Source organism: Limnohabitans sp. Bal53, from assembly GCF_003063355.1.
Lineage (GTDB): Bacteria > Pseudomonadota > Gammaproteobacteria > Burkholderiales > Burkholderiaceae_C > Limnohabitans_A.
This window is the reverse complement of record NZ_NESH01000008.1, coordinates 1-57,671: the sequence shown is the minus strand read 5'-3', so window position 1 is coordinate 57,671 and position 57,671 is coordinate 1. Positions and strand designations below refer to the sequence as shown.

Below are 57,671 nucleotides of genomic sequence, written 5' to 3'. Positions count from 1 at the left end.
CATTTCTGTTTTGGGTCAGGTCAGGGCGGGTGCTGATAGTGCCTTCGCCTATGACCCCACCAGCGAGGTGATGTCATTTAATCCGGGAGCCTTGCCAACCTACACGGGTAAGGCTGCGTCAGTCAATGTTTTTGCTGTGGATGAAGTCACGTTAGGGGACCTAAGTGGCAGCTCTGAAACTGGCGGTGTCTTGTTTGCCACTGGCAGCCTCAACGTGCAGTCTGGTAGCAATGTTGATGGCGTTGGCTATGAAATGTCACGGCACAGTCAAGCCAAGGTCGATGCGTCGGGTTATGGCACGTGGTCGGATACAACGGTTGATGCGTCTCGCTGGCAAATCGTAGACGGTGTGACCTACACGGTTCGCATCGGTCAAATCGACTTCAGTAGTTCAGCGGACAGCGACAGCACTATCAATACGGTGCTCAATGATTTGCGCGGAAAAATTGATGCCCACGCTGGTTTCGCTGCCACACGATCGGGTGATGTTCTGACCTTAACCACAGGCGATAAGAAGCTACTTAGTGACGTGGTCACAACAATGACCAGTACGGTTCCAGATACGGGTACGGTCGCCATTGTGCTGGGCGATGGTAGCGTCGGTGCCGAAACAGATGCGACGGTGGACACCAGCCTTTGGAACGTTGTGGCGGGTGCCCGTTACAGCGTCACGATCGATACCAAGACCTACACTGTTACCGCGGGTAAGGACTACACGCTGGCCATGGTGAATGAGGAGCTGGTGCGATTGATCAAGGAGGGCCTCTTCTATACGGCCTCATTGTCGGGTAACGTACTCACGGTCGAAAATGCCGGTCCGACGACGGAAGAGAAAGACGACACGCGCTATGTGGGTGCGTTGAGCGCAGGCGCCGATGCAACCGCAGGTGTTGCAAGCGTGGCTGCCGGTAACGTTGATTTGCTGGTGGACGGCGAGTTAAACATCACCTCGGACGGTGACATCGTACTTCTTGGCGGTGTGAGTGCCACCGATGTGGGCGCAGATATTTTGATTCAATCGCGCTCGCAAATATATATAGACGCGCTGGTCAGTGCGCAAGAGACGCTCAGGTTGCGTGCTGGCATTGATAACTCGCGGGTTGGGGTGTGGGTCACCGAGGTACTCCTTGACGATAACGGCGACTACGAGTCAGGCGGGACACTGGACACTGATTCGGGCGGTGTGATCGATATCGAGTCGGTTGATGGGGTCACGATCAAGGGCGTTCTGGGGCAGCGTGAGATCACCGATGGCGATCTTGGTGGCGCCAAGGTGGGCGATATTTCAATTGTCTCGTTGTCAGGTGATGTGAACCTGATGCGCAACACCAACGTTCGCGACGCGCTCAATGTGAGCGGCGACAGCGTGGGCATTCTCTCTGGCAGTTACGTCTACGCGACCGGGCGGGAATCCGAGTTGTATTTAGAGGCACGCGATGGGTTGGTGTTGTCGGGCCGTGCTGTTGCGGCGGGTCTTGATGCGGCGATTGCCAAGGCATCTCGACTGGTGCACATGGTGGCGCCTACCATGTCTATCAACGGCACGATTGATATCACCTCCCTCACTGGGCGGGCGTTATTAAGCGGGGGCGACGCGATCGCTATTGGCGGCACAATTGTTTCTCGTGGAAATATCGATGTACATGCCGGCGTTGACATGGCCTGGACGCGACAGCAGATGGAGGCCAGCCTTACCCGGGCAGATCTAGACGGGGGAACCATCACGATCGCAGGCCAAGGCCTGCTGCAAGCGGTGGGAACCGTGACATTACTTGCAGGCGCCAACGTCACCCTGGATGCAGACGCCAATGTCGCATCTGTGGAGAGTGTGTTGGTCCCCACATACGTGACGGTGGAGAAAGAAACCCAGGTTCTGGTGGGCTCCATCAAGGTGGCATCGGGTATTGAGCTCGTGCCTGAAATCACCATCGTGCCTACCGAGGTGACCGAGCAGGTAGGCACTGACAAGGTGCAAATTGGCAGCAGCTATGAAACCATGGATGTGAGCCTCACCCAAATCGGCTACTACAACCCGAACGCGGCTGATAGCTTGAAGTTTGTCGAGACCTTGATTGAGGGCGTGCATTACCTGAACGACACCAGCCGCAGTGCACAAATCAAGGGCGTTACCATCGTTGACTGGACCAAAGCGGGCGATGAGCAGACGCCCACGCGGCAGGCCGAATCCGTGACAGGTGATCCTGAGTCAACGGCCTACAAGGGCTTTGCGCAGCTAAGCGACGCGCAGCGGTGGGCGGTTCTGAACGCAACGGGCTACATGCCTGTTTACGAGTTCGACTACACCAACTACCAGCTCAACCAGACGATCAACGGTACCGCAAGTGTCTTGACGCAGGACGATGGCACGTATCCTGACTGGAACCCAACGGGTGACATATCCAACACGACCAAGCAGGTCTACTACGTCGACTTGGCTAACTGGCGTGATAAATACATTTTGATGCCTGTGGGTGCACAGGCATCGCTGCTCAGTGCGGCGTCTTCAGGTGAAGCCAAGTACCTGACGGACATCACATTGAATGGTCAAAGTGACGGCGTTTGGGCCACATTGGACGTCGATGCTAAGCCGACCGGCGAGTATCTCGGCTTCGTGCAGGAGGGCGCCACCGTCAACTACTACAAGCCGGCCAGTGCCACCAGTTGGTCGGTCGGTTACGCTTCTGCAGGTAGCCAAAACTACACCTTGACCAATGGCCTTGGTGTGTCCAACGGCACTTTTACTGAGGGCGCATTCAAGACGTATCCGCAACTGAGTCAGGCACCTAGCTTTGCACAGGGCAGTCAATCGCAGAAGACCGCTACCGACTCCGCTGGACGCTCCATCATTGGACCATCGGCTCTGGTTGATGCACTGGGGACCGGTACGACATTACAAACCTCGTCGAAGCCTGGCTACAGCCAGTTTAGTTATCAGGTGCCAACCTTCTCGAAGGTGAAGTACGGTCCATTTAAGATTTTCACTAAGTGGAAAGTGAGCTGGCAGACGGTCAGTACGCAGGTCAAGGTGAGTGACAGCCTGACGATGCAGTGGGCGTCACCGAAGGCTTCTCCAACGAAAGTGTACGACCCGCGCGTGCAGCTCACCTACAGTGTGTCGACGCAAACGGAGAACCTTTACAACTACCGGCCGGTCTACATGACCAGCATCAAGGATGTTGAGGTCGTCAACTTAAAGCCCGTCACCATATGGAAAGACGAGCCCGTTTACGAGACCAGGCTTGAGCTGGTGACCGATGTTCGGTATGACGTAGCAACAGGGCGCAGTAACTTTGGCACCGCTGACTCGGTGACTGCGGGGCACATCATCGTTGATGTGGGTGGCTCGGTGCTGATCAGCGGCAAGATGACCGCATCTGAGGATCTGTCCGTTGTCGCCGCGGGCACCTTCACCTTGGCTGGACAGGCTCAGACAGGCGCAGACGGCCTGCTGAAGCCCATAGCGTCAAAACTAACGGGTAATGAAATAACGGTAACGGCTGGCGGGAGCCTGCTGCTCGATGACTCCGCATCGTTGTTGGCTAGCCAAGGTGTCGCGCAGTCTGCCGCCAGCTTGACATTGAATGCGGCGGCAGACTTGAGCTTGGGCGGTCTCACGGGTAGCGATGATGGAACGATCTTTGACAGCGTCACGTTAAACGCGGATCAAGATATCTACTTGAGTGGCTCGATTGATGCCAACTCGATCGCGATATCGGCGGGTCTGGCTGCGGGCGATGGTGATATCCATGCGGACAGTGATGTTAGTTTGAACGCGTTGGCTGGCGATGTGGTGTTAACGGCCGGCCAATACGGTGGCGATATCAGCATGCACAGCGCGACATTAAAGGCGACGGGGGCAGTTGCTTTGTCAGCGCTTTCGGGTGCAGTGGTGCAGTCAAAGTTGACCAACGTGTCTGCGGTTAGTGCGGCCGATCAAATTATTTCAGGTCTGGTTCAAGCGAACAGTTTGGCGGTCGAGGCAGGTAACGCCATTACCCTGAAGACAGCAGTGCTCACGGTCGACAGGTTGCTATTGAGCAGCGCAGGAAATATCGAAATTGTCAATACCGGAGATATGCTGGTGACTGAGGTCCAGGCAGCCGACGGTGCGATTACGATCCACAACTACGGTGAGCTGGTTGTGCTCGCCGCGAGCACGCTGGGTAGGAGCGATGCCAACGATATCCGCTTGGTTACTGCCAACCTACCTGGTGCCGCCACTGCTGCGCTCAATGACCTGAGTGTGGGCAATATACAAACCGTGCAGCGCGGTGATGTGACTCTCTACGCACAAGGAGCGGTGGCGCAGCGCGCGGGCACCCGCGTAGTTGCTGATGTCCTGGATGTTCGTGCGAGCTTGTTAGGCCTGACGCCCGAAACTGGGCAATCGTGGCTGGTAGACCTTGCGACGCAGGTGAACACCTTGCAGGTCAATACCAGCGGCGCGGGCGATGTGCGCGTAAACCAAGATGAGAACGCGTCGTTGGCAACTGCGCGAGATGTCGTCGTTTCTAACACCCGCATTGGCGACGGTGACTTGGTCATTGAGGCTGCGGGCTCGGTAGATGTGGCCAGCGTGGTGTTGGCAAGCAACAGCAGCGATAACAATCTGAGCGTAACGGCAGCTGGGGATATCGTGGTGCGCTACGCGGACGTGGGCATTTATTTGGCAACAGCTGCTGACGCGCCGCAGAACGACATAAACGATGATGGTGACTTCGACGATGTCGGTGAGACGTTGACTGAAGCCAGCTCGGCTGGCGGCATTACCCTGAACGCAGGTGGATCTATCAGCGAGGGTGGTGCGGACGATGATGTCGATCTGGTCGCTAACCTGCTGACGCTGACAGCCGGAACTGGCATCACCGGGTTAGAGGTGGCGATCAATTCGTTGGATGCACAGACGACCGTTGGTGACATTGGCTTATCTGACTTTGACGGTGCTTTGGAAAAAGCGTCGGGCCTAGAGGTTAAGCGGGCTCAAACTGCCAAGTCTGCAGTTGCCAACACGCTAAATAGCACCGTTGACTTGACGGCGCAGGGGACCTTGCGGGTTGGTAGCGAGGGCTTGGTGAGCGGGGATATGTTGCGCTTAACCAGTGTGTCAGGCTCAGTCACGGTTGCGAAGCCCTTAGCTTGGAGTGACGCGACACCAACCGCCAACAACTCACTCGACCACAACGGTGGCATTGCCTTGGTGGCGGCGCAAAATGTGCAGCTGTATCAATTCGTATCGGGTGCCGTGTGGACCGAATACCGAGCAGGAGATGCATTTAGCTTCGGCGTCGCTGATTACGTGGAAGTCAACGGCGAGTTACAAGTCACTGGGCCAGGCACATTAACCGAGACATTGCCAACCGTCTTAAGCGCGGACACTTTGATTTTGGAGACAGGCGGCACCCTCAGTTTCCTGGAGGGGGTATTGACTGCGGGTAAGAAGCTTGAGCTGATTGCCGGTGAAAACGTCTACCTTGGTGGCACCATGACCGCCGGCTATGGCTACTCCCAAATCCAGGCACTCACCGTCACGGCAAAAGGGGAGCGGCAAGCCCAAACCATTGTTAACGCCAACGAGAGTGCGGTTGTGCCCAAGCAAAGTGTCGCCCAGGACACAGGCTTCATAAACGTTCAAATGGATCGACTCTCCAGCAGCAATTTTGCGTTGCGTGCCGCGCAGAATATTTATCTCAAGTTGGACAGCTTGACTCTCAGTGGTTTTGTTGGCGGCCTCGCTGGGTTTGATGCTGCAGCCAACATCGAGATGGATATTTTGGGCACGTTGACCGTGAACGCAGGTATCGTGAGAGCGGACGAGGCGGCGGGCACCATCAAGCTCAATGCTGCCAATATTATTTCCAATGGAGCTTCGGTGTTCATTGGAAATAATATTGACGTTACCAGCGCATCGGGCATTGGCTTAAATACCATGACCGACCATTTGACCGCTGTGTCAACTGGTCGTGGTGACATCGTCATCAACGAATCGGATGATTTAATCATCGACTTAGTGAGTGCCTACGACGGCGCCATAACGATTGGAACCAGTGGCGACACATATGTCCGCGACCTCCACATCGATACCGATCGCATCGGTAACGACATTGTTCTGCGGGCAGCTGGCGATGTATACATTGATTCGATCGAGTCCGCGGTAGACGCCGGGGCTGGTAAGCGTAACGGCAATGTCACGGTTGAGGCCACGGGTGACTTCCTGGAATGGGAAGCGCCGGTTTACAACGTGACGGCCAGCGGCGTGCAACAGGGTGTTCGCTACGTCGTAACCGACGTGGGTAATACCGACTTCACCGCGTTGGGTGCAAGTGAAAATGTCGTTGGTGCTGTGTTTGAAGCAACGGCTGCGGGTAATGAAAACTCGGGTACTGGTCAGGCGAGACCAACGGTTCCCGTCGACATCACGGGGTACGCCTACGACCAACGCGTTGCGGATGTGTATGGCTACACGGTTACGCTAATTGGCGCACCGTCCTCGGCTGTGACGCCTGTGTTGTTAGAGAGCGCAGCAGATGTCGGCAGTGGTGCCGAGCTGGAGGTGCGCGTTGCCAGCAACGGTTCTGCGATCAATGAGAGCGCGGCTTGGTACGTCCATGGGCAAGTCTTCGGCGCTGACGGTGTTGCGATTGGCGGTATGTTCGATGCGGTGTCCGCCAAAGGAATGGATAACCCGCAATTGGTGCAAGAGCTTGTCGGTGGCGGCTTCGTACTCGTGCGCACCACGTTCACTGATGGCATAGGCTGGGACATTTACGCCCAAACCTTCGATGCGGCGGGTACGGCGTTGAGCGACGAGTTCAGGGTTGATAGCGTGACAAGCTCCGATGAGCCAATGCCGATGGTGCAGATGCTCGCAAACGGCAAATTCATGGTGGTCTGGACATCGACAGACCAGCAAGGCTACACCGACATTTACGCGCAGGCGTTTGACGAATTGGGTGCCGCCAATGGCCAGGACTTCATGGTCAACAGTACAGTCAACGGTGACCAAGATTCACAGGTTGTCCAGACCTTTGGCGATGGCTCTTTCGTGGTGTTATGGACATCCAGCGATCAGAGTGGAAACCGCGATATTTACGGCCAGTTCTTTGATAAGGACGGCGACGCCGTTGGGACCGAATTTGGTGTCTACACCCAAGCCAGTGGCGATAATTACGAGCCTGTCGTCAAGGCCTCTGATGACACCGGATTTACGGTCATCTGGACCTCTACCGACGCTGATGAGCTAGATATCTATGGTCAGCGTTTTGGCATACCACTTCTAGGCACTGCCGGATCTGATGTGCTTACAAGCACACTTGGCAACGACATCTTGGTGGCCGGTGCAGGTGACGACGTCCTTCATGGTGCCATGAATGGGCTCAGCCGCGGCTATAACCTGCTGATCGGCGGGGAGGGCAACGACACCCTCCACGGCGGTGTGACTGATCTTGCCGTCTTCTCCGGCGACTACGCCGGTTACGAGATCACCGCGACAGTGGACGGGTTCTGGCAGGTCAAAGACACGCGTACGCTGGATGGCGATGATGGCACCGATGTTTTGAGTGGTATCACGACGCTGCAATTTGCAGATCAAAGCTACGAGATTGGTGCCCTGATCACGGTGGGCACCGCTGGCCCAGATGCCATGGTTCCTAACGCTGTCAATGGTGCTGATGGTCAAGACGTATTCATCGGCCTTGGCGGTGATGATGTCCTCAACGGCGGCGGTGGATATGACGTGGCGGTATACGCTGGTGCGTTTGCCGACTATGTGATTCGAGCGACATCGGCAGGTTGGCAAGTGAGCGATGCGCGCGGTGTGGCGATTGATGGAACAGACCTTGCCACCGACGCAGTGGATCTGCTTATAGACATGGAGGCTTTGCAGTTCAGTGACCGCACATTTGAGCTCAATGCTACCCCGTTTTTCGCCGACGCCGAGGGGACGTTTACAGGCTTGACCGCCAATGATTTAGTGGTCTTCGCTGGTAATGCGGCTGATTACTTGGTCACCGCTACCCTGGATGGTGACTGGCAAGTGACGGATACCACCACGGGGGTGGCCGCGGATGGCAGTGATCGCTTGAGCTATGTACTGGTCGATGTCGAGGGCGTGCAGTTCGCAGATCTGTCGTACCAACTACCCAATTCACCGCTGTCGGGCGATGACGCTAACAACACCATCGATACCGCGCAGCTGGAGTTGCGTCGGGTGGCGGTGTCCGTGGTGGATGGCGCTGACCGCAGTGATGTACTGGACGTCACGGTTGATCCGATTGGTCAACTAAGCCAGAGCCTCCAGACGCTGCAGCCGCTGAGCGATGGGCGCTTTGTTGTGAGTTGGTCGACCAGTGCATCTGGCGTGCTAACGCATCACGCACAAATTTACGGCGCTGATGGCACCGCCAACACCAACGTGATTGACTTCACGGATCCCGCCACATTCACGGTGTTGAGCAGTGGTTCCGTCGTGGCCACCTGGGCACATGATGACAGTGGCACCACCGACTATCTGGCGCAAATTTTTGCAGCAGATGGCGCCTCGGTTGGCGCTCAGTTGTCGTTTAGTGGTACCCCCGTGTTCACGCAGCTGACGCGTGCAGGCTTTGTCGCGACGTGGGCAGATGCCGCGAACGGCGAAGGTTTCATGCAGATATACGCCGCCAACGGTGACGCTGCGACAACAACGTCCAGTTATGTCAGCATGCCGAACGCCACAGCGCTCAGTGACGGTGGCTTTGCACTTCGTTGGGCTCAGCCCCTGGCGGGTGGTGAGCCCACGACCAGTGCAATCAACTACTTACAGGTCTTCAACACCTTTAGTGTGGGCGGGACGACGACCGAGATAACAGGCGAACTCACGGCGCTGCGCGATGGTGGGTATGTGGTGACGGGCTTGCAATCGTCCGCGGGAACGACGAGCTACCCCGTTCAGAAGTACGCAGCAAATGGCACTGCGGTGGGCGCTCTGTTGGCCTTTGACGTACAGCCATCGTTTGTCGCGTTAAGCAACGGAGGCTTACTGGCGACCTGGTCATCATCGGCCGCGGGAAGCACCACCTATTTTGCACAAGCCTTTGATGCCCTATCGGTTGCGGTTGGGGGCGAACACACGTTCAGCTTCGAGCCGCGCTTCACCGCGCTTGCCGATGGTCATTTTGTAGCTGAGTGGTTGGACACCAGCGATGGCAAGCATCATGTTCAGGCATACGGGGCCGACGCAGCGGCTGCAGGTGCGGTGCTTGATGTTGGCTATGCCCCCAATATCACCGCGCTAGTGGGCGGTGGCTTTGTTGCCGACTGGCATGACACGACGCAGGTCTTGCATTACGCGCAGGTGGTCGATAGCGTGGGTGCAGCGGTGGGTAGTCCGTTGGTCTTTGATGGGGCGCCTGATGTTTTGGCGCTGGCTGGCGGGCGTTTCGTTACCAGCTGGTCGGCTGACTTTGCGGGCTACACCCATGGCTATGCCCAGTTCTACGCAGCCGATGCAAGCATTGACGGCGCTCAGATGACCTTCATTGGTGCGCCGGTGGTGAGTCAGTTGGCGACTGGCGAGGTAGTTGTAACTGGCGAGACTGTCGACAGAGCTGACGATGTGTTGATCGGCCTTGGTGGCGATGACACATTAATTGGTGGTGCTGGCAGTGACGTGGCGGTATTCTCCGGCTTGTCTACCGACTACCTGATCGCGGCGACGCCAGCGGGCCATTGGCTGGTGACCGACCTGCTAGTGGCTGATGGCGATGATGGCGCCGACACGCTCATTGGTATTGAGGCGCTGCAGTTCGTTGACACCACGTACCACATTAGCCTGAAGCCCATTTTGGGCACCGCGCAAAATAATGTCTTGACTGGGTTCGTGAACCAGGATGATGTCTTGGTTGGCGGTGCTGGCGATGACACGCTCATGGGCGAACTCGGCGATGTGGCGGTTTACGCGGGTAACGCCAACGGCTACCGTATCACGGCCACGCTGGACGGAAACTGGCAAGTCAAGGACACCGATGCAACAGACGGCGACGATGGCGTTGACAAGCTAATCGGTATCACCACCCTGCAGTTCGCTGACCTGACCTATCAGATCTCGGCCGGCACCAGGGTTGGCACGCGCGATGCCAGTGGCAACGATGTCAACGACGCCTTGACGGGCAGCGCAGATAACGACTTCCTCATAGGCTTGGGCGGCAACGACACCCTAACGGGCGGTGCAGGCTACGACGTTGCCGTATTTGCGGGCAACTACGCAGGCTACCGCATCACGGCAACGCTAGACGGAAACTGGCAAGTCAAAGACACCTACGCAGCAGACGGCGACGACGGCACAGACAAGCTCGTGGGCATCACCCGTTTGCAGTTTGCAGACGTGGACTATCAGATTGTTGCGGACATGCATCTGGGCGACACAGACGCGAGCAGTCGGCTTGGGGGTACTGGCTCGGATGTGTTCATTGGTTTGGGCGGCAACGACACCCTGACGGGCGCAGACGGTTACGATGTGGCGGTGTACGCCGGCAACTTCGCCGACTACCGCATCACCGCCACCACAGATGGCAACTGGCAGGTCAGGGACCTGCGTAGCGACTCGCCCGAGGGCACCGACAAGCTCATCGGCATTGAGGCGCTTCAGTTTGCAGATAGTGCAAGCGGCCCGAACTTCACGCTATTGGTCACGCCAACGGTCGACACGCTCGGGACCAACGCCGTCACCACTACCGCCGGCAACGATGTGCTGATTGGCTTGGGCGGCGACGATGCGCTCAATGGTGCAGGCGGGTACGACGTGGCGGTTTACGCCGGTGACTATGCTGACTACCGCATTACCGTTACAACAGACGGTAATTGGCAGGTCAGGGATCTGCGCAGCGGTTCGCCCGATGGCACAGACACCCTCACAGGCATCGAGGCGCTGCAGTTTGCTGACCGCGCGGACGCATCCTTTAACCCCACCTTTGTGCTGAGCACCGATATTGTCCTTGGTAACGTCTCGGCAAATACGCTTGATGGCGGCCTTGGTAATGATGTGCTGATTGGCCAGGGTGGCGACGATCTGCTTAACGGTGGAGATGACACGGTCACCGGTGAAATTGGCTACGACGTGGCGGTGTACTCAGGCAGCTTTGCCGACTACCGCATCACGGCCACACTGGACGGTTACTGGCAGGTCTTGGATTTGCGGGCCAATTCGCCAGACGGTACCGACAAGCTCACGGGCATCGAAGCCCTGCAGTTTACAGACCAGACCTACCAGATCGAAGCCAATATCACCCTGGGAACCGCTGCCGGTACCGCGTTGAGCTCTGCGCTCAATGCTGGCGTGGGCAATGATGTGCTGATTGGCCTGGGTGGTGACGACACGCTGACTGGTGGTGCGGGCCACGACACGGCAGTTTTTGCCGGCAACTTTGCCAACTATCTGATCACGCCACTTGCTGATGGCAATTGGCAGGTGCGCGATCTGGACGCCACGCTAGATGGCGCCGATGGCACCGACAAGCTTATCGGCATTGAAGCCTTGCAGTTCAAGGACCAGGCCTACACCCTGCTCGCCGCGCCAGTTGCTGTCGCAACCGATTTTGATGACCTGCTCAAGGGTTCTGGCAGCACAGACACTTTGTCTGGGTTGGGCGGCAACGATGTGCTGATTGGTGGGGCTGGCAATGATGAGATCAACGGCGGCGAAGGTTACGACGTGGCGGTGTTTGCGGGCAGTTTTGCCGACTACCGAATCACCGCCACTTTGGACGGCTACTGGCAGGTCTTGGACACCAACCCATCAGCAGGTGGCGATGACGGCACCGACAAGCTCACGGGCATCGAAGCCTTGCAGTTTGCGGACCTGACCTACACCATCACAGCCAACATCACGCTGGGCACTTCTGCCAGCAATGCGTTGAGCTCTGCACTGAATGCTGGCGCTGGCAATGATGTGCTGATCGGGCTTGCCGGCAACGACACCTTGACAGGTGGTGCGGGCGTCGACGTTGCCGTGTTTGCAGGCGATGCGGGCCAATACCTGATGCGCCTCAATGGCGATGGCAACTGGCAGGTGATTGACAACAACCCCACTGACACCACAGCGACTTATGATTTTGGCGATGAGGGCACCGACACCCTGATTGGCATAGAGGCCCTGCAGTTTGCCGACACCACTTACACGATCACCGCGTGGCCAAAATACGCGCAGAACAACACGCTGACGGGCACCAGTGCCGACGAGTTGTTGGTTGGTGGCGCTGGCAACGACACCATCGACGGCGGCGCCGGCAATGACCTGATGGTGTACTCGGGCAATTTTGCCGATTACTCGATCAGGGGTTTGTCCAACGGGTACTGGGAGGTGAAAGACTCAAACGCCCTGCGTGATGGCACTGACCAGCTGATTCGGGTTGAGCGCTTGCAGTTTGCTGACAGCTCCTATGACTTCAACAGCGTGTTACATGTCAATACCGCGGGTGACGACACCATCACAGGCGTTGGCAGCATGGATGTGGTGGTGTACTCCGGTAATTACGATCAATACACTCTGGCCCCGAGGGTTGATGGCAGCTGGCAAGTTCAGGGCCCCGACGGCACAGACAAGCTGTTCTCGATCGAGGTCTTACAGTTTGCAGACCAGTCCTACAAACCGGCAGCTATTTATGTTGGCGACGAAGGGGCGAATCCTTTGCAGGCCACAGCAGAAATGCAAATTTTGCTGGGGCTGGCCGGCAACGATACCCTGACCGGACATGACGACAACACCATCGCGCTGTACGCTGGTGACTATGCAGACTACCTGATCAGCCCGCTGGCCGATGGCAACTGGCAGGTCAAGGACTTGCGCACCAACTCACCGGATGGCACGGATAAGCTGATCAGCATTAAAACGTTGCAGTTCAACGACCTGGCTTACAAGATCACCGCCGTCACGACGCTTGGGGATAGTCAGAACAACGCATTAACTGGCGACAGCACACGAGCGGATGTGCTGATTGGCGGCGTAGGCGACGACACATTGCAGGGTCAGCAAGCCAACGATGTCGCCGTCTTTGCTGGCAATTACGCCGACTACCGCATCACCGCAACGCTGGATGGCAACTGGCAGGTCAAAGACATCGACACCACCGTTGATGGCAACGATGGCACGGACAAAGTCATTGGCATCAAGACCTTGCAGTTCAAAGACCAGGCCGTTGATCTCTCGAGTAGCTTTTTTGTAGACTCATCCGAGGGCGCATTTGCGTTAAGCGGCACCTCGGGTAACGATGTGCTTATTGGTCTTGGGGGCAACGACACCCTCAACGGCGGGGCGGGCCAAGATATTGCGGTCTTTGCCGGTAACTATGCCGACTACACCCTGACAACAACTGCCGGTTATGGCGTGCAGGTTACGCATAACGTCGCAGAACTGGGTACCAAAGGCACCATCGTCGCAGGCGGAGTTGAGTGGGCTTACATCAATACCGCAATAAACCGTATCTACGTTGACAACCGGGTCATAAGTGGTGACGCCAGTCAAATCAAAGAACTAAAAATACTCGACATATATGACGGAGCGGTCACTTATGCCGGCGCCAATAGCAGTTGGACTTATTTCACACTACCGGCAGCCATTGCAAAGTTAGCTGATGGCACATCCGCATACGCGGCTTCTATTAGGAGTATGGGGGGGGGTGACTATGCAATTAAATGCAATGCCCCAACGTTTGCTGTTATTGCCGGGGATGGCGTTGACACCCTGTATGGCATCGAAGTTTTGCAGTTTGCCGATGCCAGCTACACCGTTGATGCCCCGGCCACTGGCGGCTCAGGCCCAGAGCCACTGACAGGCACCGACGCTAACGACCTGTTCAGCGGCGGCGGTGGCAACGATACGATCAGTGGCGCGGGTGGTTACGACACCGCCTATTACGCTGGCAACTTCTCCGAGTATCAGATTTCGCCTTTGACCGACGGCAACTGGCAAATCAAGGACCTGCGCACCAACTCGCCTGAAGGCACGGACAAGCTCATCAGCGTCGAGGCGCTGCAGTTTGCTGATATGGCCTATGAGATCTCGGCGTTGCCCAAGGTTGGTACCTCCGGTGATGACGTGCTTGGATCGACAGAATTTCCAGTATCTGAAATGCTCAGGGACCAGAGAAACCCTGATGTTGCATCTCTGGCAGGGGGCGGGTTTGTTGTGGCTTACACGTCATCGGCTCTGCGGTCTGGTACGAGCTATTGGGAGTATCCAACATTCCAAATTTACGGTGCAGATGGGCAAAAAATTGGGCAAGAAGTTCGTGTTGAATCGAACGTAGGCAATACTCAGGGGTATAAGGCTTTTGCAGCTGGCCTCGGTGATGGCAGCTTTATGATATTTTGGCGTCACTGGCCGGGGGCCGGGACCCGATCAGATATTTATGCTAAGCATTTTGACGCAAATGGTGACGTATTACGCGAAACATTTCTGGTAAGTACTCAAGTTATTGAGCATCAGTTCTGGGGCGGAGTGGCGGAATTGGCAGACGGCGGTGTCATAGCAACTTGGCACGATGTTGTCAGTTTGAATAAGGCGACACCAAATCTTCAAACGATAGCTTTCAAACGCTTTGGTTCAGACGGTGAACCCATTCACGATACAGTACCTGCTGGCCAGCTTGAGCCTGGGCGCACATATGAAATTGCGACCCTTGGCAATACTGACTTTAAGCAGGTAGGTGCAGTAAGCAATACGGCAGGCCTTAAATTTATTGCCACCGGCCCTGGTAACGGTACCGGCACGACATACGCCGACAACATTTTGAATGTTGATGTTGGGAATCCACAGACAGCCGCGTTGCCAAGTGGAGGATTTGGAATCTCTTGGTTAACCGGTACCCAGGCTATATCGATTAGGGTATTTGACGGAGATGGCGCATTTGTTCGAGACCTTGTGTTCTCTGGTGTCGGATCAAACATTGACCAAGCCTCGATAGATATAAAGGCACTGAAAGACAGCAGTGGTTTTGTACTATCGTTCAAGGCCAACAATACGGTATACGCTGGTGTTTTAAACCTGAACGGGACTACCCGGTCGACCTTTATCGCCACGGCCAGTGGCCAGTCAGATTTAATTACGTTAGCGGGTGGCGGTTTTGCAGTAACCTGGGCGACGGGGACAGACATTTTCCTTCGGCAATTTGATTCGAACGCCGATGCTGTCGGCTCGGCGGTTCTGGTTAACTCGACAAGCGGGGGCATTTCAGGTTTTAGAGGGGATCCTTCGATAACTGAACTGGCCGATGGGCGTATCTTTGTCACGTGGGTCGCTAATCAGTCGCAAAGTGACGCGGACAACACGGCTTACGGGCAAGATGTCTTTGGCAGTTTCGTGTTGAGTGAATTGCTCATGGTCGGTGGCGCGGGTAATGACACTCTGAACGGCAGCGACCGGCTCACCGACGTTGCCGTCTACGCAGGCAATTACGCCGACTACCGCATAGCCGCAACAGCGGACGGCAATTGGACGGTGACCGATCAAAGGACCAACTCGCCCGATGGCACCGACACCCTGGTCTCTGTGGAGGTGTTGCAGTTTGCAGACCAAGCCTACCAATTAACCGCCACCACTCTTTCGGGGACAACGGGCAACGATACGCTTACAGCCACTGCCGCAACGTCACTGCTTGCAGGCGGAGCAGGCAACGATCGTTTGGTGGGTGAAGCAGGGGGGTATTATGCCGGGAACACATACCTGCCAAAGCCCGTGCAGGAAATGGCGTGGGCATCCTACATCCGGGATCTCGGCGTCCATATCCCCACCAACGGCACCACCGATCAGACTTGGCAGTACTACTCTCCTACTGCTGTGTCCGCCACCTTATATTACTCCGTCGATAACTACGGTTTTGTAGATATCAATGGCTCTAGAGTGCTCACCGAGAGCGGTTATACAAAATATTTCACTGTAGGCGTCTCTCTGCGGCAAGGCTGGAATTCGATTCGAGTTTCGGGTACAGATACGGGCGGTCCAGGTGGGATGTTTGCGAAGCTTGCACTTCCAGACAACACGTGGATCTGGCATACCCGATATAGCACTGAAGGCCTCGACGGTTCACAGGTGCCCTGGTGGGCGCGATATAGCCTTGAAGCCCTAGGTGGTCCACAGGTGCCAGATGCCGGCGTGGCGGTGTACAGCGGCAATTCTTCCGACTACCGTCTAACAATGTTGACTGATCACGTTTGGGGCATCACAGACCTCAACCCAGCTGACGGCGACGATGGCTACGACGAACTTGCATTGGTTAAGGCTGTGCAGTTCAATGATGTGACCATTTCATTGCCTAGTCTTGGCAATTACGAGCCTGTTTTTGGCGCAACGCTTAACCCCGCGTCGTTGTACCTGTCCGCTGCAACCGGCCAAGTGAATTTATCAGCAGTTGACACCACGGTCAGCGGGGTGGCAACCTCGCGCAGCACCACAGTGTCTAGTTTGTTGGCCGAGCCTGCCTCGAGCATCGTCACGCCTTTGGTAACGGCCATTACGCCGTCGTATTTGAGCCAGGCCAGCTTCAACGGCTACGTGGTCGGTGATGGATCGGGCGTTGTGCAGTCGGTCGATGGCACTTACCCGGCCCTGGTCTCCAACGTTGCCAACACCTTGCCCGAACTGTTGAGCGCAGGCTCTAGCCAGACGCAGAGCGAACTCCTTGACGGCATGGGCGACGAGTCTGTCGCCACCCTTACTGTGGCCTTGACAGCGAGCACGAGCACGTTCACCCAAGCCTTTAGCACGACGGTGTCAAATTATGTGGCGCCGACCGCTGTGCCGCCGGGCTTTGTTAGTGTTTCTTCGGCGGGCTTTTCTGCGCCCGCCCTGCCTGATTTTGTGTCGAGCAGCTCAGACAGCTTGGTGCGCGATGCAGGTGCAAGCCTGGGCCAGCGGATCAACCCGGCTTACGGTGCACCGGTAGACTCGATCGATGTGTTCAAAGCGAACGCACAAGCGATGACGCTGGGTGACTCCTACCTCACGCAAGACCTGTTGGGCGGTGGGTTTGTGATGGTCACTACGTCAACGACCTCGACTGGTCGTGAGGTTTATAGCCAAACGTTCAATGACAAGGGCTTGCCGGTTGGCACGGTTAGCCTTTTGAACACGGACCAAACCGCTGCCGTCGGTGCGCCGATGGTGCAGGTGTTGTTTGACGGGACGTTTATCGTCACATGGTCGCTGGCCAGTGGAGAGATGTCAGGTCGGGTGTTTGGTGCAGATGGCACGCTACTTGAGAACACGGCCTTGCGCGCGCCGTCGCTGGCGACGATTGCCGGGCTCGCAGGTGGCGGGTTTGAAATGATTTGGACCACCATCGCCGCCGGTACGCGAACTATTTATGCCCAGGCTTATGACAGCTCTGGGAATAGCGCAGGCGCCGTGACACCTATACACACCAGCGCTGTGTTATCCGATGCAGTGCTGGATGCGCTGGACGCGCCCATCGTGCAGTCGTTGCAGGTCGCGAGCAGCTCAGGCGAGGTCGTTAGCGCTGGTTTTGTGGTGCTGTGGACGTCGCAGGAAGCGGACGTGATGCACCTTTACGGGCAGCGCATTGATGCGGCGGGCGACCTCAATGGAGCGGTCTTTCAGATCAATAGCACGGGCTACCGTGACTTGACGTTGAGTGCGGTACAGGCGCTGGACGCGGGTGGTTTTGTTGCGCTTTGGACAACGGGTAATGACGATGGCTCACACATCTATAGCCAGTTGTTTGACGCCGGCGGTATGCAGGTTGGCGACAACGCATGGGTAACCGCGCAGACCACTGGTGCACAAACGCTGGACAGCGTGCAGGCGCTGGCCGACGGCAGTTTCATTGTGTTGTGGAAAACGCAGACCGCTTACGAGGTGGTGTCCGCGGGCGCATTTGAGGTGGGTAACACCTATGTCATCTCGACTGTGGGCGACACCGATTTCACGGCGCTGGGGGCTGGCGCAAACGCGGTGGGCGAGGTCTTCACGGCGACGGGCACCGGGACCTTGGGGCAAACGGGTACGGCGATGCAGAGCCACTTCGCTGTTACAAGCAACGGACGCACGCTGACAGCGAGTACGGACGTGGGCGGCGCGACGGCAGACATTACAACAACCACGGCAACGGTGGCGGGCGTAGACGCCTACCAACGCAACCGCTTGGCTCTCGCCTCAGACAGCGCGCTGGGTGACGTGTACACCGTGCGCATCCGCGATGACGTGAGCGGGAGTGCCGTCGATACCGTGGTGACCAATCAAGGCGAGGAAGTGTCAGCCTTACTGCAGCGCCTGGCCGCGGCGATTGAGGCAGACCACCTGGTGGGCGGTGAAAAGACGATTCGTGCGACGGTGGATGCCAACACGTTTACGGTGACGCTAGACGCCACGCAGGCGAATACGGCTTTCTATGTGGACGCCGTGACCCTCACGCGCCCCGTCGGTGGCGTGGTGCAAGGCGCGGTGAGCGACGCCGGTACGACACCCGTGGTGCGCATTAGCGCCGATGCCGCGCAGCAAAGTGCCGTCACGTTTGCTCCGAGCGGATCACTTGTGGTCGAGGACACGCTGTACAGCATTCAGGTTAACGGCACCGACTACAGCGTGCAGGTCGGCGATGTGGTGGGAGGCCAGACGGTAGCCGCTACATGGCTCTCGGTTGGTGCGGCGCTGGCGCACCTGATTGAGCAGGGCGAGGCCGTTACTGTGCTGCAAGAGCGTTCGGTTGACTTAAGCGGCGTGCGCTCGGCACAAGCGGCGGTTTATACCTTAGACATCGAGGGTAAGCGCGTGACCTTTGACGCCATGAAGGGCGTTTCGGGTTCTGACCGTGCGGCGGGTTTGGCTGCGGCGTTGCAGGCGCAATATCCGGCGGACTTCACCACACGCGTTGTGGGCAGCGTGCTATGGATATCGTCTGGTGCCAGCGCGGCAGCGATTACAGCGACGAGCAGTAATGGCTTTGACACGCTGTTTGTGAATAGCGCAGAGGAGGCCGCCCACCGTTTGCAGTTGGTCGGTGCGGTGGATAACACGCCTTTCAGTATCAACGCCGTCGCGGTGACGCCGCTGAGCAGCTTGGGTGCAACGGTGCAGCAAACCACGCAAGCAGCGGACACCAACCAAATGCAGGTCACGCAGGTAAGCTACGCCGGTTCAGTCGCTGATAAAACGGTCTACACCGTGGTGTTGGACGGTGTGGCTCACAGGGTGCAAACCGGCGAAAACCTGGGTATTGCCCTGAGTGGTAATGGTTTGGGCGAGCGCACAACGGTGTCTTTGACCGTGACAGATGAAGAGGGTGTGACGGTAGCCGACCCCGTGGTGGCGTTGTGGGTTGCCAACGTGCAGACAACGCCAGCGGGTGTTGGTGATACGCGCTACCTTGATTTAACCGGTATGCCAGTCGACAAAGGTAATGTGTATGTGTTGACGATTGGTGATGTGGTTGCAAGCTTCACCGCCTACCCTGAGGACACGACCGATACCGTGTTGGCCGGTTTGGTAGCCGCCATCAATGCCGACAGTAGTGAGAGTGACGTTACGGCACGCGCAGACCGTTTGGTTGTGACGTCGGATTGGGACAGCGTCCTGTCCGCGCTCAAGACGCGCATCGAGACCGATACCGCGTTGACCGGATCCGTCAGTGGTGAGACCTTAACCCTCACCGGACTGAATGCCCAGCCGTTTAGCGTCAACGGCGTTTACGCCTCACTTGCAGCAGCGGTTGAGGGCGATCCGGCCACACCGTTGGTTCTGCACGGAGAGTCGGTTGCGCAGCGCAGCGACATCGCGTTTGTGGACGACACCTTGGTGGATGACGATTTCAGCTTGGTGCCCGGCGTGACGTTTGCCGTGAGCGTTGGCGAGCGCACCTACAAGACGGTGCTTGGCGACGCGACAGGCCAAGTGGCGTCGACGTGGGATGCGGTACTGGCTGATTTGGCTACCAAGATTGAGTTTGGCGAGAATCAGATCGTTGACGACACACAGGTTGGCACGAAGTTGTCTGTGACCTTCGATGCGAGTAGCCGCAAGTTGACTATGGTCGCCCAAACGCCGAATGTGGCGTTTTCAGTGGGCGGTGCTGCGGTAGATTACGCGGGCGTTGAGACCACAACGTACGCCAGCGCAACCACACCGACGGTGCATGCGGGAACGCCGGTGGCACAGGAGACGAGCGTGAGCTTCGGTGGCACGGTCGACGCTGATACGGCTTACAGCATTAGTGTGGATGGTGTTGCACAAACCGTGCGTGTGGGTGACACCTTGGCCTCGGGCAGCACGGTCGCGCTGAGCTGGGAGTCGGTTCTCAATACCTTAGCCAGCAAGCTGAGTGCTGCGAGTGCCGTGCAGGCAAGCGTTGTGGGGCAGTCGGTGACACTCACCGCGAACGCCGCAAATCAGTCGTTTGTGGTGCAGAGTTACGCACAGAACTATGCCGCCGATGCTGCGCCACAGGTCAGAGATTACGACTACGTGCTGGTGTCCACAGACCGGCCAGAGGGTCCATTTAGCCTTGCGACGGCGCAAGACAAGAGCCTGACCGTGGTGAGCCTACCGAGCCATGAGGGTGAAACACTCAGCCTGTCAGCGGGGAATGCGCTGGTCCTGGTGCCCGATATGGATGTGGGCTACGGCGAGGGTGTGCTGAACCTGAGTGCGCTACACAACATGGCGATTGGCGGCCAGTTGACCGCGGGTCTGTTGAACCTCGATGCCGGCGGTGACGTTAGCCTGAAGACCCAAGTGGGCACCATGAATATTGAGCTGAGAGATGGTGCTGATCTTCGGATTGAGCAGGGCGCGGCAGGCACTGCCTCAGCTGATCTCGTGATTGATACGCTGGTGATGAGCGGAGGTGCTGTGGATATCGTGGCCGATGGCAACGTGATCATTAACAGTGTGACAGGCAGTTTGGGGCAGCTGAACATCACGACCACCGGTGGCAATGTCTGGGTGAGAAGCATGGCGGATGGCGGAGACGTGCGCATTGAGGCAACGGGCGCCGTCGTCTTGGGTAGCCGCATGGCAGCGTCAGGTCCAGCTGATACAACCATTGAAGCGGATACCCTCAGCGTGAAGGCGGGCGCCGAGATCACGGTCTTTGAAGCCGACGGCGTTGACATCAACCAAATATGGAGCACGTCGCAATCGCGGATCACGGTGCTTGCTGGTGGTGATTTGGCCTTGAATGCCGATATCAGTACCAGCGGCCATGCCATTGACTTGCGCACCAGTGTGGGTGCGCTGACGCTCAATGGTGTGCTGTCTTCCGGTGGCGGTGCTGTGTCGTTGCAAGCCGCGAGCGGCGTGGCTATGACCGAATTGAGTGGCGTCACGACGCAGGGCGGCACCGTGGTGGTGGATGCGGGCGATGCTGCGCTACAAATGGCTAAATTTGCGGTGATTGACGCGAGCGGTGGTGCGTTGCGTTTGGCTGCCGGTGGCGTGATGACGCTGGGCACTGTGAAGACGAGCTACGCGGGTGTGGTGAATATTGTCGCGGGTGGTATCGCTGGCCAAGCGGCGAGCGATGTGGATATATGGGCTCCTAACGCGGAGTTGGTGCTGGTCTCCTCGGCGGGTGTTGGCTCTGCCGCGACGCCTCTGAGCACGCAAGTGAAAACGCTTGACGTGTTCAACACCGACTCCGGCGATATCGTGATCGAACAAGTCGGAGATGCGTTGGTGAAGCAACTGCGCCAAGACGGTGTGGGCGAGTTGGATTTAAGGACCCTGGGCGGCGATATCGTTGTGAGCGATCTGGGTGTCCAGACGGGCTTAGGCGCGGTTAGCCTCTACGCAGGTGCTGGTGCCGTTGCGTTGCACCAGGACGTCCGTACGCAAGGTGGTGCGGTGACGGTGGTCGCCGAGGAGGGTGATATCACCCTGGGCGCTGGTATCCGAGTCATCGGCGCACAGGATGGCGTTGGTCAGGACCTAGCGACGGGTGATATCGGCCTCGAGGCGCTACAAGGCTCCATTGTGTTGACGCCAGAGGCTTCGAACTGGGTGAGCGGCGATCCAGGACTGAGCGGTGTATTTGAGTCCAATGTGCTGTGGGCACTGCTCAATGGTCGGTATCAGGTGGATGCAACAACCGGTGAGGTGCTTGCGTTCAACCTCAGCGCTGACGAATCGACCGCTTATGGCTTGAGCGACGGCGACGTGTTGCGCTCCGCCGACGGTGCCTACTTGCAGACAACCGGTGGTGACCTGAATCTGCAGGCCCGCGGTGCGATCGGGCAAGTCGGGTTGGGTGGGTCGTACAGCCCACTGGCGCTGTTTGTGGATGCCCAAAGCCTGGTGATGGGCAGCAGCTCGCGTGGTGACGCGTCGGTTATTTCTGCAGACAGCCTGGCCTTGGGCAGTAGCGCGATCTTGAGCAGCCGGGCCGGTTACACGCAAATCGTCAACCTATCGGGGGGCCAGACGATCAACAAGCTGATGGATGCGGGTGGCAAAGACATTACGCTGGCTGCCAACGAGCTGGTCATCAACGCTGGGGTACGCAGTGCCAATGCGACCCTGACTATCCGGCCCTTGGAGTCAGGGCGTGCCATTGTGCTGGGTGATGCTTTAGGCGCAAGCGATGTGCTGAACCTGAGCACTGAGTCGGTTACAAACCTGGTCAGTGGATTGGGGCAAATTGTGATCGGCAGTGAGCAGGGGGCCAACCCGATCATCATCAACAGTGCGGTGCAATTTAGCGATCCGCTCAAGTTGCTGGCCAGCGGCCCGGGTGCTTACGTTCAGATCAACCAGGCATTGGGCGCGGAGTCGCTCACCATTGAAGGCTCCGGCCACGCCACGTGGCTGGGCGGCAACCTGACGGTGGACACTGGGCTGAGCATTCATGACTCTTTGCTGGTTAGTGGCTCGCGCACCATCGCCACTGACCTGGGTGACCTGGTCTTTGGTGCCCAAGGACAAAGCTTTTATCTGGCTGGTGATGCCGCAGACACGGCCGAGCGCCCCAATGTGGCGGACACGCTGAACCTGCACGCAATCAATGGCGGTGATGTGGTCTTCCTGAGCGCATTGGTCAGCAATGGGGTCGGAGCTGAGGGGCTCAAGGGCCTGGAGATTCGCGCCGATGACGTGACCTTTGAACAAAGCGTGGTGATTGACGGGGACCTGACGATTTATGCCACGGGTGACGTGACCTTCCAGCAGGGTGTGACCTTGCTCAACGGCGGCAGTTTGCGTATTTACGGCGCGAACCTGATTGATTTTGCGCAAGCCAGCACCTTGTCGCTTACAGGCCTGAGTTCGGGCGTTGCGGGCGAGATCGTGCTTGAGGCCGATGAGATCAACCTGCCGCTTAACAAGCTTGGTGCGATCAGTGGCTCAGGCATGCTGACGCTGCGCTCGACTAGCCTGACGCAAAAACTGGCGGTGGGCTCGCCCTACCTGACCTACACCGATGAGGCCGGCAACATGCAGGTGCAAGAAGACGACGAGTCTATTTTGAGCCTGAGCACCGCAGAATTGCAGTCGCTGGGTCATGGCTTTTCGCATATCGTGGTCGGCTCGGTGGCCAATGCACCGGGCACACTCCATGCCTCAACGGCGCACACCGGCGCGGTATTCATTGGCGGCGACAGCGTCAAAGTTGTTGGCTACCCGGCGACTCCCCTGTTCCACAGCAATGTGTCCATCTTCGGCAGCTCGATTTCGGTAGCCGATGCGCCACAGGATAATGTGGCCTTTGTTGTCGAGCCAGGCAAGAAGCTGACCTTGGATGCGATCAATAACATAGCGATCAATAGTGCCGTGAGCGCCTCGCTGATCGAGCTGTACTCGGCCACCGGCATCGTCTACCAAAGCAACAGCAACGACAGAGATAACGCCTATTTTGAGTCGATGACCAGCAAGGAGCTGATCGTGACCGCTGGCAATGGCATCAAGCTGCGCTCGGTGATGACCGAGTACCTTGATGTCTTGAACACGGGCGCAGGCGACATTGAGCTGGTCATCAGACCGGTCCTTGACCCGGCCGTGCTGGGTACGTATCTGGGCACCTTGCCAAGTCGGATCAATGTGGTGGGCCTGGCGCAAAGTAGCAGCGATGCCGGCGACATCAGTCTGCTAGCCATGGAGGGCTCTATCAGGGTGATGGGCCTGTTGGAGGGGTTGAGCTTGGAGGAGCAAGCTATTCTCAATGGCCGCAACACCACCGGTATTCACAATGCAGGCATGGCAGATGGCGGCGGCTCAATCAGCCTGGTCGCGGAGGGTCTTGGCAGCGACGTCGTGCTGAGCCAGAACATCACGGCTCAGGGCGCGATCTCGCTAAACGCAGCTGATGCTGTCTTAACCCAAGGTGCTGACATCGTCGCCTTGGGTCAGGGCAGCACCGTGACGGTCAGTGCTTTGGCCGGAAACATTGAGCTCGGCGGTGACATAAGCTCTGGTGATGGCGTCTTGGGCGCTGCCATCAGCCTGAAGGCCGACGCACGTATCGTAATGGGCAGTGGCACCGTGATTTCCACTTCGGGTGGGGCTGGTCAGGTTAGCCTGGATGCTAGTGGCGACATCGATTTGAGTCAGCTTCAGGTGGGCAGTTTTGCTGTTGTGCGCAGTGCCACGGGTGCCATCATAGATAACCTCGTGGGCGGAGGCTTCAACATCGACGGCGACACAGCAAGCGTTGTGCTGTCGGCCGCGACGGGTATTGGCGCCGCGGGCACATCGGATCTGGGCGCTGCTTTGCAAACGCGGGTGGCGCGTTTGGAGCTCACAAACAGCGTCAGTGGCGCCATTTATATTCAAGAGGCGACGGATCTCGAAATCGTCGATACCACGGCCAGCGCGGACGCGTCTGCCGGAATCAGTGCCGGCGGCACACAGGTTGACGGGGATACGTTGGTGTCGATCGTGGTGAGCGCGGGCGATTTGACGGTGTCGAGCGCTATTGAGACGAGCGCTATTGAGACGAGCGCTGCTGGTGTTGTTGTCCCAGGCAACAGCGATATTTTGTTGACAACGCTTGCAGGTGACATCACGATTGCATCTGGTGTGAGCGCTAGTGGTGGTGACGTGCGTCTGACTTCAAGTGGACAGATTGCTTTGACAAACACCGCCGAGGTCGCGACAACGATGGCGGGCAAGACCATTCAGCTGTTGGCGTCCGGCGGGGATATCGTGATGGATCGTCAGTCGGTGCTGGAGACAACCGATGGCTCGCAAGGTCTAATGGCTTCGGGCGATATCGTGCTTGGGCAATTGCGTGCGGGCACCGGGCAGGTGAATGTGACAGCGGGTGGGTCTATCAGCGACAGTGATCTGTTTGGTGGCGCCCAAACTACGAACGTGGTAGCCGATACCCTGAGCTTGGTCGCCCAAAACGGTATTGGGCTTGCGGAAAATGCCATTGAGATGGCTGTTGGAACCGTTGCAGCAATGGCCACAGGTGTGAATGCAGGTATCTTCCTGAACGAACGCGATGGTTTGAGCGTCGGCACCGTTGCACAAGCGTCCGGCCCTGCTGTTGCAGGTCTCACGACGGGTCTTGACGGCGCGCTGGTTCTGCGCGTGGGTATGGGCGCAGCGTCCAACGTAGTGAGCGCGTTGACCGTGGATGCGGCTTTGAGTGCACAGGGCACCGGCAACGTACTGATTGAGAACACCCATACAGATGTCCTTAGCACCCTGACGGTTAACACGTTAATCGACGCGGGTAGCGGAAGTTTGTCGGTCTTGAGCAACCACGATCAGCTGTATTTAGACAGCGCAGTGATGAAGACCAGCGGTGGAAGCATTGAGCTGAGCGCGGCGCGCAGTTTGGCGGATATCACCATGTCCGCTGCTGCACGCTTACAAACCGACGGTGGCAATATTAGGCTGCTCGCCGGTATCGACGGCAACGTAACGGTTGGCGTTTTAGACGCCAGAACTGCGGGTGATCGTGTCTCCAACACAGGGGTCGATCAGTCGCAGTGGGGTGCCGTGAGCCTGCAATCTTTGGGCGGCAGTATTTTGGACGGCGGTGATGCGCAGGTCGACGTTTACGCCAGCCAGCTTCGTTTGAATGCGTTGAGCGCGGGGCAATCCGTTGGGCAGGCTGCCAATGCGCTGGAAACCGACGTGCTGATGCTCAGCGGCGTTGCGGGAACAGGTGGCCTATACGTGAGTGATGCGAGTGACGTGACGATCGGCGAGACCGACGTCATCACGGTCAGCCGTATTGGCAGTGATGGCGTGGTGTCAGAGAGCATCAGTGACACCGCGCAGGCTGGTTTAACGAGCGCTGGGCAGTTGGTATTGCAGACCTTAGATGGCGCCATTCAAACCATGGTGACGACCGGGGATGTATTTGCCGGGGGCAATTTGCTGTTGCAGGCCGGTGGCGCGTCTGGGGCGCTGACTTTAGCGGGTGACGTGGGCGTGAGCGCTGGTTCTTTGAGCTTGGTCGCTGGGGCGGACATTGACCAACAAGCGGGTTCGCGTATCGGTACGAGCAGTGTGGGGGGTTCGGTCTATGTGCTGTCTGCTGGCGCAATTCAGCAAGGCGCGGGCGCCGTAATAACAACCACCGATGCGGTTGCTGCGGGCAACGTGGTCTTGGTTGCGGAGGTGGGTGATGTGTCGCTCGCCAATATAGCGGCAGGTTCGGGCGATGTAGCGATTCAGGCCGGTGGCAGTATCTGGGGTGCTACTGCTGCTAATGCGGCCACGATTTCAGCCTCCGGTTTGGTTTTGATCGCTGGCGGTGGCGTGGGGTCTGGCGTCACCGAGTCAGTTAACGGGGAGCTACCGGCTAAGTTCTTGAGGACAGCGGTCACTACCTTAAGTGCCAATGCGGGTGCCTTGGGTGTTTATGTTGATGACGTTGATGGTCTCGCCGTTGGCGACTTGTCCGTTAGTGCCAACCACATTGGTCTGGACGGTACGGCGTCAATCGTTTCTAAAGATACCGATGTACTGGGGCTGAGTGCCGCTGCAGGTGGTCATGTGGTTTTAAGCGCGGGCGGTGACTTGTCGGTGAACCGCGCGGTAGGCGTTTTGGGTGAGGGGCGCATACGCTTGTCAACAAGCGGTGGCGATTTGGCCATCAATGCAGCGCTTAGCAGCGACGCAGGCAACATCAGTTTGATCAGCGATATCGGCGCTATCTCTCAAGGCGCTGTCGCCATAACAACCGGTGGTGCCGGTGTTGACATTGAGGCAGATAAAGACGTCCTGATGGTGGATGGCGGACAGATCGTGACCGTTGACGGCTCCGCGTCCGGCAACCTGCGAATGGCGTCGGGCGCCAATTTGGCGGTCACAGGGATTGATGCAGGTGTTGCGAGTGTCAGCTTGATCGCAGCTGGATCGGTGACGGATGCAGGCGAGTCGGGCGTCGATATCAAGGCCAATGCGTTGCGACTAGATACCGGGCTGGGGATCGGTCATGGCAGTGGCGTGGCATTTGGCCTGCTTGATCTCGATGTGGCGACCTTGAGTGTTATCGCAGGGGATTCGGTTTACCTGAGCCAGGCAAAAGGCATCGTCATTGGGCAGACACCTGCCGTGTTGACCCAACGCGTTGATGTGGACGCAAATGGCGTGACGGTCTTGTCTGATGAGGCACAGCAGTCGGTTGTGGTAAGCGGCGCTGATAGTCATTTTGTACTCGTCACGTTGGATGGCGATATCCGCTTGACCAATGCCATTGCGCCCTCGGGACCTGCGGTACTTGCCAGCGGCAATATTTTGCTGGACGCTCGCGCAGGAACGGTGTCGACTGCACACATTACTTTGGATGCCGGCGTGCTTAGCACGGCGGGTAGCGTGAGTTTGTTGAGTGCGGGTGATATTCAACAAAATGCGGTGATTGAAGCCGGCGGCGTCGACGCGACCATTGATCTGCGTGCGCAGGGTGCGATCACTATGGCGGCGGGGACGAAGACAACAAGCTATAACGCCCAGGTCCGTTTGGAGGCCGTGTCTGGCGATATCACGTTGACTGAGATCGATACCCGTGCGGGTGCACTGAATACGGCGAAAGTCGCGGTCATCGCGCGAAGCGGTTCCATTGTGGGTGGTGGTGGCGCGAGTGCCATCCACATTGCAACGGCTGATCTGTTGCTGCACTCCGGTTCCGGTATCGGGGTAGCCAACAGTCCCCTGTTGACATCAGTGGAGACCTTGAGCGCCCGTGCCATGAACGGCGGCGTCTTCTTAACTGAGACCGATGCGTTGGAGATCACTGGTGTGAGCGTTGGGATCAACCGGGTAACGGAATCAGGGGGCGCCGATGCGCTGTCGCCCGATGTACAAGAAGACATTACAACCATTGGCGAGACTGCCCACGTGGTGTTGACGACACTCGATGGCAGCCTGACGATTAGCGGCGGTACGGACGTAACAGGCGTCACGTCGCAAGGCAATGTGTTGCTAGTCGCCGGTGAGTTGGGCGTTAGTGGTTCGGCCAACATGGTGCTTAACGCTGCGGTGAGTCTAACGGCCGGTGATATCAGTGGACGCAGCGCTGGGTCAATTGAACTGGGTGCAGCGGGTGGTGTTTTGGTCGGTGGGCTTGGTAAAACCATAGACCTCCAGGCGAGAACCGGACTCACAATGGCAGCTACCGCGGCCATTGTGTCGAACGAGGGGACTGTGGTTCTGGCGACTGAGCAAGGTGATGTGACCTTGGGCGAGATCAGCACAGGGGCGGCGGGTAGCACAACGGGGCAGGTTGGCGTGGTGGCTGCGCAGGGCAGCATCGTCGATAACGACAGCGAGACGGTTAGCAACATCACCGCCGGTGATTTGATGCTCTTGGCCGCGCAAGCCATTGGGGGCAGTGCAAATGCTCTCGAAACCGCGGTGAGTCGCATGAGTACATGGTCAAAAGCTGGCGGCACCTATGTGACGGAGGCCGACTCGGTGATCACGCAGGGTGTGAGTCTCGCGGCCAATTACGTCGACGCGTTGGGGGCGAGTGCGGTTGGCACCAGCCTGAGCCAAGCCGGGGTTGTGGCCGGCGGGCTGACCAGCCAGGTGTTCCTCACCACGCTCGATGGCAGCATTACCGTTGAACAAGGCGAGCCTGGTGTCGGCGGGTTGAGCGCAACCGGAGACGTCTTACTCGCAGCGAGTGGTGCGCAAGGCGATGTGGTGTTGCGCGCAGATGTGGTTAGCGCAGGTAACGTCACGGTGACGGCCGACGGTGCGGCTGTGATTGATGCGTTGGTCCAGACAAGTACGTCTGATAAGACTATTTCTGTCTCTGTGACAGATGGCATCACGATGAGCCAAGGTGCGGTGATACGAACCGCAGGCGTGACGCAAGCAGGGGACATCAAGTTGTTGACGCTGCACGGCGACATCGTTCTTGGTTTGGTGGACGCGGGTGCCAGCGGTAATGTGGCGGTTATTTCCGGTGATGGTGAGATTCTTGATGCGGACGCCCCTGGCGTCGGCGAAGACGACGGACAGATTGACGTGTTTGCGAAGGGTCTATTACTGTCAGCTGGTTTCGGGGTTGGTTCGGGAGCGAACCATGTCGAGACCAGCGTCACGGTCATGACCGTTCAGGCGACGGGCAGTGATGTATTGGGCGACACCGGTGTGTTTTTGACTGAAGCAGATGGCGTGGCGATCGGTGAGGTGGACGTCACGACTTGGACGTCTGAGCCCATTACCGGCGAGTACGTTCGCACACTAGACTTTAGTTCAGTGGTGCTTGAAGGTCCTAAGACCTATCAGCAAACGGTGACTAAGACGAAAAAAATCTTCGGTCAAAAAATACGCTACAACACCGTTGAGACGATCACTGTACCAGCACCGATCAGCACATTGGCTGTCAGCGTGGGTGGGAATGATTATGTGCAGGCCATTAGCCCGGGGGACACTGTGGCTGATGGCGTCGCCGCCTTAGCCGCGATCATCAACGCCGATGAGAGCGCTGGGTTGACGGCAGGTGTGGACGCTAGCGGTACCGTGCTGCAATTGACCGCTGGCGCTGGCCTCCAACCGATTTCTGCCGCCGTTGCGGGCGGCGCTAGCGGGACGGTGTTGGTTAACGAGACCAATCCGGGTGGCAGCGCAACGAGCACACCCGCCCAGAGTGGCCTGACGGTGGCGAGCAACGGCCATATTGTTTTGGTCGTGAGCGGTGCGGGTGATGTGCAGATCGATAGTGCGGTGTCTGCGCTGGGTGGCGGTCATGTGCTGGTGCAAGCCAACGATGGCGCCTTGCTCGTTCATCAGCCTATCGCCACCGGAAACGGCAGCATAAGTTTGGTCAGCCTTGCTGACCAAACTTATGCCGCTGGGTCATCGGTGAGCGCGATCGGTGGAACCATTGACCTGCAGTCAATAGCCGGCACTGTATCGATGCATGCGCAGACCGTCTTACAAACCACGGGACATGACGTATCGGTTGATGCCGCGGGTACGATTTCGTTGGGAGTGATTGACGCCAGACTTGCACAAGACAGGGCAGATGATTCGTTGGCTGACCAATCCACGCCTAGCGGTTCATGGGGGTCGGTCAACCTGTACAGCGGACAGGACATCGTTGACAGTGATCTGTCAGGTGTGTCCCAAACCATGAATGTGTATGCGGATACCTTGCGCATGATGTCGCTCGGGACTGCGGGGCAGCTGGCGAATGCTCTCGAGCTGGAGGTCGCTGACTTGAGCGCAGTTGTTGGCTCCGCAGGTGATGGTTTGTTTGTTGCTGAGGCAACAGATATCGTGATTGGAGCTATTGGTAGCACGCAGGTCAATCGCGTACTCATGGCAGGTGGCGTTACGCAGGGGGAAGACGTTGGAATAACGACCGGTCTACTGAGTGGTGGAGCTATCAGTCTTATTACAGTCAAGGGTAGTATCGTGATGATGCCTGGCCTTGGCGGCGACGAAGCGTTGAGCGTGCAGGCGGATGGTGATATCTTTTTGCAGGCGGGTCTGAATGACGTTGGTGCTACCAGCGATTTGATTTGGAATGCAGATGCGGTGAGTGTGAACGGTGCGGTGACAGTGATTGACCAAGTGATGCCGCGCTTGCCTAACGTCGCATTGACAACGGATACGGGCGTTTTTTCAACGGATGGGCGCACACAGCTTGGGCAGTTGACTCCGAGCGGTTTGGAGCGTGGTGCTGTTGTGCAGTTTAGCGGCAATGATGTTGGCAGTTGGTCGGATACGTTAGTACCAGTGAGCGGCCTCAATACAGTATTGATGCGCCAAATTGACTTAGCTGGCAATACTTCAGAGGCTGTTAGCTACACCTTTATCCTGGATCAATCTGCAGATGCGCCACGCCTTACGCTGAAGGACGATACGGGCCGCAGCAGCTCGGATGCTATTACGAGCGACGCAAGCCTGGCGTTATTAGACGTGGAGAGCCGTTCAACCGTCGCCTACAGCATTGATGGCGGTGAGACGTGGACATCGACCTTTACCGCTACCAGCGGCCTTAATAGTGTGCAGACTCGTCAAACTGATCTCGCTGGTAACTTGTCTGAAGCCAGCGATGTATTCACCTTTGTTTTGGATGTCACTGCGCCGGATGTACCAACCGCTGCGCTGTTGAACGATACGGGTGCCAGCGGATCAGACCTGATAACCAATGATGGTCGTTTGATCCTGTCTGATCTTGAGATTAGCGCTATCGTTCAATACAGTACCGACGGCGGTGAAAATTGGGCTGATGACTTTGTCGCTGCGAACGGTGTCAACAACGTTCAGGTGCGACAGGTCGATATCGCAGGCAATGCGTCCGAGGCCAGTGATGTGTTGAGTTTTACCTTCGATGACTTGCCGGCTTTTGGTATCAGTATCAAACTTGCGCAAGATACCGGACGCAGTACCAGTGACAAGATAACGAGAAACGGTGGGACGATTCTGCTTGGTTTAGAGAGCGCCGCCACGGTTGAGTACAGCGTTGACGCGGGCGAGAGTTGGTCACAAAGCTTTGTCGCGCAAAGTGGAGAAAATACTGTAACGGTTCGTCAAGTGGACCTTGCCGGCAACTTCTCCGTGCCGTCTTCTGTGTTGACGTTTAACTTGGATTTGGATGAGCCAACAGCACTCGTCGTTCAGCTGAAAAACGACACGGGAGCTAACGCGGAAGATGTCATCACAAATGATGCATCGTTGCAGGTCGAGGGAATGGAGGCGGGAGCGTTGATTCAGTACAGCGCGAATGAGGGAGAGACGTGGAGCTCGCTTTACCGTCCAGTCACAGGCGTGAATAATGTGTTGGTTCGGCAGATCGATTTTGCTGGTAACGTGTCGCTGCCAAGCGAAGCGGTTACCTTCACCTTAGATTCGGTCGCTGCGTTTGCGCCGGGTGTGGAGTTGGTCACGGACACAGGTCGGAGCGACAGTGACAAGGTGACGACTTCAGGCGACTTGGTGTCGACGGGTGTCGAGGCCGATGCGCACGTTGAATACAGCGTTGATGGTGGAAAAGAGTGGACAGACAGTTTTACAGCTGTAAGCGGTCTAAATAGCGTTCAGGTGCGGCAAACGGATGCAGTGGGTAACGTGTCTGATCCCAGTGACGTGTTTACTTTTAATCTAGATATATCGGCAGATGACGCGCCCAAAGCAGCGCTTCGTGTCGATACGGGCTCTGCCAGCGCAGATTCGATCACTAATATCGGTGCACTGCAGGTCAGCGGCGTCGGCATCGGCTCGACTGTGCAATACAGCGCGGACGGTGGCGTAACGTGGACGGGTCAGTTTTCCCCCCTAGAGGGCTTCAACAGTGTTCAAGTGCGGCAGATTGATTTGGCTGGTAACACTTCCGCGATTGGTGACGCGCTAGAGTTCAACTTGGATACCGGCGTTCCAAGCGCGCTTATAGTTGAGCTCACCTCTGATTCGGGCGCAAGCATATCTGATCTGGTGACAATGGACGCGAGATTGAGCTTCAACGGGTTGGAGTCAGGCGCACGCGTAGAGTACCGCGCGAACGGGGCATACAGGTGGGGAGATACCTTCACGGCGGTGAGTGGCACCAATTCGGTATCGGTAAGACAGATTGACGCAGCTGGTAATGCATCTGCAGCGTCAGACTTCTCATTTACGCTTGATAACACCGCGCCCTCTGCGCCTAAAGTGCGGTTGCTGGAGGATACAGGAAACACGTTCGCACAGCGCCATGACAAAGTTACGGGGATTGGAGATCTTTTTGTACGGCGAGTTGAGGCTGACGCCTCGATCCAGTACAGCGTGGACGACGGTGCGAATTGGTCGAGTAACTTCACGGCAGTCAGTGGCGAGAACATCGTTCGGGTTCGTCAAATAGACCTTGCGGGTAATGCATCGGCCCCATCAGCGGCGTTCAGTTTCCAATTATCTGTGGCGATCGCTACCCCGGCAATCAATCTCGTCGAGGACACCGGACTCAGCAGTACGGATGCCGTAACCAATTCGGATGCTGTTTATCTGAGTGGCATTGCAGACGATGCGGTGGTTGAGTACAGTACCGATGGTGGTGAGACATGGACAGGTAGCTTTACGCCTGTCGATGGTTCGATCAGTGTTCAAGTCCGGCAAACTGATGTCGTTGGAAATGTATCTCAGCCCAGCCGGGTGCTGAGTTTTACTCTGGACACGATGACGCCAGAGACCCCAGTTTTAAGCTTGAGCTCAGATACCGGTTCAAGCGGGTCAGATCTGCTTACGAATCTGGGAGTGCTCGTCATTGATGGTCTTGAGGACGGTACACGGGTTCAGTATCTCAAGGCGGGTAGTGATGATTGGACTAACAGCTTTGTAGCGGTCAGTGGCCTTAACAGTGTCCAAGTGCGTCAGACCGATACGGCTGGCAACGTGTCAGCGGTTAGTAATTTGCTGACCTTTAGTGTGGATAACACCGCGCCAGGTGCGCTAGGTATAGAGCTGGCAACTGACACTGGTAGGAGTAGCAGCGACAGTGTGACGAGCATGGGTACCTTGGTACTCAGTGGATTAGAAGCTGCTGCGACACCTTCTTATAGTGTGAACGGTGGCGAGTGGACGAACAGTTTCACAGCGGTAACCGGAAATAATAGTGTGTCGGTGCGACAGACGGATGCTGCTGGCAACGTGTCTGTCGCCAGCGCTGTGCTTGAGTTCACGCTAGATGACGTGGCCTCGGACGCACCGACCTTGGTGCTTGCAAAAGACACTGGGTTGAGTGATTCTGACGCGATCACCAACGACCCAACTCTCGCGTTAGGAAGCCTCGAGGATGGCGCGATTGTGCAATACAGCGCCAACGGCGATTTGGTGTGGACGGGTGGCTTCACGCCCTTGGTGGGCTCGAACGTGATCAAGGTCAGGCAAACGGACCTAGCAGGTAATGTCTCCGATAACAGCAAAGTACTCGAGTTCTTCTTGGATATGACGGCAGGTGCAGCGCCTGGTGTGGAGCTGTCCGCAGACACCGGTGTTAGCACGATCGATCGCATAACGAATTCAGGTACCTTATTGCTTGCTGGCGTGGAAGATGGGGCTTTAGTTGAGTACAGTTCAGACGGTGGGGAAACTTGGAGCGCGTCTTTCTCCCCAGTCGATGGTACAAATGTTATTCAAGTGCGCCAGACAGATACGGCTGGAAATGTGTCAGATGCCAGCGGTTACACCTTCGAACTCGATACCGTTGCGCCCACCAAGCCGAGCGTCACGCTGACAGTGGATACGGGGAGTGGTGCTAACGACCGTATCACCTCTAATCCAGCGCTTAAGGTGACCGGCGGTGAAGAGCAGGCGACGATACTCTTCAGTGCAAACAGCGGCATAGATTGGACAGATGAGTTCGTGCCGCTCTTGGGTGACAACACCGTACTGGTGCGTCAGAGCGACACGGCAGGCAACATTTCTGAGGTGAGTGCACCCTATACGTTTACCTTAGATACCACATCGCCTGTGATTAGAAGCTTGGCTGGTCAGAGCGGCGCAGCAGGTGAGGGTACCATTGTCTTGACCTACGACGGCCCAATTGATCCGGCTGCTTTGCCACAGGCCAGTGCCTTCAATGTGACGACTGCAGGCGTGCAAAACCCTGTGTTGACCATCACGGTTGCCGATAACGTGGTGACGTTGACGATGCAGGACGCATTTAAGCCCGGAGCCGTTTCGGTTAAGTACAGCGACCTGACGGCGGGTGACGATGATCGAGCGCTGCAAGACGTCGCAGGTAATGATGCGGCTGGCTTCCGCAGTGGTATCGTCGCTGACGGTTTTGTGCGCGGTGCGACGGTTTACATTGACACGAATAAGAACGGAGTTGCAGAAGCAGGCGTTGATTATTTGGTCGGTATTACCGATGCGACGGGCAACTTCTTTACGGCGAGCGATGCGCCTGTAGGCGCGATCATCGCGGTGGGCGGGGTCAACGTGGATACGGGTGTCGCTAACACCATGTCGCTCAAGGCGCCTGAGGGCTCTAGTACGATCAACCCGCTGACAACCATGGTGCAGGTGGTGTTGGACGAGCAGGTGGCTTCTGGCACAACCGTTGATGCCGCGAGCATTGCCGCTGCTTCGAATATCGTGGCCGCATCACTGGGTTTGTCCGACGCGTTGGGTGGAGCCAGTTTGACGGATTACGATCCCATTTCATCAGGAAACGTAGCGCTTCAAAAAGCGGCAGCGCAAGTTGCGACGATGGTTACGTTGGCCACCGGCGCTGTTTCAGGGTCATCCGATGAGGGTAAATTGCTGGCGAATTTAGCCAGTAATATTTTGGTATCGAGCGCTAGCGATGCGGTATTTGATCTTTCCGACTCTGGCGTCATCGGCGCTGCGCTTAGCGGAACGGCAGCGGGATCGAGCTTGGCTGTGTTGAGCATAATTTCTGATGCCGCGACAGCGATTGCGTCCATCGACAATACGGCTGGATCCATTGCCGCCATTAGTTCCGCGCAGGGTCGATTCCTTGATACGGTAGCGCCACTGTCGCCGTCCTTGACCGGGGCCGCGAATACAAACGACGCGTCGCCGACTCTGAGGGTGACTCTTAACACCACGGATAGCACCGGCGGTGCGGTGGTCGTCGGCGACACCTTGACGTTGCGCGACGGTGGTGTGGAAATTTCCTCATTTACCTTGACCGCAGCCGATGTCGCGGCCGGATTTAAGGACGTGCGTACCTCGAACCTGAGCGAAGGCACCCACTATTTGAGCGCTGCTTTGCAGGATCAGGCAGGTAATGTGGGTGAGGCGAGCGCCTCTATTCAGGTCAACGTCGATACGCAGGCTCCCGGGTTACCGACCGTTGGCATCATCGCTGGCGATGATGTGATCAATGCCAACGAGCAATCTGTTGCGGTGAGTGGTTTTGCCGAGGCCAATAGCACCGTCACGTTGACGCTTGGTGGAAACACCCGAACTGTGAGTGTTGATGCAAGTGGTGCCTGGCAATACGCCCTGCAGTCTGTAGACATCGATGCTATGGGGCAGGGTGCTGAGGTTGTGGCTGTGGTGGCATCCGATGCGGCGGGTAACGTGAGCGCGGTAGGGACGCGCGCAGTGACAGTGAGTACTGCCATACCAATGGCTATCGCAGAGATTGCTAGCGCGGTTGATGATGTTGATCCGGTAACTGGAAACATTGCCTCTGGTGGGACGACTAACGACCAGGTGCTCGGCTTGTCGGGTACGACCAGTGAGGTGCTGGCAGGCGGCGAGTTCGTCGTGGTGTATGACGGTACCACGCGCCTGGGTGTTGCTACGATGACAACGACAACAACATGGTCGCTGACAACACCAAGTCTTAGTAACGGTAGCCATACCTTACGCGCGCAAGTTGAAAATACGGCGGGTAGTTATGGCGCAGCGGGTACGGGTTATGCGGTCACGGTAGATGCAACCCTGCCTGCACAAACGGTTACCCTGAGCGCTGCATCGACTTATACGAGCGTCAGTAGGCCGGTTCTTAGCGGTGCGGTGTCGGATCTCCTTCCTGACGGCTACGTCGTTGGTATTTACGAAGGTCAAACCCGCTTGGGTGACGCATCTGTCGTCGGCAGCAGCTGGACCTTTACCCCCACCACTGATTTGTCAGATGGCAGGTATAGCTTTAGCGCAGCGGTTGTCTCTGCCTCGGGTATCAAAGGTGCTTCGAGCGAGGTCTTCTCGCTGGTTATAGATACTACTGCTCCAGATACGCCTGTCATTTACCAAGTGACCGCTGATGATTTTGTTAACGCCTCTGAGCAGACCAGTCTGATAAGCGGAAGAGCAGAGGCTTCCTCAATGGTGACCTTGACGCTTGGTAGCGTGACACATTCCGTTCAGGCGAGCGCGGCCGGTGTGTGGAGTCATCGCCTAACGAGCGCTGACATTATTGCGGTGGGTGAGGGGGTGCAAGCGATTAGCGCCACATCGCGAGACGGTGCAAGTAATGTCAGTGCTGCCGCTACTCGGACGATAACTATCGACGTTAGCACGCCGGACAGGCCTGTTTTTGGCATTGTGGCTGGGGATAATGCGGTTAACAGTGCGGAGCTCTTGTCAGGTATTCGCATTGCGGGGCTCGCGGAGGCCGGCAGCAGAGTTACCCTCACGCTGTCGAGTAACAACGTACAGTCACTCCTGGTTGGTGTTGACGGTACATGGGGGTACGACTTAAATACCGCCGCGATGAAAGGTATCGGGCAGGGGAGTAGCGTGCTGTCCGCTGTGGTGGCGGATGTTGCCGGCAATACCAGCGCAGTTGCGACGCAGACGATCACGGTTGATACGGTTGCACCGACGATGTCAACGGTCACTTTGAGTACGGGGACAGATTCCGGTGTGTTGGGTGATAACAAGACCAATATCGCGACACCGGCCCTCGATTTCACCGCCGAGATGGGGGTGGATCTTTATTTGGATGTTGGAGCAGGATTCATATCGGTTGGTCAGGCTACGGGCGCTTTGCAAACGGTTGCTGCACCGGAGCTTCTGTCTGATGGTTCGTTTATCGCCAAGCTTCGTGCGGTCGATGCTGCTGGCAATACGACTGAGCGTTTCAGCAAGGTGACCTTAGACCGCGCTGCGCCGAGCGTTGCTGTCACGATGGCTGATAGCGCCTTGAAAGTTGGCGAAAGTAGCGTGGTCACGTTTGCATTTACCGAGCCGGTGACTGGTTTTAGCAATGCCGACGTCTTGGCCACTAACGGCACTTTGAGTACCGTCGCTTCCGCGGATGGTGGTAAGACCTGGACGGCAACATTTACGCCCACGGCAAACGTTGAGCACTCAATCAACACGATCAGTGTCAGTGCAGCGTACACAGACTTGGCAGGGAACGCTGGTGCATCGGCTGTTAGTGCTAACTACCATATTGACACGTTGGCCCCCAGCGCAATCATCGCGATGTCTGATAATGCGTTCAAGCTTGGTGAGAGCGCGTTAGTAACCATTACATTCACGGAGGCTGTAACAGGTTTAAGCGTCTCTGATTTAACCGCGCTCAATGGTACGTTGACTGATCTCACGACCAGCGATCGCGGCAAGACGTGGTCCAGTACATTCACGCCTTCTGCCGATGTAGAGAGTGCGACGAATACGATTAGTCTTGCTAATACCTATACCGATGAGAGTGGAAACAGCGGTGTGGTCAGTGCCAGCGCGAACTACGCTATCGATATGGCGGCGCCTCGTGCGACGATTGCGATGTCTGATAGTGCGTTCAAGTCTGGCGAGAGTGCGCTGGTAACCATCACGTTCACGGAGGTTGTGACAGGATTAAGCGTCTCTGATCTAACCGCGCTCAATGGTAGGCTGAGCGACCTCACGACGAGTGATAGCGGCAAGACGTGGTCCAGTACATTCACGCCTTCTGCCGATGTAGAGAGTGCGACCAATACGATTAGTCTTGCCAACACCTATACCGACCTGGCGGGCAACAGCGGTATGGTTAGGGTCAGCGAGAACTACGCGATCGATACCAGGGCGCCGTACGCGACGATTAAAATGTCTGATCGGGAGCTGGAGTCGGGTGAGACTAGCTCGGTAACGATTACTTTTAATGAAAAGGTTTTTGGATTTAATACGGCCAATCTCAGCGCCGTAAACGGTTCCTTGAGTGATATCACTGAGAAATTGGACTCTATCGAGTGGACGGCGAAATTCACGCCGGTAGCAAACACACTAAGTCTGTCACCGGATAACCTAATAAGTTTTAGTAATGCAGGTTTGCGTGACTCAGCGGGGAACGTTAGTCATGGTACGAGTTACTCTGTTATATACGGTATTTTTACCGACGCTGCGCAAGCTTCGGCACCTCGCGCTTCCACTACCCTCGTTCATGCCTTTGATAGTGCAAGCGCCAGATTACTGTCCGCGTTACCTCTCGCCGTTGATGGTGAAGTCAGTGGGTATCTATCCGTCGTTACGGTGGATGATGCACTGGCTGGTAAGTTGGATAAGGGCTCCACTGAGGCTGGCGCGGGATCTATTTACTTAGCGACGTCGCGCGACGGTCTGGCGTCTCGTGTGATGCCAGGGCATGTACTGGGTGCCTTTGGAAAGACGCCGAAGTTCAGCGAAGAAGAAGCTTCATACCCGAGCGATGAGACATACTGGTTTGATGTATTTTCACGTGGAAGCGTGGAGGGGTACTCAGAGGACGTTCCATCGTCCTCTGATACCGAGCATGATGATGTTCCGGTTGAACCAACGCCACTCGAGCTTGATGAAAAACTGACCCGCAACACGACAGCCATTGATGCTTATACAAGTGGACAAGTTGATACACGCCAGGAAAAAAATGCAGGCAACGTATTGGCGAGCACGCTCAACCGCATGGACGTAAATAGTCGCCTGCGCGAGACGTTTGCAGAGCGCTACTTGAGTGGTCTGAGCAATAGAGGCTTATCGATAGCCGTTAAAGACGGAAACGAAGGAGTGGACACAAGTACCTTCGGCCAGTTGATGATGGATAGCGCTCTGAAAGATTTATTGCGAGACAGCAAAGCGAAAGGGCATGTCTTGCTGAGTTGTTTGCCTACAGATATTTCAAATGATGAAGATTTGCTCTTGCACAATAGCTATGGCTTATCCAAAGGACTCTTGGACTCGTATGTGGTTGGTAGCCCAGGAGAGCAACCCTGCGCTGCAGGATTACGTACCTTTAGTCAAGATACATTCGAGTACTGGATTGATGCTTTAGAGTTATTGTGATTCCTGATTGCAGATATTTAGCGTCAACTCGCTGCATAGAGATACCGGACCAGCAAAGTTTATACCGCTGGGTGACCGAAGGTCTGTCCACATAGAAGTGCGCTGCGATGTCGGGTCTCTTGTTCGCGCACCGTATCCATTTATGGTTTGGGGCCTTAGCCTTTAGAGAACCCCAGCTGTTCCCGCAACTCTCTCTGAATGTATGCTAAATAACGTCGTTGTCGTTTCGCAATCTGACTCGCGTGCCGCTGAGAAAACCATTGAAGAATTTTTAGTTTTGATTCCGTCAGCGTATTCGGGATTAGTTTGGAAAAAGGTTTTACCCATGCAGGTGAGAATCGCGTAATAAGTTCTTCCTCAAGAGAGATGAACGCTTGAGCAGATCCCCTCGCACCTTGCCGTCCTGCTCGGCCAAATAGCTGCCAGTCAATGCGAGGCGATTCGTGCACTTCAAACATGAGTACTTGCAATCCACCGATTGCTGCTATATGCCGCGATATACCGATATCTGTCCCGCGGCCAGCCATGTTGGTTGCGACCGTGATAGCAGCTTTTTGACCAGCCCGCGATACAACTTGAGCTTCGGTTTCATGCTCCTTCGCGTTGATAACTTCACAGCTAAATCCCTGATCACGCAATATATTAGCTATTTCTTCGCTGTCTAGGATTCTCCTGGTTCCAACCAGTACAGGTAGTCCCTTACGGTTTAGTGCTTGGACTTGACTGATCAAGCCTGTTAACTTTTCGGCTCGTGTACGAAAGATTCGCTGCGGCATGACATCCAGTCGAGAGGGGGCTTGAGGAGGGACTCGAAGGATGAATAGACCAAAGGTTTGCCACAGTTCAAAATCCAATCCTTGCAAGGTACCGCTAGCGCCACTCAGGCGGTGGTAGTGTCGAAAAAATTCCTGAAAGGTCATTCGTGCGGAAATTTTGGTTAATGGGGTCATTTCCACACCCACTCTAGCCTCTATCGATTGGTGTACGCCATGACTCCAAGAGCGACCTGGCATGGCTCGACCTGTACTGTCATCAACGATCACCACCGCACCATCTAGAATGATAAAGTGCCGGTCGCGTTGGTAGACCTCTCTGGCCATCACCGCAAGTCTGAAGATCTCTTCCCGCCTAGTCTGGGACTGCCAGTAGCTGTTGAACGCTGTTGCGAGTCGCTCGATTATTTGCTTACCTAGATCGCTAAAGTGGACAGCGTCAGTACCCTTTGCGTAAAGCGTGTAATGAAGCCCAACTTTTAGCTCCCCTACCAAGTCTCTGGCTAGGCGAATCGCTTGAAGCATGTCAGTTTTATCTTCCTCAGGACTCGCGATGATAAGTGGCGTCGTGGCCTCATCAATCAAAACACCATCTGCCTCATCGATAATTGCAGCGTGCAGGCCTCGCATGACAGGTTGGCGGTTAAGCGTCTGGTTTTCAAATCGCCATAGCCGGCGGGATAGCGGATCTCGCGATCCATTTACGAGGATGTCATCTCGTAAAAAATCAGCTAAGAGCTGGTTCGCGGTCGCATAGACCACTTGCTTTCTATAGCAAAGCGCAACTTCATGTGAAGGCGTGTCAGAAGTGATCGACGCGACGCTCACGCCGCAGGCACCGTAAAACGAGCTCAACAGCCGCGCATCTCGGCTTGCGAGGTAATCATTTGAAGTTACGATGTGCAAGGGCTTCCCACCCCACGCGAATATAACGGCGGCAATCCCAATAGCTAGTGTCTTACCCTCACCCGGTGCGAGCTGAATAAGGTATCCCTCGGTCATTGCCAAGGCAGCTAAGATCTGAGGGAGTGATGGGCGCTGGCCAAGCTCATGACACGCAACCTTGGAGACAACTTCAAGGGCTGCAATTTTGGTAGCCAAATTTGTTAACTTTTGATCGCCGGCGCTTCCTCCGATCTCAAGCTTATAAATATCTGAGCGAGCGTTAGATAATTCATCTGATGTGGGTGCGGTATTTTCTAGCGGTGATGTGTGGAGCTTTTGATTTAGATCAACTGCGCTGCGCCATAAGCGCCTGTATCCGTAACCGCTTTGATGACGGATAAGTGAAAGCCAACCCTCCAGGCTGTACCACGGTGTTAGGCTGGCATCTTGGGGGGCGTACCAGTGGGTTGTCGTACTCATCAGGTATTCGGCGGGCGGATCAAAGTTCTAACCTCTTTTGCATCAACTGCTTTAGAGAGCGTAGCATTTGTGAGCCAAGCGTTTGGTTAGGCAGGGCGAATCGAAGTGTCCCTGACATTCCATGAAGAACGGTACCGACGTTAGGGGCCTCTGCAGGCAGCGCTGCCTGCACAATGAAAAAAGGTTCTTTGCTTTTCATGCCGTCAGGCTCGTCTGTATCGACGGCGATATCTCCACCCCCCAGCCAGCCTAAAGCGACAGATGGGAGTTTCTCCCGCTGAAAGGGTATGACCGTTAGCGTTGGTACGGGGAGATTGATGTCCGCTTGTCCGACCAAGCGTATTTCGGCTTTGTTGTATGTGGTCTTGAAAAGAATGTCCGCTTCTTCTTGGGGAACTACTGCATAAAATTTGAGGTTGTGTGGATCTACAACTTCACCAAGAACCTGGTCGCTGCGAAGCCAGCTACCGCGGAGTTGGTGAATGTCAGGGGCGACCCATTTGCCATCCATCGTTGCGTAGACGCTTAGCTCGTCTCGCTGCTCCTGGAGTCGCTCTAGCTGAGACTCTAGGCTTTTGATGCGCTCCTGAATTACGCGCAACTCTTCCGGCGCCTGCTCCAAAGCAAGTCTGTAAACTGCCCTAGCCTCTGCTTGCTGTGACTTACTGATCAAGATATCGATATCCAAATCAGGATTCACAAATTTCGCGATAAGGTCGCCACTTTTTATCCAGTCCCCGTGCGTTACAAATAAGTGTTCCAGTCGCCCAGGTGTGCGGATGTATACCTTCCCAGAGATTTCGGTCTCGACGACACCTTTTGTTTTGATCTCGTCTGGAACAGGGACAACTCCGATGATTAGAAAAAGGCTAGCGATAATTCCAGCAGTTACTCCAACTGCACGGGTACGGTTACCCTGGGTCGCGTTTCCTCGTAGGTGCTTAAAAAGATTGAATCCTGGAGAGATAATTCTTGAATAAAGCGTCATCACCAAAACGAGAATTCCGAGTGGTAACCAAAACTCGAGTAAAAAGAGTGAGATACCTAAAGTGACCGCGATAAGGTAAAGCGCACTTAAAAATCCGTAGGTGGTTAGCCAATACCACTCTTTTTCATCAGTAGCTGGGTTATGCGCTGCAACAGTCCCCAGCAGATAGCGGTCAGCAAAGTACTTCCATTGTTGTTGTCCTTTTTGATAAAGGTTGGGTATCTCGCAGAAGTCACTAAGCATGTAATAGGCGTCAAATCGGAGTAACGGGTTACCATTAAATAGGACGCTTGATATCGATCCGATGAGCATGACATTGAACGCTAGCGCGTTGAGTAGTCCAGGGCTTGTATTGGACCAAACGATTGCACCGATACCTGCAAAGAAGAAATCTACAGCCATACCCGCGAATGACACGTATATTCTGTGTAGGCGATTCGGAAAACCCCAACTGCTGCTGGCATCCACGTAGGGTAATGGGGTGAATATCAAAAACATCAGCCCCATCACGCGCACTTCGCCACCGAAGCGTTTGCACACGAAAGCGTGACCGAGCTCATGAATTAATTTCAGTCCAGCAAGGCTTACGTAAAGCCAAGGCAGATTGCTTGCAGAAAGCACACCTTGTGACTGATCGCCGATCGCATTTCTGTTCTCAAATGCCACTACGCTTCCTAACACAACCACTAGAAGCCAGATACAGAGTGCCCACCAACCTGTGAGTGCATTAGTTAGCGGTCGAATGCTATTGAGCCATGTATTGGGATTCCACAGGGGAACCCTTACAAATAGAAAGGCGCCAAGTTTGGCAAGAATCTCTTTTCTTCTTTGATTTTTGTAGCGCTTCACGATTGCCTCGTTATCGGAAGCGTGCAGTGAATAAAGTAGATTGGATGTGTGCAGCTGCGACAATAGCTGTATCACTTCCTCGCGACTGGGTGCGTTACGCGGATGAGAGTTTACAAAAGACTCCCAAACCTCCTCAACTGAGTGGCTGAGAGTTAAATGTTGTATGAAGTAAAAGGCTTGCGGCGATAATCGAAAGTACTTCTGTGAATAGCGGTCTTGTAAGACGTGCCAAGTGCGACCACGAAATTGCTGTGTGGTGTGCTCAACACTATCCAAAAGGGCGACTCGCAGGCCAGAGACACGAAACCATGCGTCATTGAAAATGCTATTGGACATGTTCTCTTGAAATAATATTCCTTACCACCATAGTTTCAGTCTCAACCCATCGACCAGACGATGCGTCAAGATCCAGGCAACATTTCTCTCGCCAACTTCTATTCGAGCCAATCCAGTCATCCCTGGACGCCACCATTGGGCAGGCGGTTCAAGTAGCTCCGCCTTAATCAAAAATTGATTCCCCTCCTGACCATTTACTTTTGCGATGGGTATCAGCGATGTGATCCGAATGGCGATAACTGCATCTGGATTACTGATGAGTACAAATTCGCCTTTGGCTTGCGGGGTAATGTGACGCATCTCTCTCTCAGAAACCAGCAGAGAAACGTAAAACCCCTCTATTTTTGCGATTCTGAAAAGTTTGTCACCTTTTTTTACAGGTGCGCCTAAAAGTTCTTTACTCTCTCCCTCGACAATCACGCCACTGAAGGGGGCTTGGATAGTAGCCTCTGAAATATTATTGTCAATACGAGACCTCCTGGCCAGTGCTTGATTCAGCCTCGCCTGAGCAATATCGGTATCCGCCATTCGTCTCTCGGCACGTGATTTATTGATTTCTGTTTCTGCTTTTTGTACGTCAGCCTCCAGTTCTTTTCGCTGTTGCTGCAAATCCTTCGTATCCATCGTCGCCAAAACTTGCCTATCCGCGACCCAATCCCCAGCAGTCCCAGATACGCGGTCAATACGCCCATCAAACTGTGCACTGAGAATCTGTGTCTCGTCGGTAGTGATATTTGCCGTTGCGTCGACGCGATAATTCCATGTGCCAAACACCATATAGGCCAGTAAGAAAAAAGCGCCAAGACCGCTCAATTTGAGTAGTGGTTGTTCTGGCCCAAACAGACGTTGAGAGGCATTATGCGTGGCGCGTCTGATACGCCGCGGGAGACTGAGCGAGCCGGCCCACAGGTCCTGCAGTCTGGGCCTCAGTAACTCCAAGGAAATATAGAGAGGTTCGAGATCTGAGCGCCTGTTTACTGAAGTCGCGTACCCCAGTAACAACGCACCGCAAGGACGGCCCTGCGTATTCAGAATAGGAACAGCCACCATCTCTTCCGAGCCCAGGAGTTCTGCAACATCCAGCATTGCTGTTGAGTCAATCAGCCTCGCTTCAGTGTCTGGCCACCACACCTCATTGCCCTCGATGAGGGCTGGCGCCATCGCTTTCTCAATAAGTTGAGTTTGGTAGGAGTCACTTTCGAATCTGTCTAAGTGGCTAATAGCCGCCATTTTGATTTGGCGTCCGTCTAGCCACGCTAGGCTGGCGTGCTTTAGCTCCCATGCGACGACTAAGCCGTTAACCAAAGACAGACAAGCCGATTCAAAACGTTCTTGCTGTGAGACTTCCGCTGCTAGCGCCAACATCTTTCCTAAATGCGGTGAATTTACCTGTAACGCGTTTTGTATGGGGGCAGGGTTGAAGTCGCTGCAAAGTAGCCCTCTAAGAACAATCTCATTCAGCTGGTTACGGTGCTGAGGTTCAATATTCAAGATTAAAAAATGTTGCTCAATGCCCTGAAGAGCTAAAACGAGCACTAACCAAGAGCGTCCATCTTCATCTCTGGCAGGGGCGTGCGCGTAGCCACGAGTTTTTGCATTAGGTAGAAGGTCGCTGCCGGGTGGCATAACTGTCATTGGCTGCCAACCAATTGTTTCGCAAGACTGCGCTCGTTGATCAATTGTGTGGCTGTCCGTCAGCTCCATGACGATTGCGCTGCGTTCAGCTTTACAAAGCTTACGCATGATCTCGCAATAAAGCTGCCAATCAACTTCTATGTGAGCGGCCTGTTGTAGCGCTCTGAGCTGTGTGATCAACGCCCTCACATCTAGCTCAACAGTTGTTTCTAGGTGGGATTTAGCGGTGGAGGTTGTGACGCTGTTCACCGTAATTTTTCCGTGTCCAGGATGTTGATTGTTCCTTTGACCCCTGGCCGGATGTTGCCAGCTGAATTGCCAATGGTAATTTCGACCTCCACAAGTCCACTCGTTGGATCTGCGACGGGCGATATAAAGGTGATTCGGCCGGTCGCTCTCGGAGTTAAGCTACCTATTTCGAGTTCTACCTCCCTCGAAGAGCCTAGTTTCAGGTGGTTCACTATGCCGTGTGGAACGGCTACCTTCAAAATAACCGTGGAGGCATCAACCAGTATGAGTAGGGGATCGCCTGGCTTTGCCCATTCACCAGGTTTCAACAAAACCCTAGTGATAATTCCATTTACAGGCGCTGTTATGCTGCGCTGAATTTGCTCACGCTTTGCAAACTCATAGTCGAGTTGCTCTCTTCTTTTTTCAGCGATAAGTTGTTCTAAACGTCCTGCAGACGATAAATACTCTGATTCAAGTCGCAGCAGCTCCTCTTTACTGATCGAGGCGGTTGCTGCGTAAACCGCTTTGCTATCGTTTAGCATCATTTCAAGAATTCTCGTTTTATCTCTGGTTGAAGACAATTCGCTTTTGTCCTCGAGTATCACTCTGCGGCGCTCTGTTTCGATTGCCTGTAAACGCTCATCTAGTTGCAAAAGCGGCTTACCCATTGTGACGCGCTCACCCAAACCGACCAACTGCTTGGTCAACAGTCCACCAACACCCGCGCTTAGAGTGATCTCATGTTTGGGGTAAACCAAACCGACAAACACATCCGCGTAGACGGATGCGGAGAATAATGATATCCAAAGTACGGCCAGTGCGTTTCGATAGAAACGCCTGCAAGTTGTTTTGACTTTAAACCGATTAGGCATATTTTCGTTCGTCGCTAGCTATTTATCGTTGACGATGGATGTTGGAGCTTTGCTATTATGTCCCGATTGTTCGTCCGCTAATTCGGGATTCGTCGAGTCGATTTTTCGTACGTTAGGTTTCCCAGCAAAACCAGTTTGCTTAGCTGTAGATAGCCTAACTAGAAATACCCAATAGTCGTGCTGCTCCTCCTTGGTTCACTTTTGAAGCCAAGCGCCGTCATGCTGCAAATAGTGACCCCGAGCCGGAGAAGCCGAAAGCGTTTCACTAGCGACCGATCGGCTAGGTGCAGCCCAGAGACAGAGATCACATGTCGAGAGGCGATGATGACACCTAAAAAAATGAAGGCATAAAAAGTCATAAAGCAACGAACACACTGACATGCTCGAGGCCCAGCCTCGGTTAGAGTAAACATGTCATGGCGTTTTCTTAGTAGGTCAACACGCGTGCATCCAGGCCCATCGCTTTGATTTCGTCAATCTTGGACTGTAGCTCGGCGGCCTTGGTGAATGGACCTACGCGAATACGAATCGATCGTTCTCCTTGCACGGTAGCGACATTTACCAGCGTCGCAATACCGTTGCGCAAAAGCCGCTGGCGCAGGGAACGTGCCTGGCTATTCTCGACAAAAACCCCTACCTGAATCACGCGACGACGTCCGTCGTCGGGGTAGTCAAAACGCGACGGGTCAGCACTGACAGCCGGCGCGACGCTGTCCATGTCACCGGCTAAAGTCGGTTGCTTGCGTTTGCTCTCTGCCTGCGAGGTCACCTGGGCCCCTTCTTACTTCGAGGCTCGGTCTACCACTGCCGCCGTGTCCGTCGGCAGGCTCTCAGCATGCGGCTTCTCCAAGGGAATGCTGGTAGACAAGGTTGGTGACGCCTGCGGTGAGGAGTGGCCTGTCCTGCTGAAAGCACTCATACCCTGTATTTGGACGTTGTACGTGCTCAATAGGAACCCTGTCACAAATTGGAAATTTGCGACGGCAACCTCATATCGTGATCTGTTCTCTATGGCTCTTCTGCGTGAATCGACTAATTCGAAATATTGGCGAATCACCTCACTAAGCTGACCGGATCCCAAACGTAATCTAGCCTGTTCATTTTTTAAAATAGACTCTCTTAGAGCTACTTCTTCCTGCGCCAAGCGAAGGCTTATGGTTGATGAGCGTAGCGACTCGCGTTTTACATTTAGGTCGTTTTCGAAACTGCGTTTGACAGCCTCAATCTCCAAGTCCGCTTGAGTGAGTCGACTGCCTTGTGCTAGAAATTGCTGTGTGGCTCTTTGATTACCGTTTAATGGTAGCTCCATGTTGATTCCAACATACCAAGTAGGGAAGCGAATCTTCGCAGCAGTGTTTCTCGCGTCTATCGCGCTGCTTCCGTATCCCGTTCCGGAATAGCCAGCAACAAGGTCTAGCGCCGGTTTCATTTGGTTTGCAGCGTAATCAAGCCGAACTTGAGCTTGCTGTTGTTTCAGTAAGGCGATGCGGTACAGCGGCCATTCACCGAGGGCATCCTGGTTATCTGTAGGCGGATTCTCGTTTGGTGAGTGGGTTGGTATATCTAGTATTTCACGGTTGGCGCGCGCGTCCCAATCGAGATGTAGAGCGGTTGCTAACTGGCTCTGCGCCTCTCTCCACGAGTTTTCCCCTCTCATCAATTCGGCGCGCCTGTTGAGCAAGACGCCTTGAAGGTCGCGCTCTAAGGCAGCTGGTGATCGCCCCGCGACAGCTCTTGCACGGGCATCAGCGATAGATTCCTCGGTTTTGGCTACAGCTTCGTGCAGCAAGTGCATGTGCGCTTGTTCCCGATATGCGTTCCAATACTGGGCGAGGCCATCAACAGCGGACTTCGCTATTTGCTGTTCAAATTGGATCGCTTGGATTTGGTGCTCTATTTCAGCTACGCGACGGTCGGTTTCCGTGACCGAGCGTCCAGCATTTCGAAGTAGTGGCTGCTTCACGCTAAGACTGAGTACCGTATTGAACTCTTTGGAGGTTGAGTGATCTATCGCGGTTACATTGTCATTTTTTCTTGTAATCCGGTAACTGACTGCCAGCTCTGCACCTGATGGCAGCTTCTGGCTCAGGCCGACTTCCGCGCTTCGATCTTTTTGATTTAATACGCTTGGACTGGCTGGATCAAAGTTCCCGAAGATGCCTTTTCTCTCTTCGACGGTTCGCTGCCGGCTGATACCATCATTACGTAGGCCAATCAGTCCTTTTGTTTCATAAAGGGCATCTTCACTCAAACTAATATAGCGACTGACCTCGGCACTTTCTCTAGCGTATCGAATCTCAAGATTACGTTCAACCAAAAGCTGTATAAACGCAGCAGGGGTGAGTCGCAGCGAGTCATCGTGGACCAGTTCCCGCGCATAGCCGTTTTGTGTTACTACTAAAGTCGCACAACCCAACACTGCGCGTAGAAAGATACATTTTGAAAGATTCATCGGCCGGCTAAACCCAAGTTTCATAATATGGCTATCAGGTGTTTCGAGCTCGGGCGGGATCCCTTAATTGATGACATGTATCCATCTCCTACCGGCAACTCGGTGCACTTTGAGCCTTGAGCATGCTGCTGTCGTGGATCTGTTCACCCATGGGTAGCAGCTTATTTTTCAATGAGTTTTGATCTGATCGGTTTTTGTGCTGGTTTTTGTTTTGCTGGTATGGGCAGTAACCGCGGACTCAGCGGCAGCAATCCGATCATCTTGTAGCTTGACTAAACGCTCGGTTTGCGCAAGCGAGATTAGGTGGGCGTAGAGAGGCGGGAGGTAATTCTTGGCTCTGATTTCTAAGAACTTTTGATCTGAAAGATTATTCAAGCGTTCTTCGTTTACAACATAGCATCCCGTCAAGTTCTTTACCTTGTCGTTATCGCGAACTCGCATGTTTAAGGGTGTCAACATGTTATTTGCTGACAAAAACTCAGCGAATTCGTTGGTAAGACCGTCCATCTGCTGGAGTTCACCTAAGTATCGTTTGACGTTTTCGATTACTTGTGTTGGCTTCCCGTTTTCGTCAAAAAGAGATGATCCTTCTGTGTCGCTAACTTGCGGGCTGCCTTCATCAATGCACACCACGTAACGTCCGTCTGATCCGGCGGGCGAGAGAGCAAACGGGTATCGTCTGATAATGGCAGGCACATACGATGCCTGCCATTGCCCAGATTCGTCTACAAATAAGTTTTCGCCAGCATTCAGACCCATTAAAACGACAGGACGGAATTGATCTTTTTGCTTATCCTCAAGAAAAACGATTGGGAAAATCGAAGCGGCTCGAGCGAACTCGTGCATGGTGACGTACGCGATGTGAAATTCAGACGCAAAATCAAAGCCTTTACTTTCCTTGATTTTTTTGGATGCGTGGCGTTCAGCATTAATTGGGACAATGTTTTGTGGCATATTTTTCCTAATCATTTAGTGTTGCATTTTGGAGCTAAAGCTCGGTTGCGTCCTTGTGTGTAGACGGAACCATAAAGAAGTTAACGCAGTGCTCGCATGGCAATTTCGCTTGTTAATGTCGCATCGCCACCGCATAGCATTGTGTCAAGTTTAGGCTTTTTTCCGATTTTTTCCTCACAAAATCACACAAATTGGCATTCCACCAAACCTATAGAAACTTCTCATAGTGAATCGCCCCGAATTTCGTGGAGGCCAGTTGGATTAAGTTGAGACCTCGGTCTCGTTCTTCGCGGCTAGCTGCCGGTAGTAGTTCACCTCAGCTTCAGCCGGTGGAATATACCCAATCGAGCTCAGCAGTCGGTGGTGGTTGAACCAAGCGACCCATTCGAGGGTCGCCAGTTCCAGTGCTTCCTTGATTTCCCAAGGGGCACGGCGATGGATCAATTCAGCCTTGTACAACCCATTGATCGGCGTTGTCGTAGCTGTCGCCACGGCTGCCCACCGAGGGTTCTATCCCAGCTTGGGCCAGGCGTTCGGTGTAGAGAATGGAAACAGATTGAGACCCTCTGTCCGAGTGATGTATCAATGCATCTGAGCGTTCAGGTTGCCTGTCAAACAAGGCCTGCTCCAGTGCATCGAGCACAAAGTCCGTGCGCTGCGAACTGCTCACCCGCCAGGCCACGATGCGCCGGGCAAACACATCGTTCACAAAGGCCACCTATTGCCAGCCCTGCCAGGTGCTGACATAGGTGAAGTCCGACACCCACAACGGGTTTGGTCGGTCTGCTTTGAACTGGCGATTGACCCGGTCCTGCGGGTACAGCGCTGCTTTGTCAGGGACCGTGGTGCGCACGACTTTGCCCCTGCGCACACCGTGTAATCCCATGTGAATCGCCCCGGATTTGAACTGACCCCCAAGAGTTGGACTCCGTTTAGTTCTGGAATATAGCCAGATACAGATCGTGAGATTCAGTAAGTTCCACGCGATACCATTCCAAAAAGCCGCGGCATAGGTGCCTGTGAGGTCAAACAATTTGCCAGACATCCAACCACCAAACGCCATGCCAATGAGAGTGCCGAAAATAACGGTCCCAATGCGTCCGCCGACCTTTTCAATGGGAAAGTAGGCTTTGATCACGATAGCGTAGGCAGGCACGATACCGCCCTGAAAGAGGCCAAACAAACCTGCAATGACGTAAAGCGCAACCACCCCGTCAAAGGGTAAAACAACGCCAAGGCCAAGCCTTGAAGTCCAGAAATAACGATTAATGTCTTTAAGCCGCCGTTGTGATCGGATACCCAGCCAAAAAGTAAGCGACTCACTACGCCAAGACCACCCGAGTTGTAAATATTCGGTGAACCCGTTTTGCTATTTGTACAGAAGTGTGGCGAAGTTTTTGCGCAGCGGGTAAAGCCAGATGTCTTTTGCCGGAAGTAGCCGCTCGTGGCTGGTAGATTTCTTGCCCCTGCCCGCTGTGCGTCCGACATTGATCCAGTTGGCAGCCTTGTAGCAAGTGCCCTTATGGCGCTCGTATTCCACAAAGGTCTCTAGCAGCACGGGCTCAAAACCATATCTGTGCTTCCAGTCCCCGGGCAACTGACGGGCAGCCAAGGAGAGTATCTTTGAGGCCAAGCCTTTGGACTCGATCCATGGCAGAACCAAGAAGCGCGCATTGTTGATCACCAACTGCAAGTTCTTTTGCCGCTGCTCTTCGCTCCAGCCAATGAACCTCTCCCTGTCTTTTAATTTCCAGGCGCATGCGCAAAAGCTGATGCAGGCAACGAGTTGCTCCCCGGCAAATACGTTGTAGCGAATCTGACTACCCGACATGGCCGCATAGCCCAAGTAGTGATAGCGCGCCATGTATTCATTCCACAGCAGCGAAGTGGCTTTGCCACTCACCACTTGCAGTGTGACGCGCGCGAGCTCATGGACGGGCTGCTTGATAGGGGTTTGCGCATCGCTTGCGCATCGCTTGCGCTGGTGCTGGGAAAGCTCGCTCGCTTGCGCACCACGCCGATTCTCGACGGTGGCAGCTCAATGAGTCCATCGGCTTGCATGCGCAGCAGTGCCACGCGGCATGTCATGTCCTTGAGCTGCCCATTGGGCTTGGTCCATCCCCACAGCTGGCACAGTTGGCGCGATAGTGCGGATCGCTGCAGCTTGGGGTTGTGCGCTATGAGGTCGCGGATGGTCTGGATGTCATCAGGGCTGAAGTCGCGCGCGCAGTAAATGGTCATGACGTGTTGGGTATTTCTTGCGGGCGGCACGCTCGCATTTGCGCCAGACGCTGGGCATCCATCTGCCAGGGTAGAAAGGCGTTGATATCGATTGGTGGCGCATTGCCATGATCGGCGCAAGCCTGCAAATAGGCCGTCAGCCAGGTTCGCAGATTCAGGCCCCACAGCTTCATGGTGGCCAACAAGCTGTACATCGTAGCGGCCAACTCAGCAGATCCTTCAGAGCCGGAGCCGTTGAAGTTTTTCCTTCCGACGACGGGTGAACGCATGCTGCGTTCGGCGGCGTTATTGTCAATGTCAACCCATGGACAGGCGACAAACACAGTCAAGCCGGCCCAGTGAGCGGTCATGCTCTCCAGCACTTTGGCCGCTGGAGGAAAGGTTTCAGGATGGGCCAAGCCTGCCGCGCAGTCGCTGGCCATTTGCCGCACGGCCTGCTCTAAATCGAGTTGGGCGCTTAGGCGTTCGGGGCTGCCTATAAGGAGCTTCAGCCGCACAGCGTTGAGGTGGTACAAGTTGCCAATCGTGTCGACCCACTGCAGCGCCCACTGTGAGCTCTCAGGGTAGGCGTTGGCCAGGTCCAAGAAATCGCGTCTTTGATGAGCCCAGCAAAAAGCCAGTTTCACCCCGGGGTTGAGCCGGGCAAAGCGTTTGTAGCCAGAGTAGCGGTCGCAGCTGATGATGCCCTGATCGACGCCGGCCAGTTCGGCCATGATCACCTCAGCGGCGCGCGACGCGTCGACCACGTAGTGAACCACCGAGCACGACTGAAACACCCACATGTACCAGCGGTGGCCAAGCTTGCCCAGGATGTCGACGAAGACAGCCCAACGGGTTTCATCGGCATGCCAATAGGGCTCGCAACGGAGCTTTGACAGCAGCGCATTGTCCAGAGGCTTGAACAAGGGCGCTATGGCCTGTAGCCCACCGGCCAAAGTGCCAGGCGCCATATTCAAGCCGTGATCGGCCAGGTCCTGCAGCAGACGCTGACTGGGTCGGCCATAAGCGAACTTGTCGAGCAATACGCTGGTCCACACTGAGATACCAAACTTACCCCGCGCGATGAGCCGGGCAGAACTCGGTGCGGTGACGATCCCTCGGACACAGCCGCATTGGCATGCTGGCACATAGCGATGGCGGTGAATAACACGCCTGTAGGCCTTGACCTCGATCTCCAGTACCTGCGTGTCTTCGGTACCGGCAAACTCTTTTAGGGCCAGGCCGCATTCGGGACACTGCGCCTTCGCCAAAACAATGTCCTCATTGCGCTGGCTCAGTTCGGCTTCAATGGTGCGACCATGGCCGATCGTGCCGCGCTGTTGTCCGCGCTTACGGCATGTTGCGGCTTTGGAGCGACTCTCGCTAGGTCGGCTTTGCTCGCACTTGCCGCCGAAGAGGCGCTTTTGCAGGTCGCGCACCTGCGCTAGTGCGAAGTCCAGTTGGCCCTGCAACGCTGCATTTGACTTCAGGGCCTGCGCCTTCAATTCACGTAAGAGGCGGTCGTGGCGAACCTCTTGCTGATCGAACTTGGTCACTGCTTTATGGTGCAGCGTTTGCCAGTACTTGGCAGCCTGCCTCAATTCGATATGCTCTTGCTTGGTGATCGTGACGAACTCTAAAGCAAATGGCGCTGGTGGTGCGTCAACAGCGGCTTTGCTGGCAGCGTTGGCGGGATGTGAAGATGAGGCATGCACAAGTGCAACGGTAGTGGAAAAAGGGGAGTGTGTTCAGCAATTTTTACAACGACCTATGGGTTCAGCGAATATTTACGAACTTGGGTGGCCTTGGGCAGATTTACCCCTGACAAAAAGGGACAATTACCATCGGTCCATCGATACTGATTTCCCCAGGTGTCAGTCCATCAAAACAACAACAGTACACAATTGATACCCCATGCCCCAAACTGCTTGAATCATGGTGTCTGCCGATGTTATATCGCAGCCCTTTAACTTTCGACGTAACCGTGTGATCACTTCCTCAAGCGCGTGTTTGGTCATCGGCATACCCTCAGAATTGATAAACAAGTCACACAGTTCACCTGATGACAAGGTTTTCTTTGGGGCTTGCGTGAGTGCGAGTATCAGTTCCTTCTCTTTCGAGGTTAAACGCAATACTGTGTCGCCGTTCGGCGAACGCAATACCCGATCATGAAGACTCAACTGCCACGCGCTCTGATTTTGGCGATTCTCGGAGCGATTCACCAGGCCCTGCAAAACTAACACCAGCTCAGTTGGAACGACTGGCTTGGTTAGGAAGAAGTCTGCGCCACCATTTCGATACCCCGCGATTTTGTCTGTGATTCCTGTACGGGCAGACAGGATAACAATACCGGCATCTGGTTGGCTTTTCCTGATGCGATTAGCGATTTCGATTCCACTCTCCACCGGTAAATTAATGTCGATAATAAAAAAATTGGATGGCTCACGTAAGATTAGATCATTTAATGCGGATCCACTGTTAGCTTCCTCGACGACGAATCCATAGCCACCTAAGTGAAGGGCAATCTCTTGCCTTAAGAGTGCGTCATCTTCAACAATTACGAGACGAGTCATACTAATTCCAATCATGGTAAGGAAACTTCTATATCGATGACACCGGCGTGGAGTCTCGCCTCTACGAATCCACCGATCAACGTAGCGGCAGACTTGACTATTCCTAAGCCAAGTCCGAGACCCGGCCTCCCACTCACCGCTGGGTGTCGGTAATACGGTGTAAACAGTCGTGATAAGTCGGGATGGGCATCGGGGATAAGGTGGTTACTGATTACGATGCTTACAACTCCTGTGTGTTCCGGGGCTTCGAAAGCATTGGGCTCTCGTTCATGGAGAGTGGTACGCTTTACTGCGATTTGAATCGGAGTACCTGGTGGGCTGTATTTTTTCGCATTGACAACTAAATTGTCTAAGATTATCCGCAGCATTTCGCGGTTTAGAGTGCGACGCACTGAACCTTTAGCCAGCACCGCATAGCGTGCACTATCATCAATGTCATCTACGCAATATTGAATCAATTCACAAATATCTACATCTTCTTTATCCAGGAACGCGTCTGTGTGACGTAATCTATTTGATACTGATGCTTGATGAAGCAAACTATCAATGCGATCGATTGATGCCATCAGTCTGCGGATCCGCGCATAATCCTCAAATGAATGATTGAATTTTCTTTCCAACGCAGTCGCAGCAAACCGAATCGTACTCAACGGATTTCTGATTTCGTGCGTCATCATGTCAATGAGTAATTCGCGCTCCCGAGTCGCTTCCCCATGCTGCATAGCCATTGTAACAGCCGTATCTAATTTTTTTTTTTCTTCGAGCTGTATAAGCTTTTGATCTTTAGTCTGATTCAGCACTATCCATACCAGGACAAGCGCTACAACCAACCCACTCATTCTAGGGTCACCCATACCAAATATTAGGAAGTCGCTGTCGCCCCAGTCTCCAAAATCGGTACTACTGGCTATACCTAAAGTCAGGATACAAAGAAGCATTGAAGCGCCAACGAGCAGGGGCCACTTGATGTACGCCGGTAATTTCTTTGCGCTGAACACGCCCACAAAAATGATGACCGGCAGGGCTGTCAACGAAATAAGATTGATATGGTGACTGATTTCCTCGAAGCCAATCAAAAGCGCGATAACCGCAGTGAGTTGACTAAAGTAGAGGAGGTTTACCAACTTTTGAAAAAGGTTTTTGTACTGATACTCTATTAAGACCGAATGTATCAATAGCCCGAACGCTGCAGTTCGAATCAAGAGTGCTATGTACGTGAGAAAGTACCGTGTGTTCGGCGTAAAGTCCGTAAACCATGCCACAGTTAGATCGCTCATTCCTATTAATGTAAGGAAAACGGCTGTCTGAAAAACAAGAAATGCTGCGCTCAGCATGTTTCTTTCAATTATTGCGAAAAGCAGCCCTAAGAAAAAAAGTATGCTCGCGACTGAGATTGCAAAACTGAGTTTAGCCAAGTTTAACGCGGAGGCATCGCGAACAACGCCGATGTCGAGCACTTCTACTGAAGCGACCGTCATTCCTGGTGTTTCAATTCGCAAATATCGTGGTCCGGATGCTTCTGGGTTAAGTAAAAAGCAATGGAGGCCATCCATGCAGGGATTTGAGCTGCGACGTTCTGCCTTTGCGCCGCCATCCGTTCTGAGCCATCGCCCACTGACAAACTCAAAGAGCGATATATGAGATAGGTTGTATGGAGAAATACGCACACCGATCTCTCTTGAAAGCAGGGACTTGGCGTCTTTCGCAATCGGCAGTGTGACGCGAACCCAGATAGGATCTGGTTGAAAGCCTAATCTAAGTTTGCCATTAGATTGGGTGTAACTGGCCGACGTCGGAGGCGTGAATGAGTCAATGTGGTCTGCCCTAACGAGATAATCGATATCGGCATTTATTGTGCTTGCAAAAGTCATGCTATGGCACAGCAATGTGACTAGAATCGAGCATATAAAGGGGAGAATCTTATTCATAACTTTAACTGACCCGCGCTGAATATTGATCTAATGTAAGTGAGGGTTTTTACTCTAACTTTATTTCATTGTAAACTAAATCTTTGCCTGACCTCCTGTGGTGTTGGAATCGCTGGAAACAGGCTCAAATGCAATACCTTTTCTGCCTTAGTCTTTGGTAGCCAGGTGCCCGGAGATGGTGGCTTTTTATCAATCGATTGATGCGGACTCAGGGTGTTGAAGTGAATGCGCCACTGCTCAATAAGCACTTGCGCTTCGCCCAAGCTGTAGAACAACTCCCCATTGAGCCACTGAACTGTTGCCGCCGATCCAATATTGACCACCTGTGCCGATTGAATTTTGACCAGGGGCTTGAGCCAGCTTTGATGTCCGCTGGCTGTGGATAACTATACGTTCAATTGTCGTCCTGCAGCTCCTTTCTCT

Annotated in this window: 13 protein-coding genes and 3 pseudogenes (1 of these 16 running past the window's edge); 1 reads left to right on the top strand and 15 read right to left on the bottom strand. The window is 54.9% G+C overall.

The annotated features are described in order from the left end of the window. Positions 1–40,072, top strand: the 3' portion of a protein-coding gene (locus B9Z50_RS16440) for an Ig-like domain-containing protein (protein WP_146183238.1). 11,390 nt of this gene lie to the left of the window's left edge; 40,072 of the gene's 51,462 nt are visible here — the last part of the coding sequence; the start codon falls outside the window, past its left edge; its stop codon occupies positions 40,070–40,072. Positions 40,073–40,227: 155 nt separating this feature from the next. On the opposite strand, the gene B9Z50_RS16435 is transcribed toward B9Z50_RS16440, so the two are convergent. The 15 genes and pseudogenes from B9Z50_RS16435 to B9Z50_RS18185 all read right to left on the bottom strand — a co-directional run. Further along, positions 40,228–42,210, bottom strand: coding sequence for a helicase-related protein (locus tag B9Z50_RS16435; RefSeq protein ID WP_108365842.1), 1,983 nt, complete (start codon positions 42,208–42,210; stop codon positions 40,228–40,230). A 19-nt stretch (positions 42,211–42,229) separates the two neighbouring features. Further along, on the bottom strand, positions 42,230–44,383 hold the full coding sequence (locus tag B9Z50_RS16430; protein WP_146183237.1) for a hypothetical protein: 2,154 nt from the start codon (positions 44,381–44,383) through the stop codon (positions 42,230–42,232). 21 nt (positions 44,384–44,404) lie between these two features. Then, positions 44,405–46,267 carry an efflux RND transporter periplasmic adaptor subunit gene (locus B9Z50_RS16425; RefSeq protein ID WP_108365840.1) on the bottom strand — a complete coding sequence of 621 codons (1,863 nt, stop codon included), beginning with the start codon at positions 46,265–46,267 and terminating at the stop codon, positions 44,405–44,407. Further along, a complete protein-coding gene (locus tag B9Z50_RS16420) occupies positions 46,264–47,121 on the bottom strand; it encodes an efflux RND transporter periplasmic adaptor subunit (RefSeq protein ID WP_108365839.1) in 858 nt (285 codons plus the stop codon). Before B9Z50_RS16420 ends, B9Z50_RS16425 begins: the two co-directional genes overlap by 4 nt. Before the next feature lie 427 nt (positions 47,122–47,548). Beyond that, positions 47,549–47,890: an SPOR domain-containing protein gene (locus B9Z50_RS16415; RefSeq protein ID WP_146183236.1), complete on the bottom strand. Its 342-nt coding sequence runs from the start codon at positions 47,888–47,890 to the stop codon at positions 47,549–47,551. 12 nt (positions 47,891–47,902) lie between these two features. Next, entirely contained in the window at positions 47,903–49,573 is a 1,671-nt protein-coding gene (locus B9Z50_RS16410) for a TolC family protein (protein WP_158270699.1), read from the bottom strand. A 168-nt stretch (positions 49,574–49,741) separates the two neighbouring features. Then, entirely contained in the window at positions 49,742–50,527 is a 786-nt protein-coding gene (locus B9Z50_RS16405; protein ID WP_108365845.1) for a SapC family protein, read from the bottom strand. Between the two features lie 261 nt (positions 50,528–50,788). Next, a pseudogene (locus B9Z50_RS16400) lies at positions 50,789–51,413 on the bottom strand (IS3 family transposase); the annotation flags it as partial. Positions 51,414–51,494: 81 nt separating this feature from the next. Further along, positions 51,495–51,737: pseudogene (locus B9Z50_RS18190) on the bottom strand (MFS transporter); the annotation flags it as partial. A gap of 159 nt (positions 51,738–51,896) precedes the next feature. Next, complete coding sequence (locus B9Z50_RS16390) at positions 51,897–52,475, bottom strand: Druantia anti-phage system protein DruA (protein ID WP_233249919.1); 579 nt, start codon at positions 52,473–52,475, stop codon at positions 51,897–51,899. Continuing rightward, the gene (locus tag B9Z50_RS17825) at positions 52,427–52,768 is read right to left on the bottom strand and encodes a hypothetical protein (RefSeq protein ID WP_199221780.1); all 342 of its coding nucleotides are present in this window, start codon (positions 52,766–52,768) and stop codon (positions 52,427–52,429) included. The genes B9Z50_RS16390 and B9Z50_RS17825 overlap by 49 nt, the downstream gene beginning before the upstream one ends. Next, positions 52,765–54,462 (bottom strand): IS66 family transposase, encoded by a 1,698-nt coding sequence (locus B9Z50_RS16385; RefSeq protein WP_108365836.1) that lies wholly within the window; start codon positions 54,460–54,462, stop codon positions 52,765–52,767. Before B9Z50_RS16385 ends, B9Z50_RS17825 begins: the two co-directional genes overlap by 4 nt. Before the next feature lie 159 nt (positions 54,463–54,621). Next, the gene (locus tag B9Z50_RS16380; RefSeq protein WP_108365844.1) at positions 54,622–55,320 is read right to left on the bottom strand and encodes a response regulator transcription factor; all 699 of its coding nucleotides are present in this window, start codon (positions 55,318–55,320) and stop codon (positions 54,622–54,624) included. 11 nt (positions 55,321–55,331) lie between these two features. Then, a complete protein-coding gene (locus B9Z50_RS16375) occupies positions 55,332–57,191 on the bottom strand; it encodes a HAMP domain-containing sensor histidine kinase (protein WP_158270698.1) in 1,860 nt (619 codons plus the stop codon). A gap of 256 nt (positions 57,192–57,447) precedes the next feature. Next, a pseudogene (locus tag B9Z50_RS18185) lies at positions 57,448–57,535 on the bottom strand (integrase core domain-containing protein); the annotation flags it as partial. Positions 57,536–57,671: the final 136 nt, after the last annotated feature.

Excerpts from the sequence above, each read along its gene's own strand:
- B9Z50_RS17825 (WP_199221780.1), bottom strand. The coding sequence starts at position 52,768 with ATGACCATTTACTGCGCGCGCGACTTCAGCCCTGATGACATCCAGACC.
- B9Z50_RS16405 (WP_108365845.1), bottom strand. The coding sequence starts at position 50,527 with ATGCCACAAAACATTGTCCCAATTAATGCTGAACGCCACGCATCCAAA.
- B9Z50_RS16410 (WP_158270699.1), bottom strand. The coding sequence starts at position 49,573 with ATGAATCTTTCAAAATGTATCTTTCTACGCGCAGTGTTGGGTTGTGCG.
- B9Z50_RS16435 (WP_108365842.1), bottom strand. The coding sequence starts at position 42,210 with ATGAGTACGACAACCCACTGGTACGCCCCCCAAGATGCCAGCCTAACA.
- B9Z50_RS16380 (WP_108365844.1), bottom strand. The coding sequence starts at position 55,320 with ATGACTCGTCTCGTAATTGTTGAAGATGACGCACTCTTAAGGCAAGAG.
- B9Z50_RS16430 (WP_146183237.1), bottom strand. The coding sequence starts at position 44,383 with ATGTCCAATAGCATTTTCAATGACGCATGGTTTCGTGTCTCTGGCCTG.
- B9Z50_RS16420 (WP_108365839.1), bottom strand. The coding sequence starts at position 47,121 with ATGCCTAATCGGTTTAAAGTCAAAACAACTTGCAGGCGTTTCTATCGA.
- B9Z50_RS16375 (WP_158270698.1), bottom strand. The coding sequence starts at position 57,191 with ATGACTTTTGCAAGCACAATAAATGCCGATATCGATTATCTCGTTAGG.